This window comes from Streptomyces marianii, assembly GCF_005795905.1.
In the GTDB taxonomy this organism is placed as follows: Bacteria; Actinomycetota; Actinomycetes; order Streptomycetales; family Streptomycetaceae; genus Streptomyces; species Streptomyces marianii.
The window spans coordinates 2,770,795-2,826,789 of the sequence record NZ_VAWE01000001.1; the positions used below are offsets into that span (position 1 = coordinate 2,770,795).

Genomic DNA, 55,995 nt, shown 5'->3' on the forward strand with positions numbered 1-55,995 from the left:
ACGCTTGCCGCGGTCAAGGGACGTGTCGCGCCCAGGGCCGCGGCGGGGAACGTGACCTTCTCGGCCGGCGGTGACGACCCGCTCGTGGTCCTCACCGACCAGGGCCGCAAGCTCTCCCTGAGCTGGCCGAAGCCACTGCCGGCGCCGGTTCTGGAGGGCTCCACCGCGACGTATCGCGAGGTGCTGCCCGGTGTCGACCTCGCGGTCGCCGCCGGTGTGGACGGGTTCAGCCAGGCACTGATCGTCAAGTCGGCCGCGGCGGCGGACAATCCGGAGCTGGCCACGATCGACTTCGACCTCAAGGCCGATGGCCTGTCCCTCAGGAAGGACGCCGCAAGCGGCACGCTGACGGCCGTCAACCCGGCCGGGCAGACCGTGTTCGCCACGTCGACGCCGCGGATGTGGGACTCCTCCGGCTCGGAGGAGACGGCCACGGCACCCGCGGCTCGGACCGCCTCCACGAGGACCCTCTCGGCAGCGGCGCCGTCCACCGCCTCCGCCGCACAGGAGCAGCCACCGACCGATCTGACGCCGGGCACCCGCAGTGCGGACGTCGGCGTCACCGTGACCGACGGCCAACTCACCCTGACGCCCGACCGGGAACTGCTCGAAGCTTCGGGGACGACGTACCCGGTCTACATCGACCCGCGGATGACGGGCACCCGCCAGGCCTGGACCATCGCCTACAAGCCGCACCCCAACAACAGCTACTGGAACGGAACCGGCTGGAACGGCGGCACCACCAGCGAGGCCCGTGTCGGCTACGAGAGCTCGACCGGCGGCACCGCCAGGTCGTTCTTCCGGGTCGACTCCAAATTCCTGGCCGGGGTGAAGGTCGTCGACGCGCAGTTCCAGATCACCGAGACGCACTCCTGGTCCTGCACACCGAAGCCCGTCGAGCTCTATCTGACCGGCTCCATCAGCTCATCGACCACGTGGAACAAGCAACCGTCCTGGTCCACGCGCCAGGACAGCCGCAACTACGCGCACGGCAACGAGTCCTACGGCTGCCCGGACAAGCCGGTCGACTTCACCGCCAAGGACGCGGCGGTCAAGGCCGCCGCGAGCAAGTGGACCAACATCACCTTCGGTCTCCGCGCCCCGCAGAGCGCGGAGGACAAGAAGGACGCGTACAGCTGGAAGAAGTTCAAGCCCGACGCGAAGCTGATCGTCGACTTCAACCGCCCTCCGAAGGCGCCCTGGGCGCTCGATACCATCCCGAGCACCAGGGTCAGCGCGACGGAGTGCGGAAACGGCTCCTCCTACGTGACGCTCGGCAATACGGACGTGACGCTCACGACCCAGGTCTGGGACCCGGACGGCGGTGACGTCAACGTCCAGTTCCATCTGTGGGCGACCGGCAAGCACGATGTGTCCCCCGGCGTGTTCTTCGACAAGAAGGTCAAGGTCACGGTCTCGGCCAAGAGTTCCGCGGGAGCACCCGCCCGAGTGGTCGTACCCAAGACGCTGCTGAACCAGCACAAGGGCGCGTCCAACGGCCAGTTCTCATGGAAGGCCCAGGTCGAGGACGTCGCCGACGCGGGCTTCGCCTCCGACTGGACCCCGACCCAGGGGGCTCCCGGCTGCCGCTTCGGGTTCGACCCGACGGCCCCGTCGGTGATGCCGACCGTGCGGTCCGCGGAGGACGTCTACCCGGAGAACTCCGAGGGTGCGCTCGCACGCACGCCCGGCCGGTTCGTGCTCGGCGCCAACGGCGTCGGCGACATCGCCGAGTACAAGTGGGGCCTGGACCGCACGCCTCCGAGCACCTCCGCGAAGCCCGCAAGCGCCGGCGGCGACGCCGAGATCACGGTGACGCCGCTCACCCCTGGTCCGCACACCCTGTACGTTCAGGCGTTCGACGCCGGGAAGAACGCCGGACCGATCTATCCGTACCGGTTCTACGTCAGGAGCCCCGGTGTCATGGACAAGCCGGGTGACGTCAATGGCGACGGCTTTCCCGACATGTTCGCGGTGGACGGCAACGACGACCTGCGGCTGTACGGCGGCACCGGCAACGGCGCGGTCGCGACCGCCGTCCCCCTCTCCTCCGGCGGCGGCTGGGCGGGCGCGCTGATGACCCACCGCGGTGACTGGACCGAGGACTTCTACGAGGACCTCGTCGCCCGCAAGTCCGACGGCAAGCTGTGGCTCTACCCGAACAACGGCCAGGGCGAGTTCACCGAGGACACCAAGCAGGAGGTGTACGTCTTCCCCGACGACGAGTCGGGCGTCGCCACGGACACCGCGTCGATCAGCCAGATCGTCTCGGTCGGGGACATCACCCCGAGCGAGGAGAGCTACAACCCCGACTTCGTCGCGGTCATCGGCGACCAGCTCTGGTTCCTGCCCGGCTGGTCGGGCGGGTCACTCGAATCGGGCTACCTGATCGGCACCTCCGGGTGGAGCGAGATGACGCTCGCCTCCCCCGGCGATGTGGACGGCGACGGCTTCGTCGATCTCGTCGCCCGGGACAACTCCTCCGGTGCCCTGTGGATCTACCACGGCAAGAGCAGGGGGGACTCCGACGGCGACGGCGTTCCGGACGGCGGAACCGATCCGTCCTCGCTGGGTGTCGGCTCGGGCCGCACCCAGTACGCGAGCGGCTGGACTCCGGCCGCGCGGCCCCTGGTGACGGCGAGCGGCGATTCCAACGGGGATGACGTACCCGACCTTTGGTCCACCACGTCGAACAGCACCGCCGGGCTGGAGTTCGTGCCCGGTCGCAGGACCGGGCCGGTCGGTACCCCGGCGGTCGTCGGCACCACGGGCTGGCAGGCGATCAAGGCGATCTCCTGACACGGGGAGGCCGGCGTTCACCGACCGGTCCGAGGGCCGGTCGGTGACGGCTCCGCCGGGGCACATCCGCTGCCGGCGGAACCGTTGCCGAAGGCTCATACAGCAGGCCGGGCCCCGTGGTCCGCGCGGGGCCGGGCCTGCCGGCGCCTCGACGGTTCCCGGCCCCGGGGACGCCGGACCAGTCGGACCGCCACCCGGGGCGCATTAGGCTGGTGGCCATGTACTTCACCGACCGTGGCATCGAGGAGCTGGAGAAGCGGCGCGGCGAGGAGGAGATCACCTTCGAGTGGCTCGCCGAGCAGCTGCGCACGTTCGTCGATCTCAACCCGGACTTCGAGGTGCCGGTCGAGCGGCTGGCCACCTGGCTGGCGCGCCTCGACGACGAGGACGACGAGGACGACGAGGAGTAGCGGGGAAGGCGGTGACGGTCCGGGCCGTCACCGTGCCGGCCCGCGGTCGCGGGCCAGCGCCAGGGCGCCGTGGGCGAGTAGGACCGCGCCGGCGACCGTCCACCCCGCGCTTCGGCGGGCGAGTCCCCAGACGGTCAGCGGAAAACCCGCGGCGATCTGCACGATGGCCGGGATCCCGGGCGCCGGCGGCCGGTTCCGGAGGGCGTGGGCGGTGTGCCCGCGCCCCTTGCCCGCCCCGGTTTCCTCCCTTACGGCCGCGTCGCGGGCCGCGGTCCGGACGCCGCCGGGTTCCGCGCCCGGTGCCACGCCCTCGGGCAGGGCGAGACCGGCACGGGACAGGACGGCGGTGAGTCCGAGCAGCCGGGCGCGGGCGTCGGCGTCGGCGTCGGGCCGGGTCAGCTCTTCCAGGGCCTGCACGTCCTGGACGGCGTCGAGTCCGAGCCGGGCCGCGAAGGTGTGCATCGCCTCGTCCTCCCCCGCCGGTGTGCCGTCCGCGAGCCAGACGTAGCCGACGGGGCTGCGGAACCCGGTGGCGAGTGTGAAGCCGGCGCGATCCGCGTCCCACCAGAGGGCGAGCACGGGGTGGTTGGTGGCGACGGCGAGGGCGGTGGCCCAACCCGAGAGCACCCGGTCGACGGCTTCCGCACCGCTCGGCCACGGCTGCCGGTCCGGGACGAGCACGCTCCAGCCCCGGCCGGCCGGAGCGAGGAGGAACGGCTCCCGCAGCAGGGGGACCGACGACCCGATGACGTCGTACCCGGCCCGGCAGAGCAGTAGAGCTCCCGCGGAAGTGGCGTCCATACGCCTCACGCTAGGGCACTTTGCCCGCATTCGCCGCTACTCACCCACGGACGCCCCTTGACTTCCGACGACCGCGATATATCGTGTCATCCATAAGACGCGATATGTTGCGTTCCTTGCAGGCCCGGGAGGTCAGCACCATGCCCGACTCGACGTGGGAAGTCGCCGAGCCGACCAAGCTCGCCTTCGACGAGCCCGTGACGTCCCTCAACGTACGCATCGTCAACGGGACGGTGAACGTCGTCGGCACCGAGGAGGGTTCCGCCCGGCTGGAGGTCTCCGGGATCGAGGGCCCGCCGCTGGTCGTGACGAGGACCGGCTCCGCCGTCTCGGTCGGCTACGACGACGTGCCCTGGAAGGGCTTCCTCAAGCTGCTCGACCGCAAGGAGTGGCACCGCCACGCGGTGGTGTCCCTCACCGTCCCCGCCGACGCGGCCGTCGAGGTCGGCGTCGTGGGTGCGGGAGCGGTCGTCTCCGGCATCCGCGGGCGCACGGACGTGCGGGGCGTCAGCGGGGACACGACACTCGTGGGACTGTCCGGCACCGTCCGGGCCGAGACCGTCTCCGGCAGCCTGGAGGCCCAGGCCGTCACCGGCGACCTGCGCTTCCGTTCCGTCTCGGGCGGCCTGACCGTGGTCGAGGGCGCGGGCTCTTCCGTACGGGCCGACTCCGTCAGCGGCGACATGGCGATCGACCTCGACGGGACGCCGACGGACATCCGCCTCACCAGCGTCTCCGGCGAGGTCGCCATCCGGCTGCCGCACCCCGCGGACGCCCGCGTCGAGGCCAACACCGCGAGCGGCACCGTCTCGAACGCCTTCGAGGACCTGCGCGTCAGCGGACAATGGGGCGCCAAGAAGATCACCGGCACGCTCGGCGCGGGGAGCGGTTCCCTGCGGGCCACCACCGTGTCCGGGTCGATCGCCCTCCTGCGCCGCCCGCCCCAGGCGGACGAACCGTTCGAGGACGAGACAGGAAAGGCCCTCTGACATGCCCCCCGTATTCGCCCACGGCCGGCTCCGCCTGTATCTGCTGAAGCTCCTCGACGAGGCCCCGCGCCACGGGTACGAGATCATCCGGTTGCTGGAGGAACGCTTCCAGGGGCTCTACGCGCCGTCCGCCGGCACCGTCTACCCGCGCCTGGCCAAACTCGAGGCGGAGGGCCTGGTCACCCACGCCACCGAGGGCGGGCGCAAGGTGTACTCGATCACCGACGCCGGACGCGAGGAACTCGCGGGCCGCAGCGGGGAACTGGCCGACCTCGAACTCGAGATCCGCGAGTCCGTCTCCGAACTGGCCGCGGAGATCCGCGACGACGTCCGCGGCGCGGCGGGGAAGCTGCGCAGTGAGATGCGCGCGGCGGCGGCGGAGAGCCGGAGTGCCGCCGACCCGGGCGGCGCGGGTGCGGGTGCCGACGACGCCTGGCAGGCGACAAAGGAGGAACTGCGCCGCGCCAAGCAGGAGTGGAAGGAGCAGGCGCGCCGGGCGAAGGACGAGTCCCGCCGGGCCCGCGAGGAGGCGCAGACCGCACGCCGGCAGGCGAAGGAGGCACAGGACCGGGCGCGGGACGAGGTCCAGCGGATCGCCCGCCAGGTCCAGGACCAGGTCCAGGGGCACTTCGCCCGCGGCGACTGGCCGACGGGCGTACGGGAAGGGCTGTCCGAACTCACCGCGCAGCTGGGGGGACTGACCGCCCGGGGCACGGCGTGGCCGTCGCACGGCAAGCCCGATCCGGCCGAGGCGGGCCCCGAGTGGGCGAAGGACACGACGGAGTCGGGCGACCCGGCGCGCGACCTCGAAAGGCTCCTGGACCGCTTCCGCGACGACATCCGCGACGCCGCGCGCGACCACGGGGTGACGTCCTCTCAATTCACGGACGCCCGACGCCACTTGTCGACGGCGGCGGCACACATCTCGGCGCTGCTGCGCGGGGGCGGCTGAGCGCCGAGCTCCGCCACACCGGCTCGCACTTGGCCCCGGCACGCCGCGCGATCACCGGTTCGGGCTGCACCGCCCCCTGGTTCGGGCCGCCCCGTCCGCCTGCGAGAGCCCGCCACGGCCCCGGGCGTCCTCCAGGGCCGCCTCGACGGACGCGCGCCGGCCGGAGACCCCGAGCGTGCGGAAGGCGAAGGACGCGGCCGCGGGTCGCAGTCCGCCCCGGCCTCCATGGGAACCTCCGGCACGGCGCGGATCGGCAGGGCCGGAGATCCCCTCAGCGGAACTGACGGACCATCAAGAGTTGGTCAGGACGATCTTGCCGAAGAGCTCTCCGGAAGCCATCCTCTCGAAGCCCTCACGCGCCCGGTCCAGCGGAAGCACCTCGTCGATCACCGGTCGCACACCCGTCGCGGCGCAGAAGGAGAGCAGGTCCTCCAGCTCGTCCTTGGTGCCCATCGTGGAACCGACGACCTTGAGCTCCAGGAAGAAGATCCTGGTCAGCTCGGCGTGCGAGGGCCTGTCGCCGCTCGTCGCACCGGAGATGACCAGAGTGCCACCGGGGCGGAGCGACTTGACCGAGTGCGACCAGGTGGCGGCGCCGACGGTCTCGATCACCGCGTCGACGCGCTGCGGCAGCCGGGCGCCCGGCTCGAACGCGTCGACCGCACCCAGGTCGACGGCGCGCTTGCGCTTGGCCTCGTCGCGGCTCGTGGCGAAGACGCGCAGTCCGGCCGCCTTCCCGAGCACGATCGCGGCGGTGGCGACACCGCCGCCGGCGCCCTGGACGAGCACCGAGTCACCCGGCCGGACCCCGGCGTTGGTGAAGAGCATGCGGTAGGCGGTGAGCCAGGCGGTCGGCAGGCACGCGGCCTCCTCGAAGGACAGCTCCTTCGGCTTGCGCAGGACGTTCCAACTCGGAACGGCGACCTGCTCGGCGAAGGTGCCCTGGTACCTCTCGGTGAGGATGGAGCGCGGCTCGTCCGGGCCGACGCCGTGGCCGCTCTGGCCGATGACCGAGTGGAGCACCACCTCGTTCCCGTCCGCGTCGACGCCGGCGGCGTCGCAGCCGAGGATCATCGGGAGCCTGTCCTCGGCGAGGCCCACTCCGCGCAGTGACCACAGGTCATGGTGGTTGAGGGAGGCGGCCCTGACGTCGATGGTGGTCCAGCCGGGGCGGGCCTCGGGGGCAGGGCGGTCACCCAGCTCCAGGCCGTTCAGCGGCTGGTCGCGGTCGATGCGGGCGGCGTATGCGGCGAACATGACCTTGAGCGTAGGGCGGGCCGGTGCGCGGCGGAACCGCGCACCGGTGTGACACACGTCCCTGGGTGTCCCCGGGTCCGCAGGAACCCTCCGGGTTTCGCCCTACTGCTCCCTCCGCCACTGGGCGGGAGAGTTCTTCGTCGCCGGGTCCTCGTACGAGCCCGTCCTCCCGCGGTCCACGTGGAAGGTGGTCAGGGTGGTGACGGGCGAGACCGGGTCCCGGCGGTCGGCGATCACCCGCATGTGGGCGCTGAAGCGGCGTGGCGTGACCTCGTAGACGTCGTAGCCGTAGCGGTTGCCCTCGAAGTACTTCAGATGCGGGTTGGCCGCGCCCATCAGCGGACCGTTGGTCTTGTTCCAGTCCGCCGAGTACGCCCCCGAGGTGACGGAGTGGGCCGTGAACTCCGTGCCGACCACCGGCGAGGAGGTGTCGTCGAAGTCGGGCCGGATGTCGTCGACGAAGGCGGAGTGCCAGTCGCCGGTGATCACGACGAGGTCCTCCAGGCCGCTGCCGTGCACATGGCTCAGGACCTCCTTGCGCTCGGCGAGGAACCCGTCCCACTGGTCGGTGAACATGTACGAACCGCCGGGGCGGCCGCGGAGCTGGCTCAACATGATCGAGTTGGCCCAGACGTGCCAGGTGTCCGGCGCCCGGTCTACGTTCCGCTTCAGCCAGGACTTCTGCCGGGCGCCGAGGATGGTGCCGTCGGGCAGGTTCTGCGCGGACCGGTGGGAACGCAGGTCGAGGACGGTCAGCTCCAGCAGGTCGCCCCAGCGGCGGCTGCGGTGGATCTCGGGGTCGGGCAGCGCGGAGGCTCCGGCGTCGCGGTGCGGCATGTTCTCGTACCAGGCCTGGTACGCGGCCGCGCGGCGGTTCATGAACGGGGCGCCGCCACCGGTGCCCGAGTAGTCGTTGACGACCTCGTGGTCGTCCCAGGTGAGGAACCAGGGGTGGGCGGCGTGGGCCTCGCGCAGGGAGCGGTCGCCCTTGTAGAGGGCGTGCCGGCGGCGGTAGTCGGCCACGGTGAGGATCTCGCCGCCCTCGTGGTCGCGGACGTGGTCGGCCGGCACGCCGCCGACCTGCCCGTGCTCGTAGATGTAGTCGCCCAGATGAACGACGAAGTCCACGTCCTCACGGGCGATCCCGCGGTGGGCGGCGTAGAAGCCGTCGTGGAACGCCTGGCAGTTGGCGGCGGCGAAGCGGACGGAGGCGACGTGCCCGGCGGGCGCCGTCCTGGTGCGGCCGGTGCGGCTGGTCCGGCCGAGTGCCGTGAAGGAGTACCAGTAGCGGGTGCCCGGGCGGAGCCCGGAGACGGGGACGTGGACGCTGTGTCCCAGGGTCGCGGAGGCGGGGGCCGTGCCCCGGGCGACGACCCGCCGCAGGGCCGGGTCGGTGGCGACGGCCCAGTCGACCTCCACGACCTCGGGCAGCCGCTGCTCGGCCGCCAGCGGCTCCGGGGCGAGCCGGGTCCACAGCAGGACGCTGCCGGTCCGCGGGTCGCCGGAGGCGACACCGAGGGTGAACGGCGCGGGGTCGTAGTCCGCGCCGAGTGCCTCCGCCGCCTCGCGGGCCTGGGCCGGCGTGAGCCCGGCGCTCAGCGGCCAGGCCAGGTTCAGGGCGCCGGCGGCGCCGGCGGCCTTGAGCAGATCACGACGGTTGAGCCTGGTCACTGGTGTCCCCCGGAAGGCTTCGCGATGGCGGTCAGGGTGAGCGAGACGGCGTCGGCGTAACCGTCGTTCGAGGTGCCGCCGCTGCGGGTGAAGACCAGCAGCACCCTCGCGCTGCGGGCGCCGGGCGGGACCGATGCGGACGCCGTGCGCTCCAGCAGCGCGGTACGGGACTGCCGCTCGGCCGCCGTCACGGGGCCGAGCACCGACAGGGCGACGGGCGTGCCCCTGCCGTCCCGGAACTCCACGGACAGCCGGGCGCCGTCCTCCTGCGCCGCGTATCCGCCGAGCCACCCGGCCAGCGTGTAGCGGACGTGACCGGCGTCGACGGCCTGCCGCCCGGTGCGGCCGTGCGTGGGCAGTGCGACGTCCTGTACGAGCGCGGTGCGCGGGCTGTTCCCGCCGGAGAAGAACCGGCTGCCACGGGCGGCGGGACCGGGGTCGGATGCCGTCGGGTAACCGCCCCCGAGGCTGTACGCGACGAGTGCCGGAGCCCCTTCCCACACGTCCCAGCCGTTCACGGCCGCCACCGGATCCGCGGACCCTCCCGGCCCGCTCTCGGCATCACCGTTCACCATGAGATTCACTCACGCCTCCCCTGCTCCATTCGGCGTGCGCATCCCAGCAGTTGGCGGTGAACCGGGGAAGACGGCGTGGGTAACACACGGGTCCCGGCGGCAGGCGTGTTGCGCTGTGCGGGCGGGTGGGGCGCAGGGGGGGGAGCCGGCCGTCCGTCCGGGCGGCTCCGTCCGGGCGGCCCCTGCGCCCCGCCGTTCATGCGGGCGCCCGCTCTCCGTGGGGGCGCCTCGTGTGTCCGTCCGGCCCGTGTGCCCGCGAGGCCCGGGGTCCGCGAGGCCCGGACGGACGCCGGGCCCGGACGCCCCGCCGTTCATGCGGGCGGCCGCTCCGTGGGGGCGCCTCGTGTGTCCGTGCACCGCTGGGCCGGGCCGCCCGGCCTCGCGGACGGGCACTCCCGCACACCGGCATGCCACCAGGCACGAACCCGGACACGCCTCCCACACGTACGGGCCCCGACACGCCGCGGCCCCGGACGCGTCCAGCGCGTCCGGGGCCGTGGAGGAAGGGTTTCGGGGGCCTCAGCCCCCGACGAGTGCCGTCAGCGTCGGGCCACACCCTCGGCTCGCGCCGCCGCGGCCACGGCGGCGGTGACCGCCGGGGCGACCCGCTCGTCGAACGGCGAGGGGATGACGTAGTCGGGGGCGAGCGCGTCGCCCACCACGTCGGCCAGCGCGTTCGCCGCCGCGATCTTCATGCCCTCGGTGATCCGCGAGGCCCGCACCTGCAGCGCGCCGGCGAAGATGCCCGGGAAGGCGAGGACGTTGTTGATCTGGTTGGGGTAGTCGCTGCGGCCGGTGGCCACGACGGAGGCGTACTTGTGCGCCACGTCCGGGTGGACCTCGGGGTTCGGGTTGGCCATCGCGAAGACGAAGGCTCCCGGCGCCATCGAGGCGACCGCCGGCTCCGGCACGGTGCCGCCGGACACTCCGATGAAGACGTCCGCTCCGGCCAGCGCCGTCTCCAGCGAGCCGCTGAGTCCGGCCCGGTTCGTGATCTCGGCGAGTTCCCGCTTGACCGGGGTCAGGTCGTCGCGGTCACGGCTGACGATCCCCTTGCGGTCGGCCACCGCCACGTCGCCGAGCCCCGCCTCGAGGAGGAACTTGGCGATGGCCACGCCGGCCGCGCCCGCTCCCGAGATCACGGCGCGCAGCTCGCCCAGGCCGCGGCCGGTCAGTCTGGCCGCGTTGCGCAGGGCCGCGAGGGTGACCACGGCGGTGCCGTGCTGGTCGTCGTGGAAGACCGGGATGTCGAGCCGCTCCTGGAGCCTGCGCTCGATCTCGAAGCACCGCGGCGCCGAGATGTCCTCCAGGTTCACTCCGCCGAAGGACGGCGCCAGCCGGACGACCGTGTCCACGATCTCGTCGGTGTCCGTGGTCGCGAGGGCGATCGGAACGGCGTCGACGCCGCCGAACTGCTTGAAGAGGATCGCCTTGCCCTCCATCACGGGGAGCGAGGCCTCCGGTCCGATGTCACCGAGCCCGAGGACCGCCGTACCGTCGGTCACGACCGCGACCACCTGCGACTTCCAGGTGTAGTCGTGGACGAGCTCCGGCTTCTCGGCGATCGCGGTGCACACCTTGGCGACACCGGGTGTGTACGCGAGGGACAGGTCGTCCTTGTTCCGGACGGGCACTGTGGCCTGGACGGCCATCTTGCCGCCGCGGTGCAGCGCGAAGGCCGGATCGAAGGGTTCCCCGGAGTCCCCGGGTGCACTCTCCGTCCCGCTGGCGCTGCCGGGATTGACGATCTCCGCTGCCATGTTCGTTTGACCCCTTAAGTCTTCATCAGTTGAGGGTTGCCACTCCTGGTTGAGGAGGGGTGGGCTGGCACCGCGTCCGTTCCCTGTCCCGGGTGGTTGGCCCGCCCCGACGGGGGGAGGTACGTACGCGCGGGCGCGCCGCACAACGCGCCCTGAGCCCCGGATGAGGGGTGTAAGGATCCTTCTTACCGGACGGACGGCACCGGAGACGAGCCCATTGGCCCGTCCATGATCTCCCAGTGACCTGATTCATAGCGACATATGCTGACAAGGCAGGAACACTTGGCGAAAAGCACGATGAATGCCGTCCGCATCCCGAGACGATCCGAAGATCTTCCGGCTGGAAGAAGAAACCACCGCAGATGATGCGGCTGGTGGGGCCCTGACGTACCGGCCCGTAGCGCTTCGGGGGTCACCCGTTATCCGATTTTGACATGCGTAGCCCACTGTATGGGCTAGTCCGAATGGCAAGATGCCGGAAACACACAAGGTCGACACTCGAAGACGAGTGCACGACGCCTGGCAAACCCACACCTGCCCGGAGGGCCACGATCATGACCGCAAGCACCACCCGCCGCTCGACCGCCGCCAAGTCCAGGATCGCCGCGGTGAGCGCGATCGCGGTCGCCGGTGCCCTGCTGCTCACCTCCTGCGGTGACCAGACGAACTCGGGATCGGGCACCAAGGAGAAGGACGGCGCGGCCACCTCCACGGCGCCGCTGGCGGACAAGCTGCCGCAGTCGATCCGGGACAAGGGTGTCGTCAAGGTCGGTTCGGACATCGCCTACCCGCCGGTGGAGTTCAAGGACGGTTCCGGCAAGGTCGTCGGCATCGACCCCGACATCGCCGACGCCCTGGGCAAGCAGCTCGGCGTGAAGTTCGAGTTCGAGAACGGCACCTTCGACACCCTGATCACGGGTCTGCGCTCGAAGCGCTACGACATGGCCATGTCGGCGATGACGGACACGAAGGACCGCCAGGAGGGCGTGGACTCCGGGACCGGCAAGAAGGTCGGCGAGGGCGTCGACTTCGTCGACTACTTCACCGCCGGTGTCTCGATCTACACCAAGAAGGGCGACGACAAGGGCATCAAGACCTGGTCGGACCTGTGCGGCAAGAAGATCGTCGTGCAGCGCGGCACGGTCTCCGAGGACCTGGCCAAGGCCGAGAACGACAAGTGCGTGAAGGCCAAGAAGGGCAAGATCACGATCGAGGCCTTCGACAACGACCAGCAGGCCCAGACCCGTCTGCGCGCCGGCGGCGCCGACGCCGGTTCCTCGGACTTCCCCGTCGCCGCCTACGCCGTGAAGACCTCCGGTGGCGGCAACGACTTCCAGATCGTGGGCGAGCAGGTCGAGGCGGCCCCGTACGGCATCGCGGTGGCCAAGGGCAACACGGAGCTGCGCGACGCGCTCCAGGCCGCGCTGGACGCCATCATCAAGAACGGCGAGTACGAGAAGATCATCGCCAAGTGGGGTGTCCAGGCCGGCGCGGTGACCGAGGCCAAGATCAACGGCGGTTCCTGATCCCGGTCGGGATCTGACCTCGGCACTGAAGCACTGAAAGGCTCCACGTGACTGTCGACATCGACAAGACGGGTCCGGAGGACACGCCGCCCACGCCCAAGGCCGGACCGGAGGCCATCAAGGCCATTCCGGTGCGGCACTACGGCCGGTACGTCTCCGCCGTCGTGGCGATCGCGCTGTTCGCCGCGATCGTCTACGCCTTCTCCCAAGGCAAGATCAACTGGGGCGCGATCCCCGAGTACTTCTTCGACCAGCGCATCCTCGACGGCGTCGGGAACACCCTGATCCTGACCGTCCTGTCGATGGCCATCGGCATCGCCGGCGGCATCCTCCTCGCGGTCATGCGCCTGTCGAAGAACCCGGTGACCTCCTCCATCGCCTGGTTCTACATCTGGTTCTTCCGCGGCACCCCGGTCCTGGTCCAGCTCATCGTCTGGTTCAACCTCGGTCTCGTCTTCGAGTACATCAACCTCGGACCGTTCTACCGCGACGAATGGTCCGACTTCATGACCCCGATGCTCACCGCACTGCTGGGACTGGGCCTCAACGAAGCCGCCTACATGGCCGAGATCTGCCGCGCCGGCCTCCTGTCCGTCGACGAAGGCCAGAGCGAGGCCTCCCACGCGCTCGGCATGAGCCACGGCAAGACCCTGCGCCGCATCGTCATCCCCCAGGCCATGCGCGTCATCGTGCCCCCCACGGGCAACGAGGTCATCAACATGCTCAAGACCACGTCCCTGGTCTCGGTGGTCCAGTTCTCCGAACTGTTCCGCCAGGCCCAGGACATCGGCCAGACCTCCGGCGCCCCCGTCGAAATGCTCTTCCTCGCCGCCGCCTGGTACCTGATCATGACCTCGATCCTCAGCGTCGGCCAGTACTACCTCGAGCGCTACTACGCCCGGGGCTCCAGCCGCAGCCTGCCGCCCACCCCCCTGCAGAAGATCAAGGCCACCGTCTTCTCGGTGCGCCGCCCGAAGGGAGTCGCGGCATGACCGCCATGGTCAAGGCCGAAGGCGTCCACAAGTCCTACGGCCACATCGAAGTCCTCAAGGGCATCGACCTCGAGGTCGCCCCGCGCGAGGTGTTCTGCCTCATCGGCCCCTCCGGCTCCGGCAAGTCGACCTTCCTCCGGTGCATCAACCACCTGGAGAAGATCAACGCAGGCCGGCTCTGGGTCGACGGCGAACTCGTCGGCTACCGCCAGAAGGGCGACAAGCTCTACGAACTCAAGGACAGCGAGGTCGCCCTCAAGCGCCGTGACATCGGCATGGTGTTCCAGCGCTTCAACCTGTTCCCCCACATGACCGCCGTCGAGAACGTCATGGAGGCCCCCGTCCAGGTCAAGGGGGAGGCCAAGGCCGTCGCCCGGGAACGGGCCCTGAAGCTCCTCGACCGCGTCGGCCTCGGCGACAAGGCAGGGAACTACCCCTCCCAGCTCTCCGGCGGCCAGCAGCAGCGCGTCGCCATCGCCCGGGCCCTGGCGATGGAACCCAAGCTGATGCTCTTCGACGAGCCCACCTCGGCCCTCGACCCCGAGTTGGTCGGCGACGTCCTCGACGTCATGCGCGGCCTCGCCGAGGACGGCATGACCATGGTCGTCGTCACCCACGAAATGGGCTTCGCCCGCGAGGTCGGCGACAACCTCGTCTTCATGGACGGTGGTGTCGTCGTCGAATCGGGCAATCCCCGCGACGTCCTCACCAACCCCCAGCACGACCGCACCAAGGCCTTCCTCTCCAAGGTGCTGTAAAGCTCGGTGGACCGCCGTACCGGACGCCGGAGGCGGCAGGGCATGCCCTGCCGCCTCCGGCGTTCGTCCGTCCGGGCCGGGTCACTTCAGCGCGAGCACCAGCGCGTCGGAGGGCGACGCCCACACCGGCCGGGCCTCGGCGAAGCCGGCGGCCCGCAGGATGTCGGCGTGCCACCGGGCGGACGGGGTGTCGCCGTCTGCGTGCTCTCCGTAGATCTCGAAGCGGCGGGCGGTGGGGGCGGCCAGGACGGGGTCCGCGGCCGCCAGGGCCCACCAGTCGGCCCAGTCGAGCGCCCCGGCGGCCCTTGCCCGGTCCATCGCGGCATGCCGGTGGCTGCGCTCGGCCGCGTTGATGCGCGGGGTGGCGCCGTCCTTCATGTGGTCGGCGTTCATGAGGACACCGCCGTCCACGACCAGGCCGGCGAGCTGCCCGTAGAGGGCGGCGAGCGGTTCGGCGTGCAGCCAGTGCAGCGCGGTGGCGGTCAGCACGGCGTCGTACGAGGTGTGCGGCAGGGCCGCGGTCCAGTCCGGGTCCTTGAGGTCGGCGGTGACGAAGGTGACGCGCCGGTCCCCGGCGAAGTACCCCTCGGCGATGGTCAGCAGCGCGGGGTCGAGGTCGACGCCGACACTCTCGGCCTTCGGGAACCGCTTGAGCAGCCTGTCCGTGATACTTCCCGTACCGCAGGCGAGGTCGAGGACCCTCGGCTCGGGGCCCGCGAAGGCCTCGACCATGTCCAGCATCACCCGGAACCGCTCCTCGCGGTCGGGCATGTACCACTCCTGCTGGCGGTCCCAGCTCTCCTGCCAGGCCCGCCAGTCGGTTCCGGTGACGGCCGCGCTCTCGGTCATCCGCACTCCTCCCGTCCGTAATACCCTCGGATGCAAAGCATTACTTACCTCATCCGTCGCCGACACTAGACCTCCTCCGTAAGGACTACAAGTGGAACTGGCCTCTTACTCGGACTACGCCGTGCGTCTGGTCAACACCGAGGAGCCGGCCCGCACCAAGGACACGCTCACGTCGGTGGAGGCCGTCCGCGAACTCTTCGGCCCCTCCTCCCAGATGGCACGCCGGGCCACCGACGCGGACGTCACCCGGTTCCGGTCGGTACGGGCCAGACTCCGCGCGGTCTTCACCGCAGCGGACTCCGGCGACCAGACCCAGGCCGTCGACCTGCTGAACTCACTGCTCCTGGAGTTCCCGGTCAGCCCGCAGATCTCCGGCCACGACTTCCTGGACGACGAGGGACGGCCCCGCTGGCACATGCACCTCGCCGACCACCCGTCCAACGCGACCTCCGGCTACGCCGCGATCGCCGCGATGGGACTCGCCGTCCATCTCACCGAGTACGGCGTCGACCGGCTCGGCCTCTGCCAGGCCGCGCCCTGCCGCAACGCCTACCTGGACACGTCCACCAACCGCTCACGCCGCTACTGCTCGGACCGCTGCGCCACCCGCGCCAACGTCGCCGCCTACCGCGCCCGCAAACGCCTGGAGACCGAGCGGTCGGAGAGCACGGGCCGCACCGCGGAGAACGCCCAGGCCAGCAGCCCGAACCCGGACCTCTGACCTTGCGGGCGCGGTCGGTACCGCGCCCGTACCCGCCCCAGCAGCAGGCTCTCGGGCACCGTGCCGAACACCCGGCTGTCCCCTTCCGCATACGGGTTGTCGCCCAGCACCCACCAGCCCTCCCGGCGCCGCTCGACCACCCGCTTCACGATCAGCAGGTCCTGCTGCAGCGGATGCCGGAGCACGGCCACGTCCCCGGGTCGCACGGCGGCCCCGTAGTGCACCAGCAGCCGGTCCCCGTGCGCCAGCGTGGGATGCATGGAGGGCCCGGCCACCTCCGCGACCCCGAAGGGCGCACTCGGCTCCCGCCCCTGCTCCGTCATCGGCCACCTCCGGGTCCCTCGGTGTCTTCCACCACACGTCCCATGGTCACCCTGGACTTTTGACCTAAGCCGCAGGGGGCACTCGCGAAAACGCGCCACTCACGGAGTAATGTCCCACCTGAGAAGACGATCACGAGGAAGGACAGCTCAATGCTCTCCCGCCTGTTTGCCCCCAAGGTGAAGGTCAGCGCGCACTGCGACCTGCCCTGCGGCGTCTACGACCCGGCCCAGGCCCGGATCGAGGCCGAGTCGGTCAAGGCCGTGCAGGAGAAGATGGCCGCGAACGACGACCCGCACTTCCAGGCCCGCGCCACGGTGATCAAGGAGCAGCGCGCGGAGCTCGCCAAGCACCATGTGTCGGTGCTCTGGAGCGACTACTTCAAGCCCCCGCACTTCGAGAAGTACCCGGAGCTGCACCAGCTGGTCAACGAGACCCTGAAGGCGCTCTCCGCGGCCAAGGCCTCGACCGACCCGAAGACTGGCGAGAAGGCCCTGGAGCTCATCGCCGAGATCGACCGCATCTTCTGGGAGACGAAGAAGGCCTGATCTCGGCCTAGGCAGCCTGACCTGCATTTTCGCGGGTCTGGCTACCTACCTGTCCGCACCCGGACCGCAGGCCGCCGCGCACGGCGACCACGGCGGCCCGGGTGCGGTCTTCTACGCCCGGCCACCGGTGCGCGTAGATCCGCAGCGTGATGACGGCGGACGCGTGCCCGAGGACGAGCTGGACCTGCTTGACGCTCGCGCCGCCGGCGATGAGCGCGGAGGCGCAGAAGTGCCGCAGGTCATGGGTGACCATGTGCGGCAGCTCGACGGCCTTACGGCCCTCCCTCTCGGCGGCCCCGTTCTCGGCTGCCTGGAGCGCGCGGCGGGCGCAGTTCCACTCGGCCTTCCAGCGCCGGTAGTTGAACGGCTCCCCCCTCCTCCATCGTGAACAGCCACCAACCACCCCAGCACGTCTGGCACTGCCCGGTCCGTACCGCGCCCGGCGACCGCTACCTCACCGACTGGCGGAACTGCGGGCGGCGGCGACGGCGTTCAACCGCGCCCGCCGCTCCGCCACCCGCGCCGACCACCAGGCCGCCACCCCAAACGGGCGTGACCACGCCGCCGACCCCACGACTGACTCTGGACGCCGCCCGTGCCCTTCAGGAGTACGCAGCCGGACGAGCAAGGCGCCGATCCCGGTGTCGCCCCATGCCGTCCCCCAGGAACACCTGACCTCTGGCCCCCGTAGTGGCCCTCGCCTTGGCCCCCGCGCTGGCTCCCGACCCGAATGAGTTGAGAGCGTCCGCCAGCAGGCGGTGAGCCCCGTCGCACCACCGCTGTCGCGTCTATGACCTACTGGCGGACGCTCCTATCATCTTCTGACCCCGTTGAGGTAGACAATGATCTCGCGCGTGCCACCGGAGGACGGCCCGAACTCGGCTTCGCCGGTAACGTTCCTGAACCTTGCTGTGCCCCCGGTCACCGCGGATGAGAAGACTGCGAAGTTGCCTTCCGTGAAGGCCCGGGTTTCGAACTGCCCGTCAGGTGTTCTGAACCCCGATTCGCAGATGATTCTGCGTGGTGTGGAGGCCGCGACCGTGCAGATTCTGGCATAGCTTCCGAAGTGCTTGCCGTGCATGGTCAGGGCTCCGGTTGCGCCGAAGGTGGCTCCGGGCGTCGGGTCAGAGCTGTTGCCGAACTGAGTCTCCTGCATGGTTTTCAGTTTCAGGACCACAGTCTGTTTGTTGTCGTAGTCGGCTTGAGCTGGTGATCCCGTGATGGCTGCGCCGCTGAGTGCAAGAACCGCTACAGCGATGGTGCTCGATACTGCTGCCTTGTTCATGGGGAGCCCTTCTGTGGCTGGCCGATTAGCGCTGCGCCAATGGCCTCATCCTGGCCGCCAAGCTGATCGGCTGCCACCGAAGGACCAGGTCACTAGTCCATCTAGGGGGCGTATTTGCTTGTGATCAACAGATGGTCCGGGTGAGGTGAGGTCCTTGAGCCAGATCATCGAGGCGCGAAGGTGGAGGCCGGCGAGGTAGCTCGCGGGTGTCTTGTCTTACCGGGTAGCGATGCCTCGCCAGGCCCTCAGCCTGTTGATCAGCCGACGCGCTTCCCGAAGCTCTGCGCTCTTCTGGCTGGTCGTTCCGGCTTGGTCCCGTCGTCGATGTCCGCGCGACGCATCCACTTCCACAACGCCATGGGATGGACTCCGAAGTCGGTGGCCACCTGCTCGACCGTCACACCCGGCCCCGCGGTTCCTCGCGACCCGCACGACGTCCTGGCGGACTCCTCCGGATAAGCCTTGGGTACAGCGACATCCTTCCCACTCGCCCCACAGGGCAAGCCAGTTCAGATGTCACCCGATCGTGCGGCAGACCCGTTGTGCGCTGCCGGCGGAGCGGGACGCCAGGCCCTCTCCGAAAAGGGATCAAGCCGGGGCTCAGTCGCCAGTTGCGCGACCTCGGCGGCAGCCGCAGCCACGGAAAGGCCAAGCCCTTCAGATGGACGACGTCGAGCATGTGAAAGGCTGAGCCACATGGTCAGCGAAGCCGGGGAACCACGTCGAGTCCTGTTCCTCCGAGGCTGTCTGGAGGCTGCGGACATGGTGCGTGCTCACCATGAGGCGCTTCGTGTCCTGCGGGACGGCATCGAGACCGCTCACATCGATGCCTACAGCGATATCGCCTGGCCACGGGAAGCGCTGCCCGCATACGAGCACGCGTTGCTGATGGCCGAGAACGAGGTGGCCGAGGGTGTCCGGTCGGCGAAGGGTGATCCTGGTATGGGGATTGACGTCGATGTCCGCGACGACACGCAGTTCGACGTGCTGCTGGCCTTGGCTCCCTACACGATTCATGCCGAGGCGTCGCGGCGGGGCCGGCAGATCTTCAGCGCCGGCGACACCGGCACAGCCCTGTGGATCGCCGTCACATCAGAGCAAGAGGATCAGCTCATGTCACGGCTCGATGCGCTGGGTGTCCCGCAAACAGCGTTCACGACTCAACCTCGCAGGCAGCGAAGGCTGTTCGCCCCGTGGTCACCGCGCCGGACCGCGTAGCCACACAGTGAGCGAGCCTGGCTGAAGTCCCGCGGATCGTGCTGCGCGGCCGGGCTCCACGGCGGGCCGCTCCCCCGAAGGTCCCGCCGGAGCGGATTCATGCCGCAGGTGTCTGCAGCAACGGGCTCTTGTTGCGCAGCAGCCAGTGCCGGTACGGGGCGGAGCGGAGGGCCACCTCCCGGTAGGCCGCGAGGAGTTCGGCGTACACGAGGGCGAAGGTCTCCGTGCCTGGCCCGGGTCGCCGGTAGAGCAGCAGCCGTACCGCGAGCGGGTCGTCGCGCAGGGGGCGGATCGCCATGTCGTCGCGCCGGCCCGAGGTGGGCTGGCAGGGGGCGACCGCCTCGCCGACCACGATGAGGGACGTGGCGGTGTGGTAGTCGGCGTGCAGCACCTGCGGGTCGATCCCCGCGGCGGTGAGGACCCGGCGCAGTCCGTCCCACTCGCCGTCGACCGTGGGGTCCACCATCCAGCGGTCCTCGGCGAGGTCGGCGAGGTCGACCACCGGGGCCGCGGCGGCCGGGTGGTCGCGGGCCATGGAGATGAACTGCGGTTCGCGCTCCACGAGGACCCGACGTTCGAGCCCTTCCGGCACCAGCAGTGGGCAGCCTTCGACCTCGTGGACGAACGCCACGTCCAGGTGCCCGGCGGCGACCATGCGCAGCAGCGTGCCGGCGGAGACGTTCATGTGCAGGGAGAGGTCCGTGCCGTCGGGCAGCCGCTGTCTGAGCCGTCTCAGCCAGCCCGCGAGGGCGCGGCTCGCCGTGGAACCGATGCGTAGCCGGGGGTCGTCCGCGCGGGCGACCGCCGCCCGGGTCTCCGTCACGAGCGCCGACATCCCGGCGATCAGCGGGCGGGCCCGGCTGAGGACGGCACGGCCGAGCGGGGTGGGCCGGCAGCCCGTGCGTTCCCTGAGGAAGAGCTCGCCGCCCAGGGCGTTCTCGATCCGGCGGAGCTGGGTCGTCAGGGAGGGCTGGCTCATGCCCAGTCGGCGGGCGGCCTTGTGCAGACTGCCCGCGTCGGCGATCGCGCACAGCACGCGCAGGTGTCTCACCTCCAGCTCCATACTGCGAGAGTAGGACGGCACCCCTCGTCCCACCAGACACCTTCGTCGCTCCAATTCCCTTGCTGCATAGGCGAGTTGGGGCTGGTCGCACTCGTGATGCCGCGGTGTTATCACCAGTTGGCATCATCCGCCGGCGGGCGGGGCTCCCCGACACTCTCCTCACCGATCCCCACTCGGATGAGGAGAACCCCCCATGAGACACCCCGAGCGACGCCCGCGGGCGTTACTCTCCGCCGCACTCGGTCTGGGCCTCGCCGCCGCCCTGGCCTTCGCCGCACCCGCCACCGCCGCCCCGGCTCCCGACGCCGCGAGCCCCGCCGTCCCCACCGGCCCGGCCGCGGCGTACAACGGCTCCGCAGAGGACGCCCGCGCGACCAAGGCGTTCTTCGACGCGGTGGTGAAGTCGGTCGCCGAGAAGCGGGCCCAGAACCCGGGCGCCCAGGCCGTCACCGTCGTCTACAGCGCCGGCAGCGCGCCGAGCTTCCGCTCCCAGATAGCCAGCAGCACGCGGATATGGAACAGCTCCGTGTCGAACGTGCGGCTGCTGGAGGGCTCCAGCCCGGACTTCCGGTACTACGAGGGCAACGATCCGCGCGGCTCGTACGCCAGCACCGACGGGCACGGCCGCGGCTACATCTTCCTCGACTACCGGCAGAACCAGCTGTACAACTCCACCCGGGTCACCGCCCACGAGACCGGCCACGTGCTCGGGCTCCCCGACCACTACTCCGGTCCGTGCAGCGAACTGATGTCGGGCGGCGGTCCCGGCACCTCCTGCCAGAACGCGTACCCCAACGCGGCCGAGCGGACCCGGGTGAACCAACTCTGGGCGAACGGCCTCGCTGCGGCCCTCGCCAAGGTCTCCTGACGCACGCCCCCCACGGCGCCCCGTGCCCGGGTTCCCGCCCGGGCACGGGGCGTTCGCTCGCCGGCGGTGCCACCGGCGTCAGGCGGCGGCCGAGTGCGGCGACGACGAGCCGTCAGGCGCTCTCCAGCAGCTTCCGGCCGAGGTCGGCACCCTCAGGCAGCTGCCGCCTGATCCGCCCGAGCGCTTCGTCGAAGTCGCCGTCGGCCACCCCGGACTCGTACGCCGCCCCGCCGAAGTGCAGGGTGAGGTTCAGATCCACCCTGCCGGGCGTGCCCTCGGGCCCGGCCTCGCCGAGGGTCAGCAGGCAGCTGAGCGTGGCCCGCTCCGCCGCCCCGTCCAGAACGACGGGCAGCGGCATGTCCCATTCCAGGACGCAACCGGACAGGCGTTCGCCCGATTCCGCAGCGCCCAGGGCGGCGAAACTCGGCCCTTCGTACTCGGTTCCCCTGATGCGGGTGCTCACTCTGGGCCCGCTCGGGGCGATCGCCAGCGCGATCGCCTCCGCACCCCGGCGGTCCCGGTACCAGCCGGTCCACACGTCCGTCGACTCCGTTGACATGGCGCGGACTGTAGCGGTCCGCCCGGCCGTGTTGTACAGCCGGTCGGCACTCGAATGGTTCTGCGCCACCCGAGTCAGCCTGACGGGCCCGCGGCCGGCTCCTCGTTCGTCCTCTTCGCGCCTTCCCCGCCCGGCCCGCGCCCCGCTCCGGAGGCGTCCCCGGCACTGCGCGCGCACGCGGGGTTGTGACAGGGACCGGGGCCCCACTCCGGGACGAACACACCGAGCACCTTGCGTCGTCTGATGGCGGAACCGACAGGCTGTCCGCAGGTCGGACACGTGTACTCGTCCTGCGGGCGGCGGACGGTCCGGCGTCCTTCGCTGCCCATGGATCCAGGATAGGTCGGCATGCTCAGGGCGAACAGCGCTCGCGCGGAACGGTGGACCCGCCGCCGACGCGGCTACCGCTTCCTGCGGTACTTCCGTACGAGCACCCCGTTGCCGAAGGTGCGCACCCAGTCCAGGGTGAAGTCGGTGACGGCGAATCCGGCACCGAACATGGGCATACCGCTGCCGTAGACCTGCGGATAGGTCTTGATCACCAGTTCGTCGATCTCGTCGAGCAGTTCGCCGGCGACTTGCGAGCCGCCGCAGAGGTAGATGCCGAGCCCGCGGTCCTCGGCCTTGAGGGCGCGCACCCTGCCGACCAGGTCGTCGGCGATGATCTCGACGCCCGTGTCGGGCGACTCCTCCAGCGTGCGCGAGGCGACGTACTCGCGCAGTTGGGCGTAGGGGCTGGTGATCCCGGCATCGAGTGCCAGCTGGTAGCTGGCCCGGCCCTGGACCAGGGTGTCGAAGTGCCTGTTCGGGGAGTTCTGGACGCCCAGTGCCTCTCGCCCCTGGACGGGGATGGTCTCGGGGTACTCGGACTTCAGGAACTCCAGGTAGTCCTCGTCGACGAAGCCGAACATGGACGAGGCGTCGCCGCCCGGGTCTCCGATGAAGCCGTCGATGGAGCAGGCGATGAAGTACGTGAGGTGACGCAAACCGGTCCTCTGTTCTCGTCGGGGGACTGAGGGCCGGACCGATATCGGGGCCCGAACCACTGCACCCATAGTGCTCCAGACGTAGTGGTCATACAAGTGCGTTTTACGGAGGGTGCGTTGAGGAGGGTCCGGAAAGGCGCGGCACGCCGATGCCCCCGAGGCGATCCGGCCCGCCGCGGGGCGCCGACCGGTGCACCGCGGACGCGGCGGCCGGCACGTCGGCACGTCGGCACGTCGGCACACGAACGATACGCCGAAGGGGCGGGGGACCGCCCCGCCATGCCGGAGCCGCGAGGGGTCGCCCTCCGCCCCCGGTCCTCCCGGCCGAGCCGACCGGGGCTCGGCACCGAGGCGGCGGTCGGTGCCGAGCCGGCCGCCGGTTCGCGCCCCGGGCTCCGGGCTCCGGGCTCCGGGCTCCGGGCTCCGGGCTCCGGGCTCCGGGGCACCGCGACCGGCTCCGGGCTCCGGGGCAGTACGGTGCGCCGGATGGCGTGGCGCCGAGGCCCCAACGCCTACGGAGCCAACGTCCGACTCGCGCCCTCGGGCCCCGGCGCGGCGGGCTCCCGCCACATGGGCCACATCAGCGGGCCGTCGGGCAGCTGGACGGTACGGTCCGTGAAAGCGAAACCGAGCCGCTCGTAGAGACGGGTGCTGCGGGCACTGCTCGCCTCCAGGTAGGCGGGCAGCCCCTCGCGGTCGCACCGCTCCAGGGCGGGCGAGAGCAGGGCCGTGCCGAGCCCCTCGCCCTGCCGCTCCGGGGATACGGCGACCAGCAGCAGGTACTCGTGCGCCCTGCCCTGCGGATGGACGGCACCGGTCAGCCGGCCGACGAGCTCGGCCCGCTCGTTGCCGGGATCGGCGATCTCCCGCATCCGGGCCGGGGTGTCGTCCTCCTCCTCGGGCGCCTCCGCGGGCACCTGGAGCCAGAGCGCGGCGGCGGCTCCGTCCTCGGTCATGTCGACCCGCCCCTCGGCGAGGGCGATGTCGAGGAAGACCCCGAGGAAGACCCCGTGCACCCGGCGGCGGTGGGCCTCGTCGGGGAAGACCCAGCTGCTGACCGGGTCGTACATGAACGCCTCGTCGAGCAGCCGCACCACCGTCCCACGGTCCCGCTCCCCCGCCTGCCGTGTCCGTACACCCATGCCCGGGCCACCTCTCCGCGATTGTCAACCGGCCGTCGCGATCCTAGAGTTGCGGCCGGGGTCGTGAACCGATCCGACCGGGCTCAGCGGCTCCGGCGGGTGACGAACTCCGCCAGCGAGAGCAGGTCCTCCGCCGCCTCGAGGTCCGGCACCGCACGCGACAGCTGCTGCACGGCCCGGGCCATCCGGTCCGCCGCCTGCAGCTGGGCCCAGTCCCGGCCGCCGGCCCGCTCCACCGCGTCGGCTGCCCGAGCGACCGCCCCGGCGCCCATCGGCCCGGCGTACAGCTCGGCGAGCTCCGCCCCCGCCTCGGTGCCCGAACCTAGGGCGGCCACCACCGGCAACGACTTCTTGTGCGCGGCCAGATCGGCGCCCGCGGGCTTGCCCGTGCGGTCCGGATCGCCCCAGATGCCGATGAGGTCGTCGATCAGCTGGAAGGCCAGCCCCGCCTCCCGCCCGAAGGCGTCCATCGCGGTGATCTCCTCCTCCCCCGCCCCCGCGTACAGCGCGCCGAGAGCACAGGCACAGCCCAGCAGCGCCCCGGTCTTGGCCGTTGCCATGGCGAGGCACTCGTCCAGCGAGACCTCCCTCGGCCCACGCTGCTCGAACGCGCAGTCGGCCTGCTGGCCGGCGCAGAGCTCGATCACACAGGCGGCGAGCCGCGCCGAGGCCGCCGCCGCGGCCGGGTGCCGGTCCTCCGCGAGCAGCCGCAGCGCCAGGGCCAGCATGGCGTCGCCCGCGACGATGGCGTCCGGGGTGCCGAACACCGTCCAGGCGGTGGGTCGGTGACGGCGGGTCGCGTCCTCGTCGATCACGTCGTCGTGGAGCAGGGTGAAGTTGTGCGCCAGCTCGACGGCCGCGGCGGCACGCACCGCCTGCTGCGGGTCCCCGCCGAGCGCCCGGGCGGCGGCGAGCACCAGGGCGGGCCGGATCGCCTTGCCCGCCGCACCGGCGGCGGGCGTGCCGTCGGCGTGCTCCCAGCCGAAGTGGTACATCGCGACTCGGCGCATGGAGCCGGGAAGGGACTCGACGGTGTCCCGCAGCCGGGGATCGACGGCGTCGCGGGTGCGTTCCAGGAGCCGCGCCGCCTCATGGGCATCGGTGGCGGCGGCGTCCGGACTGGTCATGGTCACGGTCACGTCCTCTGCTGAAGGGGGTGGGGCGGGGGCGGCAAGGCGGGCCGCCCCCGCCGGATCGGCGCCGGGCGTCAGCGCCAGCGGCTCACCTCGACGTTCTCCAGCACACCGAGGGCGTCCGGCACCAGAACCGCCGCCGAGTAGTAGGCCGTGACCAGATAGGAGATGATCGCCTGCTCGTCGATGCCCATGAAGCGGACGGAGAGGCTGGGCTCGATCTCGTCGGGGATGCCGGTCTGGTGCAGGCCGACCACCCCCTGGTCCTCCTCGCCCGTACGCATGCAGATGATCGAGGTGGTCCGGGCGTCCGAGATCGGGATCTTGTTGCAGGGGAAGATCGGTACACCGCGCCAGGCGGGGATGCGGCTCCCCCCGATGTCGACGGTGTCCGGGTAGATGCCCCGCCTGCTGCACTCCCGGCCGAAGGCGGCGATGGCCCTGGGGTGGGCGAGGAAGAGCTTGGAACCGCGCCGCCGGGACAGCAGCTCGTCCATGTCGTCCGGCCCCGGCACGCCGTCGTGCGGCTGCAGCCTCTGGCCGTAGTCGCAGTTGGCGAGGAGCCCGAACTGCCTGTTGTTGACGAGCTCGTCCTCCTGCCGCTCGCGCAGCGCCTCGACCGTCAGCCGCAACTGCTGCTCGGTCTGGTTCATCGGCTGGTTGTAGAGGTCCGCGACCCTGCTGTGGACCTTCAGCACGGTCTGGGCGACGCTCAGTTCGTACTCGCGGGGGGCGGCCTCGTAGTCGACGTACGTGTGCGGGACGACGGCCTCGCCGACGTGGCCGGCGGAGAGGTCGATGGCGGCCTCCCCGTACTTGTTGGTCCGCTGGTGGGGGACCGACACCGCGGACCGGAGATGGCCCGCGAGGGACTCGGCGCGGTCCGCGAGGGTCAGCACGTCCTGCCGGGCGAGCTCCAGCGCGACGCACGCGGTGCCGGCCCGGGCGGTGAACTGCCAGACGGCGTCGCCGTCGACCAGCGACCTGTCACCGAAGTAGGAACCGTCGGCGAGGACGCCGAGCACGGCCTCGTCGCCGTAGGGGCCGGTGCCGATCTGCTCCACCCGCCCGTGCGCCAGGAGGAACACCCGGTCCGCCGCCTCGCCCTTCGCCGCCAGTACGTCACCCGGCGCGAACCGCACCTGCCGGCAGCGCTGGGCCAGTTCGCGCAGCACGGCCTCGTCGTCGTACCCGCGCAGGGGCGGCAGTTCGCCGAGCTCGGCCGGGATGACCTCGACCTGGCTGCCCGTCTGGACGAAGGTGACGCGCCCGTCGCCCACCGAGTAGCTGAGCCGACGGTTCACCCGGTACGTGCCGCCCTGCACCTGGACCCAGGGCAGCATCCGCAGCAGCCACCGGGAGGTGATCTCCTGCATCTGGGGCGCCGACTTGGTGGTGGTCGCCAGGTTCCGTGCGGCTGCCGTACCGAGACTCTGCTGTGGCAGTGCCGCGTCCTGGCCGCCCTCACGCACCTCGTCACCAACCGAACCAACCGAACCAACCGACATGGGACTCCTTCGCAATCATGGGTTGACCTGCGACGAAGAGCCTTCCAGCACGTTGAGTGGGCGCGCCATTACACAAATGAGTGGGACTAGACGGGGATGTGCGGGGCATCGCGTGCGTCTTCTGCCCGATCGGCCCACTGGCCGGATCGGCTCGCACAGCGTGCGAACGGATCGCCTGGTCACGGGGGTTGGGGTAGAAGCCCCGTACGAACACTTCCAGCCGTGAAGGAGTCGGCCATGGCCCCACCCATGTCCGCGGACAGCTTCCTCGACGCCCTGCGCGACGAGGGGCTGACGGTCGTCCAGGTCGGAGACTGGCGCACCCACAACCGCAACCACAAAGGCCCCTGGGGCCCCGTGCACGGGGTGATGATCCATCACACCGTCACCAGGGGTACCGCGGACACCGTACGCATCTGCCGTGACGGCTACGCGGGCCTGCCCGGTCCCCTGTGCCACGGCGTCATCGCCAAGGACGGCAAGGTCCACCTGGTCGGCTACGGCAGGGCCAACCACGCCGGGCTCGGCGATGACGACGTGCTGCGCGCCGTCATCGCCGAGAGAGCGCTCCCTCCCGACGACGAGGCGAACACGGACGGGAACCGGCACTTCTACGGATTCGAGTGCGAGAACCTCGGCGACGGCAGGGACCCCTGGCCGGAGGTCCAGCTGGAGGCCATCGAGAAGGCGGCCGCCGCCGTCTGCCGGCGCCACGGCTGGAACGCCCGGTCGGTGATCGGGCACCTGGAGTGGCAGCCGGGGAAGATCGACCCGCGGGGCTTCACGATGAACGCCATGCGCGCGCGGATCACGGAACGGCTCAGTTGAACCCCCCTCCCAGAAGGACTCCAGAAGGGAGGGGATTCCCGGCTCAGGCCGCCTTCGGGAGCGGCGCTCCCGGAGGTCCTGCGCCCTCGGCACCAGCCGGGTTGGTGACGCGGTCCGCGTGAACCGGACCGCCCCGGCCGCCCACACCGGGCACGGCGGGGCGGCCGGGCACGGCGGGGGAACGTGCCGGGCGGAGGCGGCGAGAATGGCGGGGTGAACGTGTTCGACCTCGCCGCCCTCCGGCCCCGGCTGCCCTCCCCCCTGGAACCGGTGGCGGACGAGCGGTTCGCGCGGCACGGCGTCCGCCTGCTGCTCAAACGGGACGACCTCATCCATCCGGACCTGCCCGGCAACAAGTGGCGCAAGCTGGCGCCGAACCTCCGCGCGGCGGCCGGCCGGCCCGTGCTCACCTTCGGCGGCGCCTACTCCAACCATCTGCGCGCCACGGCCGCCGCGGGGCGACTGCTCGGCTTCCCCACGGTCGGCGTCGTCCGGGGCGACGAACTCGCCGGGAAGCCCCTCAACGCGTCCCTGACCGCCTGCGCCGCCGACGGTATGCGGCTGCACTTCGTGGACAGGGCCACCTACCGCCGCACGTCCGAACCGGAGGTGCTGGCGGAGCTCCTGGAGCGCATCGGGGAGCGTGAGGGGTGCTGGATCGTCCCTGAGGGCGGCAGCAACGCCCTCGCGGCGCAGGGCTGTACGGAGCTCGGCCGGGAGCTGCGCGGCAGGGCCGACGTGGCCGCCGTGGCGTGCGGGACGGGCGGGACGCTCGCGGGGCTCGCCGCCGGACTCGGGGGCGGAGCGCGGGCCCTGGGCTTCCCCGTGCTCAAGGGGGGCTTCCTCGGCGAACGGACAAGCGCCCTCCAGATGGAGGCCTTCGGCGGACCGGCCGGCGACTGGTCGCTCGACGAGCGGTTCCACTTCGGCGGCTACGCCCGTGTCCCGCCCGCCCTCGACGCGTTCGCGCGGGATTTCGAAGCACGTCACGGGCTGCCCGTGGAACGTCTCTATGTCGCCAAAATGCTCTATGGACTCGTCGCCCTCGCGGGCGAGGGCGCGTTCCCGCCCGGGACCACCGTCGCCGCGGTGATCACCGGCCGGCCTCAGTCCGCGGCCTCACGGTAGGCGGCCGCCTCCTCGAGGTCCAGCCGCCGCAGCAGCGCCCGCATCATCTCGTCGTCGATCCGCCGTTCGTCCCGCAGCCGCACGAACACCTCGCGCTCGGCCTGGATCACTTCACGGGTGAGGCGGCGATAGGTGTCGTCCGCGGACTCGCCCGTGGCGGGGTTGACCGCCCCGAGACGCTCCCAGGGCGAGTTCCTGCGGCGTTCCAGGACCGTGCGCAGCCGGTCGAGCAGCGGTTCCGGGAGCGCGTTGCCCGGATCGGCGACGAGTTCCTCGAGGCGCTGCTCCGCGGCACGGGACGCCTCGCTCTGCGCCTGCGCCTCGGCCAGGGTGACGCTCCGCGGGTCGCGCTCCGGGAGCCTCAGGGCGCGGATCAGCGCCGGCAGGCTGAGCCCCTGCACGACCAGGGTGCCGATCACCGTGGTGAAGGTGAGGAAGAGGATCAGGTTGCGTGCCGGGAAGGGCTCCCCGTCCGCCGTCAGGATCGGGATGGAGAAGGCGATCGCCAGGGACACCACGCCCCGCATGCCGGCCCAGCCGACGATCACCGGGGTCCGCCAGTCCACCCCGGGCTCGCGTTCCCTGATGCGCTTCGACAGCATGCGCGGGACGAAGGTCCCGGGGAAGACCCACACGAAGCGGGACACGACCACGACGACGAAGACGACAACGGCGTACCAGGCGGCCTCCCGGACCGAGAACGAGCCGAGCCCCCGCACCACGTGCGCCAGTTGCAGTCCGATCAGTGCGAAGACGGCGGACTCCAGAATGAAGGCGACCATCCGCCAGACCGCCTCCTCCTGGAGTCTGGTGGCGAAGTCCACCTGCCAGGACCGGTGTCCGAGGAAGAGGGCGACGACCACGACGGCCAGCACGCCGGAGGCGTGGACGTGCTCCGCGGCGGCGTAGGCGACGAAGGGGATCAGCAGGGACAGGGTGTTCTGCAGCAGGGGTTCCCCGAGATGGGTCCGCAGCCAGTGGATCGGCACCATCAGCACCAGGCCGACGCCGATGCCGCCGGCCGCCGCGACGAGGAACATCAGCACGCCCTCCCCCCAGGTGATGCCCTCGCCGACCGCCGCCGCCAGCGCCACCCGGTACGCGGTGATGGCGGTGGCGTCGTTCACCAGGGACTCGCCCTGGAGGATCGTGGTGATCCGGCCGGGCAGCCGCAGCTTGCGGGCGACCGCGGTCGCCGCCACCGCGTCCGGCGGGGCGACCACTGCACCCAGCACCAGCGCCGCGGTCAGCGGCAGGCCGGGGACCACCAGGTGCGCCACCCACCCCACGACGAGGGTCGCGAAGAGGGTGTAACCGACGGACAGCAGGGCGATCGGCCTGATGTTGGCCCGCAGGTCGAGGTACGAGCTGTCGACGGCCGCGATGTGCAGCAGCGGCGGCAGGATCAGCGGCAGGACGATATGCGGGTCCAGCGTGTACTCGGGAACGCCCGGCAGGTACGAGGCGACCAGGCCGACGGCGACGAGCAGCAGGGGCGCGGGCACCACCGTCCTGCGGGCGATCCCCGCGATCGCGGCGCTCGCCGCGACAAGCGCCACCACCGACAATGCCTCCATGATCCGCCCCTCACCCGCTCACCCACGTCGTAACCTGGCCATCATGAGCGAGTGCCCGCATGTTCTCGACCTGCCGCGCCCCGAGCCCGCGCCCCTCAGCGACACGTGCCTCGCGTGCCGGGCGGCGGGTACGCACCCGGTACAGCTGCGGATCTGCCTGACGTGCGGGCACGTGGGATGCTGCGACTCGTCGCCCGGCCGGCACGCGTCGCACCACTCCGAGCAGGAGGGACATCCGGTGATGCGTACCCTGGAGCACGGAGAGAGCTGGCGATGGTGCTTTCCGGACGGTTCGATCGTCTGACGTCTGGGTACGTCAAAGCTCCGCCGATTTCTCGCAATTGAGGACCGCAGAACACTAGCCACTGTGTGTACTCATGTGCTTACCATGAGTGACAGAGTCGGGTAGGGGTCCCGGCGACACGGCACCATGGATCGCGATAGCGTCGCCAGTCGAGGTACTGGCTGCGCACCGACGCGTAGTACTCGGCTCCGGGATCGCCCTCCCGGAGTCTCGATCGACCTTGTGCCACCTTGGAGGTGAGGGTGTCCCAGATCGCAGGCGAGCCCGGGACTCAGGACTTCGTGGAAGTCCGGCTGCCCGCTGCGGGTGCCTACCTGTCCGTGCTGCGTACGGCCACGGCCGGCCTCGCGGCGCGCTTGGACTTCACCCTCGACGAGATCGAGGACCTGCGCATCGCGGTCGACGAGGCATGCGCGATCCTGCTGCAGCAGGCCGTGCCCGGATCCGTTCTCAGCTGCGTCTTCCGGCTCGTCGACGATTCCCTGGAGGTCACGGTCTCGGCCCCGACGACCGACGGACGCGCCCCGGAGCGCGACACCTTCGCCTGGACGGTGCTCTCGGCACTGGCAGGCAAGGTCGACTCCTCCGTGGCGGAGGACCGCACGGTCTCCATCAGCCTGTACAAACAGCGCGGCGCGGGACCCGGGCCGGCGTGAGGGACGGGGACGGTCCGGTGCGCGACGAGGAGCGGATTCCCGGAACGCCGAACGGCGGGCGTACGGCTCCCGCGGAGCCGGGCGGCGCACCGGCGGGCATCCCGGAGCAGCAGGCCAGGCCGCACCCGGTGGACGAGCGTGACGGCCTCCCGGCCGCGGCGGAGCAGAAGCAGGCTGGGGGTACCTCCCAGGCGAAGCACTGGCAGAGGGCGGCCATGAGCGAGCACGAGCACGACCTCAAGGAACACGGGCACCACGCTCCGAACGACCGGAGCGAGGCGCGCTCGATGTTCATCGCGCTGCGCGGACTTCCGGAGGGTTCCCCCGAGCGCGCCGAGCTCCGGAACCAGCTGGTGCGGATGCACCTGCCCCTGGTGGAGCACCTGGCCCGCCGCTTCCGCAACCGCGGGGAGCCGCTCGACGACCTGACCCAGGTCGCGACGATCGGGCTGATCAAGTCCGTGGACCGGTTCGACCCCGACCGGGGCGTCGAGTTCTCGACGTACGCGACGCCGACCGTCGTGGGCGAGATCAAGCGGCACTTCCGCGACAAGGGCTGGGCGGTGCGGGTGCCGCGGCGGCTGCAGGAGCTGCGGCTCGCGCTGACCACGGCGACGGCGGAGCTGTCCCAGCAGCACGGCCGCTCCCCCACGGTCCACGAGCTCGCCGAGCGCCTCGGTATCTCCGAGGAGGAGGTCCTGGAGGGCCTGGAGTCCGCCAACGCCTACTCGACGCTCTCCCTGGACGTCCCGGACACCGACGACGAGTCCCCGGCGGTGGCGGACACCCTGGGCGCCGAGGACGAAGCGCTGGAGGGCGTCGAGTACCGCGAGTCCCTGAAGCCGCTGCTGGAGGACCTGCCGCCCCGGGAGAAGCGGATCCTGCTCCTTCGCTTCTTCGGCAACATGACGCAGTCGCAGATCGCGCAGGAGGTCGGCATCTCCCAGATGCACGTCTCCCGCCTTCTGGCACGCACGCTCGCACAACTCCGCGAAAAGCTCCTGGTCGAGGAGTGACCCTCCGGCGGTTCCGGACGGGCGTCCGTACGTCCGCCCCGGCCGCCGGAGGCTATGCCCGGCCGCGGATGCCCAGCGCCTCCGTCGTGCGCGGGTTGAGGAGCAGCGCCAGCGAGGTGACGGCCACGACCGCCAGCACGATGCCCGCCGGGATCAGGGCGCCCGACGAGCGGAGCAGGGTCCAGGCCACCGGCAGCGCCATGATCTGGGTGATGATCGCGGGCCCACGGCTCCAGGTACGCCTGAACAGCAGTCCGCGGGCCGCGAGCAGGGGAATGGCACCCAGTGCGATCAGCGTCACTCCGCCCGTCTCGGCCTGCGACGTGCTCTCCGGGGTACCGGTCAGGCCCGACACCAGCATGTAGAGGCCGCCGGCGAACAGGGCCAGGGCCTCCAGCCCGCACAGGGCTGCCGCCGCGGTCAGCCGCCCGGGCCGCTTCGCGGGTGCGCCGGGGGAGGTCTCGGGGGTCTGCTCAGCACTGCTCACCCCTGCAGGGTAGCCCCGGGTCCGATGCGCCCCGCGGACGGGCGGCACCGGGGCCGCTCGCCCCGGACTGGGCCGCGTACCCCTTGGTAGGTACGCTGGCGGCCATGCGCGCACTCCTCGTGGTCAATCCGGCGGCAACCACCACCAGTGCCCGCACCCGTGACGTGCTCATCCACGCCCTCGCGAGCGAGATGAAGCTGGAGGCCGTCACCACCGAGTACCGCGGCCACGCTCGCGACCTCGGCCGCCGCGCCGCCGACTCCGACGACATCGACCTGGTCGTGGCACTGGGCGGCGACGGCACGGTCAACGAGGTTGTGAACGGGCTGCTGCACGCGGGCCCGGACCCGGACGCCCTGCCGCGCCTCGCCGTCGTCCCCGGCGGCTCCACGAACGTCTTCGCCCGCGCCCTGGGGCTGCCGAACGACGCCGTGGAGGCCACCGGAGCGATCCTGGACGCCTTGGAGACGGGCAGTGGCCGCACGGTCGGCCTCGGCATAGCGGCCGGTACGCCGGACACCCCGGACGAAGGCGTTCCGCCGCGCTGGTTCACGTTCTGTGCCGGTTTCGGATTCGACGCCGGGGTCGTCGGCCGGGTCGAGCAGCAGCGGGAGCGCGGCAGGATCTCCACGCACTCCCTCTACATACGCCAGGCGGCACGGCAGTTCCTCGCCGACCCGCACCGCCGCAGCGGCGCGATCACCCTGGAACGCCCCGGGGCGGACCCCGTGCGCAATCTGGTGCTGTCCATCGTCTGCAACACCTCTCCCTGGACCTACCTGGGGAATCGTCCGGTGTACGCGGCTCCGGCGGCGTCCTTCGACTGCGCCCTGGACGTCCTCGGCCTGGGCCGGCTGTCGACCGCCGCCCTGGCCCGCTACGCGACCCAGCTGCTCACCTCGACCCCGGATCGCGGCCCGCGCGGCAAGCACGTGGCCTCTTTTCACGACCTCACGGACTTCGCCTTGCATTCGAAGGTGGCGCTGCCCTTCCAGATGGACGGCGACCACCTTGGACTACGCAGCAGCGTGACGTTCACAGGCGTACGCCGTGCACTGCGTGTGATTGTGTGAGCGGAAGGGGCGAAAGTCCTTCCAGTCGAACGTTTAGGCGCGGGTCCACCCCATGGAAGTACGGCTGTGACCTAGTCGACACCGAGGAATCAAAAAAAACTTTCCGGAAGGGGTTGTATCCGCCGCCGAGGTTTGCGAATCTCTACATGGCGATCGGGACGGCCCGCAGGACCGGCCTCCCAGAGAGCCAGAACCCCTCCTCAACCTGGACCACAACCAGTTCATCTGGGCGTCGGACCTTCACTTGCGGGGGGATTCGTGAAAGCGTTCACATTCACAAGCAACCTGCATGTAATACCAAGAGAGGTAGCAGCCATGGACTGGCGTCACAACGCCGTTTGCCGCGAGGAAGACCCCGAGCTGTTCTTCCCCATCGGCAACACCGGTCCTGCGCTGCTGCAGATCGAGGAAGCCAAGGCCGTCTGCCGTCGCTGCCCCGTCATGGAGCAGTGCCTGCAGTGGGCGCTCGAGTCCGGTCAGGACTCCGGCGTCTGGGGTGGCCTCAGCGAGGACGAGCGCCGCGCGATGAAGCGCCGCGCCGCCCGCAACCGGGCGCGCAACGCGAGCGCCTGAAAGCCCCCTGCCAACAGCCTGAGCCCGGCGGCGCGTACGGCGAGTACGCATTCACCGCCCCCGAGCCGCAGCGCGCAGCAGTATCCTAAAGCTTTCGAGCCCCGGACCATCACGAACGGTCCGGGGCTCGCTGCTGTGCACGGGGGAACGGACGGCCCGGAGCCCTCACCCCGTCCCGGCCGTGGAAGCGGCATGGCGGCGCCCCTCGGGCGGGCCCCGGCTACTTCTGGCTCTGCACGGGAATGTCGAGGACGACCCGGGTACCCCGCCCGGTGGCCGGCTTCATGTCGAAGGTGCCGCCCAACTCCCCCTCCACCAGGGTCCTCACGATCTGGAGCCCCAGGTTGCCCGCCGTCTGCGGGTCGAAGTCCGCGGGCAGCCCCCGGCCGTCGTCCTCCACGGTGATCAGCAGCCGCTCGGCCGAGCGGGGGCCGCCGCGTACCGCGGACACCTCGACCGTGCCGTGCTCCCCGGGGGCGAAGGCGTGCTCCAGCGCGTTCTGCAGCACTTCGGTGAGGACCATGGAGAGCGGCGTGGCGACCTCGGCGTCGAGGATGCCGCAGCGGCCGCTGCGCCTGCACTCGACCTTGCCGGGCGAGATCTCCGCCACCATGGCGAGCACCCGGTCGGCGATCTCGTCGAACTCGACCCGCTCGTCCAGGTTCTGGGACAGCGTCTCGTGGACGATGGCGATGGAGCCGACACGCCGGACCGCCTCGTTGAGGGCCTCCCGGCCGCGCACGGAGTCCATCCGCCGAGCCTGGAGGCGCAGCAGTGCCGCGACCGTCTGGAGGTTGTTCTTCACCCGGTGGTGGATCTCCCGGATGGTGGCGTCCTTGGTGATCAACTCGCGCTCGCGACGGCGGAGTTCGGTGACGTCGCGGAGCAGTACGAGGGAGCCTATGCGGATGCCCTTGGGCTTCAGCGGGATGGCGCGGAGCTGGATGACCCCCCCGTTGCCCTCCACCTCGGCCTCCCGGGGCGCGTAACCGCTGGCGAGCTTGACCAGGGCCTCGTCGACGGGGCCCCGGGACGGCGCGAGTTCGGCCGTGATCTGGCCCAGGTGCTGCCCGACCAGATCGGCCGCGAGGCCGAGCCGGTGGTACGCGGACAACGCGTTCGGGGACGCGTACTGGACGACACCGTCGGCGTCGAGGCGGATCAGCCCGTCGCCCGCGCGCGGCGAGGCGTCCATGTCGACCTGCTGCTCGGGGAACGGGAACGCGCCGGCGGCGATCATCTGGGCGAGGTCGGAGGCGGACTGCAGATAGGTCAGCTCGAGCCGGCTCGGGGTGCGCACCGTCAGGAGGTTGGTGTTGCGCGCGATCACTCCGAGGACCCGGCCGTCGCGCCGGACCGGGATCGACTCGACCCGTACCGGCACCTCCTCGCGCCACTCGGGATCGCCCTCGCGCACGATGCGGCCCTCGTCGAGTGCGGCGTCGAGCAGTGGACGGCGGCCGCGGGGAACCAGGTGGCCGACCATGTCGTCCTGGTAGGAGGTGGGTCCCGTGTTCGGCCGCATCTGGGCGACGGAGACGTACCGCGCGCCGTCCAGGGTGGGGACCCAGAGGACGAGGTCCGCGAAGGAGAGGTCGGAGAGCAGTTGCCACTCCGAGACCAGCAGGTGCAGCCACTCGAGGTCGGACTCGCTCAGAGCGGTGTGCTGGCGTACGAGGTCGTTCATGGAGGGCACGTTGTGAGCGTACCTTTGGTGAGAACCTGACGGGACGGGCCTCCGTAGGGGAGGATGGGCCGGGAAAGTGTGTGCGCAGATGGATGGACAGGACAGAATGGTCTAGTCCACAATGACACCGTCCTGCCGGAACGCCACCCGGACTGCGGACAACAGAAGACCTCCGCCCTCCCCGCACAGGAGGGTGGACCGAGGACCCGGCGCTCTCTGCCCTGACTGCGCCGCGGGCCTCCACACGGCCGACCGGGACCGCACACCCGCCGGCCGGGCAACTCCGGGCTGCGGTGCCGGACGGGTTGAGGGTCCCGTCCCGGCGCCGCGGCCCGCGGGTCTTTCAGGGGCCGGAGCGCGGCATCGGGAACCCCGGCGCGCGGACCGGCGGCGGTCCGAACCCCCGGCGGCGCGGGTCAGCGCGTCTCCGTGATCTCGACGAGGGCCCGCGGGGCGTCGGCGTCCTGGCGGCGGGCGACGGTCGGCTCGTAAGCCGGCAGCTGGAGCGGAAGGATCTCCGGCAGGCACTTGGCGTGGAGCGCGGCGCTGTCGGACGTGCCGCGCGCGGTCGGCAGCACGGACCTGGGCTTGCGCTCGGCGATCGCGGCGGCGGCCTCGTGGATTCGCGGCGCGCCCTCGGCGAGGATCCGGCGCAGGACCGCGGGCTGTTCAGCCACCTCCCCGGCCATGATCCGGCCCGGCCGTTCGCCGCGCCCCCGGACGTCGCGGTGGACATGGCGTGCGCCTCCCGTACGGTCCGGGGCCGGTCGGCCACGGGGCACCGCTCACCCGCCGGCCGGGATTCACCGGGGGGCCACTCCACTCTGCTAGATTGGTCTATACCACATGACCTCTCAATCGATCGGCAGGCCCAGCGTGGAAGTTGTCATCGTCCAGGACGCCAAGGCAGGCGGGGAGCTCATCGCGCGGGGCATCGCGGAACTGCTCCGCCGCAAGCCCGACGCACTGCTCGGGGTGGCCACGGGATCGACACCGCTGCCCGTCTACGAGGCGCTGGCCTCGGAGGTCCGGGCCGGGGCCGTGGACGTCTCCCGGGCCCGGGTAGCGCAGCTCGACGAGTACGTGGGGCTGCCCGCCGGGCACCCCGAGTCGTACCGCTCCGTGGTGCTGCGCGAGGTCGTGGAGCCGCTCGGGCTGAGCCCCGACGCGTTCATGGGCCCGGACGGCGGCGCGGACGACGTCCGGGCCGCCTGCGCGGCGTACGACGCGGCGCTGGCGGCGGCGGGCGGTGTCGACCTGCAGCTGCTGGGGATCGGCACGGACGGGCACATCGGCTTCAACGAGCCCTGCTCCTCGCTCGCCTCGCGAACGAGGATCAAGACACTGACCGAGCAGACGCGTGTGGACAACGCACGCTTCTTCGAGGGCGACATCGAGCAGGTGCCGCACCACGTCATCACCCAGGGCATCGGGACGATCCTCGAAGCCCGGCACCTGGTACTGCTCGCCATCGGGGACGGCAAGGCCGATGCTGTCGCGACGAGCGTGGAGGGCCCGGTCGCGGCCGTGTGCCCCGCCTCGGCGCTGCAGCTGCACCCGCACGCGACGGTGGTGGTCGACGAGGCCGCCGCGTCGAAGCTGAAGCTGGCGGACTACTTCCGCCACACGTACGCGAACAAGCCCGCCTGGCAGGGTCTGTAGCACGGACGGCACCCGGGCCCGCCCCGAGAGCACGGGCACGGGGCCGGAGCGCGGAGTGCGAAGGGCCGGGCGGGGACGCGCGCCGGCCGCCGGGCCACCGCGCGGACGAACGGCGATGCCGGGCCGCCCGTCGATCGGGCGGCCCGGCATCGCCGTTTTCGCGACCGGGCTCGACGGCCGGCGCGCGGCCGTCCTCCTCCGGTGTCCGGCCGCCGGGACGTCCGGGCCCCCGGTCCGGTGGCCGGGCCGGGCGGGGCGCCCTCGGTCCGGCCGCCGGACACGCCCTTGCGGGGCCGCCGGGCGCGTGGTCCTCAGGTACCGGTGACGGCCTCCGCCGCCGCGACCCCGCAGACCCGGGCAGCGCCGTGGGTGGCCACGTGGAGCGCCCCCCGGGGCGGAGCGGCGTTGAGCCCCATCTCCACGACGATCGTGTCGGGGCGGGCGGCGACGAGGGCGTCCAGGGACTGCGACATCCACGGGTGCCGGTGGGCGTCGCGGACGACGGCCACGACGCGGCGGCCGCCGGCCGCCAGGAGGACGTCGTCGACGGCGGCGTCCGCGTACGCGCCGGTCTCCGTGCCGGGGAACAGGCGGGCGAGTTCCGCCGCGACGCCCCACGGGGTCTCGTCACCGACGGCGATGTTGGCCACGGGCGTGAACGCGGCGACGTACGGCGCGGTGGTCAGCGGTTCACGGGGGTACCGCCCCACCGTCACGCGCACGGCCCGGCGCGCGGCCGTCAGGCCGATCTCGGCGCCGGGCGCGGTCCCCTCCTGTGAAGCCGCGCCCGGCCCCGATGCCGCCCCCCTGGCCCCCCTGGTCCAGTCCGCGAGCGCACGCACCCGCGCGGCCGCGTCGGCCAGTCGCTCCTCGGGCAGCTCGCCCCTGCGTACCGCGGTGACCAGCGCGTCGCGCAGTCGCAGCACGGTGTCCTCGTCGGCCAGGCCGCCGCCCACACAGATCGCGTCGGCACCGGCGGCGATCGCGAGGACGCTGCCGCGCTCGATCCCGTGGACCGCCGAGATGGCCTGCATCTCCATGCCGTCGGTGACGATCAGTCCGTCGTAGCCCAGCTCCTGGCGCAGCAGTCCGGTGAGGATCCGCGGGCTCAGGGTCGCCGGGCGATCCGGGTCGAGCGCGGGTAGCAGGATATGCGCGCTCATGACGGACTTGGAACCCGCCGAAACGGCCTCCCGGAAAGGCCGCAGCTCACGGGAGTGCAACGTGGCCAACTCCACATCGATCCGCGGCAGGGCGTGGTGCGAGTCGATGGCGGTGTCACCGTGTCCCGGGAAATGCTTGGTACATGCAGCGACTCCCGCGGACTGGAGGCCGTGGACGTACGCGGCGGTGTGCCGGGCCACCAGGGCGGGGTCGGGTCCGAAGGAACGCACCCCGATGACCGGATTACTCGGATTCGAGTTGATATCGGCCGATGGGGCCCAGTTGAGGTCCACTCCGCACGCGGCGAGCCGGCGGCCGAGCTCCGCGGCCACCGCCCGGGTCAGCTCGACGTCGTCCACCGAGCCGAGCGCGTAGTTGCCGGGGAACGAGGAGCCGGTACGGACCTCCAGCCGCGTGACGTCGCCGCCCTCCTCGTCGATCGCGACGAGGACGTCCTCGCGTTCCGCCCGCAATCGGGCCGTGAGAGCCGTGAGCTGTCCGGGCGAGACGATGTTGCGGCCGAACAGCCCGACGGAGGAGAGACCTTCGCCGATCCGGCGCAGCAGCCAGTCGGGTGCCGTGGTGCCGACGAAGCCGGGCTGCAGCACGGCGAGGGCGTCACGGGTGAGCGTGTCGGTGCGGTCCACGAGCGTTGTCATGAAAGGCGTCATCCCTTCACTGCGCCGGCCGTCAGACCCGCGGCCATCTTGCGCTGGACGAGGAGGAAGAGGATCACGATGGGGACGGCCATCATCGTGGCGCCGGCCATCATCGGCGCGTACTCGGTGCCGTGCTTGGTGGTGAAGTTGCCGAGCCAGACGGTGGCGGTCTGGTTCTGCTGACTCATCAGCATCAGCGCGTACAGGTACTCGTTCCACGCCTGGATGAAGCCGTACACCGACGTGGCCACCATGCCCGGAGCGAGCAGCGGGAAGACCACCCGCACGAAGGCGCCGGTACGGGTGCAGCCGTCGACCATCGCCGCCTCCTCCAGTTCCCTGGGGATGTTGACGATGAACCCGCGCAGCGTCCACACCGTGAAGGGGAGGATGAAGGTGAGGTACGTGATGATCAGGCCGGTGAGCCTGTCGTACTGGCCCAGGTCGTTCAGGAGCAGGAAGACCGGGATGATCATCGCGACCAGCGGGACCATCTGGACGGCCAGGATGCCCACGATCACGATCTTGCGGCCGCGGAAGGCGAAGCGTGAGATCGCGAGCGCCGCCAGCATCCCGACCACGATGCCGATGAGCACCACGGCCAGCGAGACGACGAGGCTGCGGCCGACCGGTCCCCAGAAGTCGGCGACGTCGAAGGCACGCGAGAAGTTCTCCAGGGTGAAAGTCCCGGGGAAGAAATGCGGGTCCGGGTCGATCGCGTCCTTCGCGGGCTTGAAGGCCGTATTCAGCATCCAGTAGACGGGGAAGCCGGCGGCGACGAAGACCAGCAGACCGAGCAGGTTCCAGCCGAGCCGGCCGCGGCCGGGCCTCCCGCGGCGGCTCGGGGCGGCGCTCTTGGTCACGGCGCTCACTCGACTTCTCCGATCTTGAGCATCTGGCGCATGTAGACGGCGACCACACCGAGCAGCAGGACGACCGTCACCAAAGCGATCGCCGAGCCGCCGCCGTAGTCGTTGACCACGAAGGCCTTGTCGTACGAGTACGTCGTCAGCAGCTGGAACTCGGCCTCCGGGCGGCCGCCCCGCATCACGAAGACCTGCGGGAAGACGCCCATGTCCCAGATGACCGAGAGGGTCGTGAGCATGACGATGATGGGCTTGAGGACCGGCAGGGTGACGTAGCGGAAGACGCCCCACGAGCCGGCGCCGTCGAGCCGGGCCGCCTCCTCGAGTTCCTTGGGCACCTGGGTGAGACCCGCGCTGAGCGTGATCACCACGAAGGGCACGGCGCCCCAGACGACGAGCAGCATGATGACGGCGAGGCCCTGCGGGCCGCTGGCGAACCAGTTGTGCCCGATCATGTCGACGCCGGGCAGCCTGCTCAGCAGCCAGTTGAGCACGCCGTAGTCGGTGTCGAACAGCCATTTGAAGATGGCGGTGGCGACGATGACGGGCATGCCCCAGCTCGCCACCAGCGCGATGTTGACCAGGGTCTTCACCCAGCCGGACACCCGCTGCAGCAGCAGGGCGGTCAGCATGCCGAGGACCATGGTGAGAATCACCGCGCCGCCCGCGAAGACGATCGTGCGGACGACGACGGCCCAGAACTCCCCGTCTCCGAGGATCTTGGTGAAGTTGGCGAAGCCGACCGACTCGGGCTCCTGGAATCCCCAGAGCTGCGGCTGCCCGAACTTCTGGAACGCGAGGGTGACGAGCCGGGCCAGCGGATAGCCGAGGACCAGCAGCAGGACGAGCAGGCAGGGGGCGAGCAGGGTCCACGGGAGCGCGGCCCCGCCGGCCGCGCGCCGCCGCACGGCCGACCTCCCCGCTCCCCCGGTCCCCCCGCCGGCGCCCGGGACTGTTGACGGCCGCGTCGGCGGCACCTTGGCAGTGGTTGTGTCTGCGGCACTCATCGGGCGCTCCCAGCGGTCCCTCTCCTCGTACGGGAGCAGGGCTCCGTCGTCGACGACGGAGCCCTGCCGGAAGGTCACTTGCTGTTGATGACCTTGTCGATCGCCTCGTCGGCCGCCTTCGCGGCCTCCTCGACCGACTTCTTGCCGGTGCCGATCTCCTGGAGCATCGTCTTCAGGGTCTGGGCCTTCTCCACCTGGCCCCAGCCGGGTGCCATCGGGACGAACCAGTTGGACTCGGCGGCCGTCGCCGGAACAACCGTCTTCGGGTCGTTCTTCAGCGTCGCCAGATCCGTCTTGTTGTTGGGCAGGTTGCCCTTGGCGAGCAGGCCCTTCTGCCCCTGGGCGCCGGTGAAGGCGTTGATCCACTCGGCGGCGACGCCCTGCGCCTTGGACTTGACCGGGATGGCGAGGTCGGAGCCGCCGAGGAAGACCGGGAGCGGCTGACCGGACGGGCCGGGCATCACGAAGGTCTCGAGCTTGTCGGCGAGCTTGCCGACCTTGTCCGTCTCCGGGGCCGCCGCGGCGCCGCCCTCCCACGCCGCGCCGAAGATGGCCGCCGAGTTGCCCTGCCCGAAGACGATGTGACGGTCGGACTCGTCCTTCGTCTTGTCGCCGTGCATGTACCTGTCGAGGATCGACTTGTACTCGTTGAGACCCTTGACGGACTCGGGCGAGGAGAGGTTGGCCTTCCACCTGCCACCCTCGTTCTCCGCGATGGAGCCGCCGGCACCGTAGACGAAGGACATCGCGGCGTACCAGTCGGGCGAAGGCTGGTACCAGGCGCTGAACTTGGCACCCTTCTTCTTCTGGATCTTGTCCAGGGCGGCGGTCAGCTCGGCGTACGTCTTCGGGGTGGCCTTCACGCCGACCTCGGCGGCGATGTCCTTGCGCCAGGTGCCGACACGGCCACCGGCGTAGTAGGGGACGCCATAGGTCTTGCCGTCGTAGGTGACGGACTCCTCAAGGCCGTCGAGCCAGGCGTCGGACTGGTCGAACTGCTTCGGGTCGACCTCGGCGAAGGCGCCCTTGACCATGTAGCCGAGCATCTCCGTGTTGCCCATCTCGACCACGTCGGGGGCCTTGTCGGTGGCGAGGACGGCGTCGAGCTTGGCGTTCTTGTCCGGCCAGCCGTAGTACTCGTGCTTGATCCTGATGCCGGGGTGCTTCTCGGCGACCGCGTCGTCGGCCGCCTTGACCAGCTCGGGCCAGTTGTTCTGGGCGTCGACCGTCAGCCACACGGTGAGCTCCTCGACGTCCGCCCCCGCCTTCTCCCCGCCCTCGTCGCCGTCACCACACGCGGCAAGGCCGACCATCATGCCCGCGACGCCGATCGCCGCGATGAGCTTGCGCTTCACGCCACCCTCCTCAGGGATGCTGCAACCCCCCGCCCACCGCGAGGACATACGGAGCCAGACGCCGAGTACTGCTCGTGGGGCTGGGACTTGGTCTTTAATGGTTTAGACCAGTACCCGGAGCTTGGCCTAGACCTTTAGGGGTGTCAAGGGTGTATAAGAAGGGCTGTCGTGTCCGTTATCGGACCGACACCTGAGGGAGGGCGACGACCCGTGACCGGACCGTGCCACCATGTGAGCCGCAAGCAACGGAGGAGCCGGTGACGGCAGCACCACACGAGTCGGGAAGGCAGGCCATGGCCACGGACGGGGCCGGCACCGAGCCGGAGAACGGGACGGCGACCCGGACCGCGCGCGTGCCCAAGTACTACCGGCTCAAGAAGCACTTGCTCGACATGACGGAGACGCTGCCGCCCGGCACGCCCGTCCCGCCGGAGCGCACACTCGCCGCCGAGTTCGACACCTCGCGCACGACGGTGCGTCAGGCACTCCAGGAACTCGTCGTCGAGGGACGGCTGGAACGCATCCAGGGCAAGGGCACGTTCGTCGCCAAGCCCAAGGTCTCCCAGGCCCTCCAGCTGACCTCGTACACCGAGGACATGAAGGCGCAGGGCCTGGAGCCCACGTCGCAACTGCTGGACATCGGCTACGTGACGGCCGACGACACGCTCGCCGGACTGCTGGACATCGCGCCCGGCGGACGCGTCCTGCGTATCGAGCGCCTCCGGCTGGCGAGCGGCGAACCGATGGCGATCGAGACCACGCACCTCTCGGCGAAGCGCTTCCCCGCCCTGCGGCGGTCGCTGGTGAAGTACACCTCGCTCTACACCGCGCTGGCCGAGGTGTACGACGTCCACCTCGCCGAGGCCGAGGAGACCATCGAGACTTCGCTGGCCACCCCTCGTGAGGCGGGCCTGCTCGGCACGGATGTCGGTCTGCCGATGCTGATGCTCTCCCGGCACTCGCTGGACGCAGGCGGCGAGCCCGTGGAGTGGGTACGCTCGGTCTACCGCGGCGACCGCTACAAGTTCGTGGCCAGGCTGCAGCGGCCCGAGGCGGGCTGAGCGCCCCGCCCGCACAGGCACCGGCGGAAGCCCCGGCGGTCCGCCCCGCGGGCCGGGGCCGCCCTCCGTGGGCAGCCCCGGCCTGCGCGCTCCGACGGGTCCTCACTCCGGGCCTCCGCACCAGTCGTTGCCGTACCGATACGTGAGCCGGGGGTGACGCTGACGGAACGGTCGCCTAGATTGCCTGCGCGTTGCAGGTGATCACGACGGGACGGGAGCCACACCATGGCCGAGCCGGCACCATCGAACACATCCCAGCGGAGAACCACTCCGCGGTCCATCGCAGTCTGGGTCCTCGTCGCACTGGTGGGCGCGGCCGGCTGGAGCGTGCTCGCCCTCGCTCGGGGCGAGGAGGTCTCCGCCGTCTGGATGCTGGCGGCCGCGCTCGGGTCGTACGCCATCGGCTACCGGTTCTACGCGCGCTTCATCCAGTACCGCGTCCTCAAGGCCGACAGAACCCGCGCCACCCCCGCGGAACGCCTTGACAACGGTGTCGACTTCTACCCGACCGACCGGCGGGTGCTCTTCGGCCACCACTTCGCGGCAATCGCCGGAGCCGGACCGCTGGTCGGACCGATCCTCGCCGCCCAGATGGGCTACCTCCCGGGCACGATCTGGATCATCGTCGGCGTGATCTTCGCCGGCGCCGTCCAGGACATGGTCACGCTGTTCTTCTCCACTCGCCGCGACGGCCGTTCGCTCGGCCAGATGGCGCGGGACGAGATCGGTCCCTTCGGCGGCGTCGCGGCCCTGATCGCCGTCTTCGCCATCATGATCATCCTGCTGGCGGTGCTGGCGCTGGTGATCGTCAACGCCCTGGCACACTCGCCGTGGGGTGTCTTCTCCATCGGCATGACGATCCCGATCGCCCTGTTCATGGGCGTCTACCTGCGGACGCTGCGGCCGGGCAGGGTCACCGAGGTCTCGGTCGTCGGCGTCGCTCTGCTGCTGCTCGCGATCATCGCGGGCGGCTGGGTCGCCGACTCCTCCCTGGCGGGCTTCTTCACCCTGGAGCCGAGCACCCTGGTCGTATGGATGGTGATCTACGGATTCCTGGCCTCCGTACTCCCGGTCTGGCTGCTGCTGGCGCCGCGCGACTACCTCTCCACCTTCATGAAGGTGGGCACCATCGTGCTCCTCGCGCTGGGCGTGGTCATCGCGATGCCGACGCTGAAGATGCCGGCCGTCACCGAGTTCGCGGGCAACGGCCAGGGACCGGTGTTCGCCGGCTCGCTGTTCCCGTTCGTCTTCATCACCATCGCGTGCGGTGCCCTCTCCGGCTTCCACTCCCTGGTCTCCTCGGGCACCACCCCGAAGATGATCCAGAAGGAGACCCAGATCCGGATGATCGGCTACGGCGCGATGCTGACCGAGTCGTTCGTCGCGGTGATGGCGATGATCTGCGCCTGCATCCTCGACCCGGGACTGTACTTCGCGATCAACTCCCCCGCCGGGGTCGTCGGTACCACGGTGGACTCCGCCTCCCAGGCGGTCGCGAACCTCGGCTTCACCATCTCCCCCGAGCAGTTGACGCAGGCCGCGAAGGACGTCGAGGAGGCGAGCCTGCTCTCCCGCACCGGTGGCGCGCCGACCTTCGCGCTCGGCATGTCGGAGATCTTCTCCGCCGTCATCGGCGGCGGTGGACTGAAGGCGTTCTGGTACCACTTCGCGATCATGTTCGAGGCACTGTTCATCCTCACCACGGTCGACGCGGGCACCCGGGTGGGCCGCTTCATGCTCCAGGACACGCTGGGCAACGTCTACAAGCCGATGAAGCAGGTCAGTTGGAAGCCGGGCGTCTGGTTCGCGAGCGCGGTGGTCGTCGGCGGCTGGGGCTACTTCCTCTGGGTCGGCGTGCACGACCCGCTCGGCGGAATCAACCAGCTCTTCCCGCTCTTCGGCATCGCCAACCAGCTCCTCGCGGCCGTCGCCCTGGCCGTCTGCACCACGCTGCTGGTGAAGTCCGGACGTCTCAAGTGGGCGTGGGTCACGGCCGTCCCGCTCGCCTGGGACGCCACGGTCACCCTCACCGCCAGCTGGCAGAAGATCTTCTCCGGCGACCCGAAGGTGGGCTTCTTCGCCCAGCGCGACAAGTACCAGGCGGGCATCGACTCCGGCGAGGTGCTGGCTCCGGCGAAGTCGATGGACGACATGCACACCATCGTCACCAACTCGACCGTCGACGGGGTGCTCTGCGCACTGTTCGCCCTGCTCATCGTGGTGGTCCTGGCCGACGCCGGCCGGGTCTGCTTCAAGGCGGTCAGCGAGCCCGAGACCGTCCGGCTCGCCGAGGTCCCGTACGTCGAGTCGAAACTGGTCGCGCCCGCCGGGCTGTTCCCGACCAAGGAGGAGAAGGCGGAGCTCGCGGCGGTCGGTGCGGGCGCCGAGGCTGCGGGCACGGCAAGGCGTGAGTAGCGTGGGAGTCATGGCTGCGGTGAGCGGAGTACGGCGGGCGGTGGACTGGGTCCGCTGGTACGTGCGCGAGGTCTCGGGCGAGTCGGTGTACGACCGTTACGTGACCCATGCACGGTCGCACGACCCCGACGCGGAGGTCATGTCCCGCCGCGAGTTCGAACGCCGCCGCATGGACGAGCGGGAGTCGGACCCCCGCAAGGGATTCCGCTGCTGCTGAACGCCCCCGCCGGCGGACGCACACGGGCCTCCGCGTTCCCTCCGGGAACGCGGAGGCCCGTCGCCGTGACCGTGGAGCCCTCGGCCCGGCTTCGCACGGACGCCCGGACCGGCCGGCCACCCGTGCCCGCCCGCCACGCGTGCCCTGGGCCCCGAGCGGGGCCACGACACAACATGTGGGGGGTTCCGCAACTCACCGCCCCCACATGTATGCTCATGCTCGCTGTCGCCGCAGGGGAATCCGGTGGGAATCCGGAACTGTCCCGCAACGGTGTGACGGCGTGCGCGGGGCCTGTTCCAGGTCCTCGTACGCCCGTGAGTCCGAGGACCTGCCGACGGTGCGCCCGGACCGTCCGGCTCGGGTGCCCAGACGTCCGGGCCTCGCGGAATAGGCCGGTGGACGCGGTCCACCCTGCCCGGGTGTGCGTCCGTGCCCCCTGCCCCGCCGGCCCTCAGCCGAGCGAGGGAGAGCACCCCGTGACCATCGCGCCGCCCGATCCTGCTTCAGCGCAGCTCGCCGACGGACCAGGCACCGCGCTCCTGCGGACCCTGACCGAGCTCACCGCGGACCTGCCCGACGCCGACCCCGGCCGGGTCGCCGCCGCCGCCCTCCGGGGCCGGCACGCGGGCTCGGACGAGGCCGAACTGCGCGAACTGGCCACGGAGGCGGCCGCCGGCCTGATCTCCGAGGACCCGGCGTACTCCCGGCTCGCGGCCCGGCTGCTCACCCTCACCATCGCGGAGGAGGCGGCCGGGCAGGGGGCGACCGCGTTCTCCGCCTCCATCGCCGTCGGAAGCCGCGAAGGACTGATCGCGGACCGCACGGCCGCGTTCGTGCGGGCCCACGCCCGGCGCCTCGACTCGCTGGTCGACCCGGCCGCCGACGACCGCTTCGGGTACTTCGGCCTGCGCACCCTCTACAGCCGCTATCTGCTCCGGCACCCCATCACCCGCGAGGTCATCGAGACCCCGCAGTACTTCATGCTGCGCGTCGCCTGCGGTCTCGCCGAGGACGAGTCCCCGCGCGCGCTGGACGAAGTGGCCTCCCTCTACGGGCTGATGAGCCGCCTCGACTACCTGCCGTCCTCCCCCACGCTCTTCAACTCCGGCACCCGGCACCCCCAGATGTCGTCCTGCTACCTGCTGGACTCGCCGCTGGACGAGCTGGACTCCATCTATGAGCGCTACCACCAGGTGGCACGGCTCTCGAAGCACGCCGGCGGCATCGGGCTGTCGTACTCCCGCATCCGCTCCCGCGGTTCGCTCATCCGCGGCACCAACGGGCACTCCAACGGCATCGTGCCCTTCCTCCGCACACTGGACTCGTCGGTGGCGGCCGTCAACCAGGGAGGCCGGCGCAAGGGCGCGGCCTGCGTCTACCTGGAGACGTGGCACGCGGACATCGAGGAGTTCCTGGAGCTGCGCGACAACACGGGCGAGGAGGCGCGCCGCACGCACAACCTCAACCTGGCGCACTGGATCCCCGACGAGTTCATGCGCCGGGTGAACGCCGACGCCGAGTGGTCGCTGTTCTCCCCCGCGGACGTGCCCGACCTCGTGGACCTCTGGGGCGACGACTTCGACGCCGCCTACCGCAGGGCGGAGGCCGCCGGGCTCGCCCGCCGCACCATCCCCGCCCGTGAGCTCTACGGGCGCATGATGCGCACCCTCGCCCAGACCGGAAACGGCTGGATGACCTTCAAGGACGCCTCCAACCGCACCGCCAACCAGACCGCGGAGCCCGGCACCGTCGTCCACTCCTCCAACCTCTGCACCGAGATCATCGAGGTCACGGACGACGGCGAGACCGCCGTGTGCAACCTCGGCTCGGTCAACCTCGGCGCGTTCGTGGTGCGGGACGCCGCCGACGGCGAGGACGTGATCGACTGGGAGCGGCTGGACGACACCGTCCGCACCGCCGTCACCTTCCTCGACCGGGTGGTCGACATCAACTTCTACCCGACCGAACAGGCCGGCCGCTCCAACGCCAAGTGGCGCCCGGTGGGCCTCGGCGCCATGGGCCTCCAGGACGTGTTCTTCAGCCTGCGCATGCCCTTCGACTCCGCCGAGGCGAAGGCCCTGTCGACGCGGATCGCGGAGCGGATCATGCTGGCCGCCTACGAGGCGTCCTGCGACCTCGCGGAGCGCAACGGGCCACTCCCGGCCTGGGAGCGGACCCGCACCGCCCGCGGGGTGCTGCACCCCGACCACTACGACGCCGAGCTCGCCTGGCCGGAGCGCTGGGCCGCACTGCGCGGGCGCGTCGCCGCCACCGGCCTGCGCAACTCGCTCCTCCTCGCGATCGCGCCGACGGCGACGATCGCGTCGATCGCGGGTGTGTACGAGTGCATCGAGCCGCAGGTCTCCAACCTCTTCAAGCGCGAGACGTTGTCGGGCGAGTTCCTCCAGGTGAACTCCTATCTGGTGGACGACCTGAAGAAGCTCGGCGTCTGGGACGCGCAGACGCGTGAGGCGCTGCGCGACTCGGGCGGCTCGGTGCAGGGCCTGAACTGGATCCCCGCGGAGGTCCGGGCGTTGTACCGCACCGCCTGGGAGATCCCCCAGCGCGGCCTGATCGACATGGCGGCGGCGCGCACGCCGTTCCTCGACCAGTCCCAGTCGCTGAACCTGTTCCTGGAGACGCCGACCATCGGCAAGCTCTCCTCGATGTACGCGTACGCGTGGAAGCAGGGCCTGAAGACCACGTACTACCTGCGTTCCCGTCCCGCGACCAGGATCGCCCGCGCCGCCTCGGGCGCGGCGCCGGCCGCCGCCATCCCCGTCCAGCAGGCCGCCGACCCCGATGCCGTCGCCTGCTCCCTGGAGAACCCGGAGTCCTGCGAGGCCTGCCAGTAGCTCCGCCCGCCATCCGCACACCACCGCTGGAGGACGGCGCCCCGCGCCGACTGCTATGAACGACAAGAACCTGCTCGACCCGGGCTTCGAGCTGACGCTGCGCCCGATGCGCTACCCGGATTTCTACGACCGCTACCGGGACGCCATCAAGAACACCTGGACGGTGGAGGAGGTCGACCTCCACTCGGACGTCGCCGACCTCGCCAAGCTCACCCCGGGCGAGCAGCACCTGATCGGTCGCCTGGTCGCCTTCTTCGCGACCGGCGACTCGATCGTCGCGAACAACCTCGTGCTGACGCTGTACAAGCACATCAACTCCCCCGAGGCGCGCCTGTACCTGTCGCGGCAGCTCTTCGAGGAAGCCGTGCACGTCCAGTTCTATCTGACGCTGCTGGACACCTATCTGCCCGATCCCGAGGACCGCGCCGCGGCCTTCGCCGCGGTGGAGAACATCCCGTCGATCCGGGAGAAGGCCCAGTTCTGCTTCCGGTGGATGGACTCGGTCGAGAAGATCGACCGGCTGGAGACGCAGGCCGACCGCCGCCGCTTCCTGCTGAACCTGATCTGCTTCGCGGCCTGCATCGAGGGACTGTTCTTCTACGGGGCCTTCGCCTATGTGTACTGGTTCCGTTCGCGGGGTCTGCTGCACGGGCTGGCGACCGGGACGAACTGGGTGTTCCGGGACGAGACCATGCACATGGACTTCGCGTTCGAGGTCGTGGACACGGTCCGCAAGGAGGAGCCGGAGCTCTTCGACGACGCGCTCGGCCAGCAGGTCACGGACATGCTGAAGGAGGCGGTCGAGGCGGAGCTGCAGTTCGCCCGCGACCTGTGCGGCGACGGTCTGCCGGGAATGAACACCGAGTCGATGCGCGAGTACCTGGAATGCGTCGCCGACCAGCGGCTGAGCCGGCTCGGCTTCGCCCCGGTGTTCGGCTCCCGGAACCCCTTCTCCTTCATGGAGCTGCAGGGCGTGCAGGAACTGACGAACTTCTTCGAGCGCCGGCCGTCGGCGTACCAGGTCGCCGTGGAGGGCACGGTCGATCTGGACGAGGACTTCTGAGGACGGCGCCCGGCGGAGCCGGGTGTACGGGCGGGTGCCCGGACCGCGGATCGGTCCGGGCACCCGCCCGTGTCGTCGTCGCGTCGTTCCGCCCGGCGCGGCCCACGGGACGGGCTCACCCGTCGCCTCGGCCGCCGAGCCCGCCGTTCGGATCCCGCAGCCGGACGCCGACCAGAAGCGGCTCGCACGGCGGTCGACGTGCGTGGGGTCGCCGTGGCCCGGACAGCCGGGGCCGAGGATGCCGTTGAAGCCGTGGTCGCGGGCCTGCCGGGCGAGGATGCACAGCGAGTGCGGGCCGCGGCGCCCAGGTCCGCCGACGCGCGTCAACAGGGCTCGGGAAGCCGTCATCTGCCGGCCCGGTGGCGGTAACGCCCGCACCCCGCCACCGTGTTCGGGGCGGGGCGCGGGCAGGAACTCCCGACGTGCCGGAACGGCCGTCGGACGCGGGTCAGTCGTTGGGCACCGTCTCGTAGCGCGGCGTTCCCTCCGCCATCTGCCGCAGCGCGTCCTTGCGGTCCCGCTTCGACAGCCGGTCGATGTAGAGCCGGCCGTACAGGTGGTCCGTCTCGTGCTGCAGGCAGCGCGCGAAGTAGCCGGTGCCGCGCACCTTGATCGGCCTGCCCTCGGCATCCTGGCCGTGCACCTCGGCGTAGTCCGGGCGGGCGAGCGACGCGTACGCCGTCGGGACCGACAGGCAGCCCTCGTTGGAGTCGTCGAGGGCCCGGCGCTCCGGCGGCAACTCCTGGAGCACCGGGTTGCACACGACGCCCACGTGGCGCGCGCCCTCGTCGTCCGGGCAGTCGTAGACGAAGACCTTGAGGTCCACGCCGATCTGGTTGGCGGCCAGGCCCACGCCCTCGGCCGCCCGCTGGCTGGCGAACATGTCGTCGATCAGCGCCGCGAGCTTGTCGTCGAACTCGGTGACGTCCTGGCACTCCTTGTGGAGCACCGGATTGCCGACGACGGTGATGGGACGGGCACTGCCCCGCTCACGGTACGCCTGCTCGCGCTCCTCGCAGTCCTCCGTGTCGACGACGAAGCCGTCGTTGGTCTGCTCGTCCGTCTCCTGCTGCGCCATTTCCGCCGTAAGCCTTCCTCAAAACCGTCTCGATGACCCGTACAGCCTACGGCCCGGCGGCAGTGGTCAGCAGACTTCCTCGAGATCGCGCCACTCGCGGCTGTCGGGGCTGTCCGCCACCCAGCCGTCGAGGAGACCTCGGACGAGCGCGGCGGGGGCGGCGATTCCGCACTCCCGCTCCGGCACCCACAGCTCACCGGCCGTGCGGTGGCCCAGCGGACCGGGATGGCCCGGCTCGCTGTGGTCGTGCGGATCCAGGTGCTCCCCGTCCCCCTCGGCACTCGGCATCACGCCCTCGGAACAGGCCCGGCAGAGCAGCCGCACCGACGAGGACCAGTCCTCGGCCGCGAATCCGGCGTCGGCGGCCAGTCGCTCCAGCGCGTCCCGGTCCTCCTCGGTCGCCGCCTCCAGCAGCACCACCCAGGTCGGCACGGGCGAGGGAGCCCAGAGCTCGATCTCGTCGAAGACGGGGAAGCTGTGCCCGGCGGCGGTGGTGCGTTCGCCGTGCGGGACGCCGTCGTGGAGGACGACCTCCCCCCAGCGCCGGCCGGACGACGGCAGCGGGATCGACAGCACCTCTATCCGCGCGGGGTCGAGCCTGCGGCCCCACACGACCTCGGCCTCACCCTCGGGCGACAGCCGCACGGCGGCACTGCCCAGCTCCATGCCGACCGGCTCCGCCCCGCCGCCCGCGGCCCGGGGGCCGCCGGGCACCTTCAGCCCGTAGGCCTGCCAGGCACGCCGGGCCAGCGGCCAGTCCTGCAGGGCGGTGGCGGCGATCCCCACGTTCCACCAGTCGGGGGCACCCGTCTCCTTGTCCAGCAGGGCGACGGCCCGCAGGCCCGCCGCACGAGCCTGCTCCCAGTCGTGGCGGAACTTGTGGAGGAGGGCCAGGTTGAACCAGGACTCGGAGAGCCAGGGCTCCAGGTCCGCGGCGCGCGTCAGCAGCGCGCCCGCGTCCTCGTACCGGCCGTCGCCGATCAGCGTGAACGCGCGGTCGGTGGCCTGCCGCCAAGAGGCGGAGGGCCGATGCCGTACCTTCCCGAAGATCCTCACGATTCCCGCCTGCCGGTCGCTCGGGTCACTGCCCCCGGACATTGCCTCAGCGTCTGTGTGCCGCTGTCTCTCGGTGCTCCTTCTTTCGCATCCAACCATGCCCGGTCGGACGCCCGCTCATTACCCATGGGTTACCCAGGCTGAGCGGGACCGAGACCCCCGCGCGACAGCACACGGGCCAGGGACTCCACGACCTCCGGCTGGTGGTCGTGCGCGGTTCCCAGCCGGAGCTGCTCCAGTGCGGCGAGCGCGCTTCCCCCGCCGTCACCGGTGAGATCGTCGTACGCGTTGACGGTACGGACGATACGGGCGGGCAGCGGCTGCTCGCGGTACGGGTCGGCCTGCCGTTCCACCACCACCGCGACGGCCCGCGGAACCCCGGTCTGGCGGACGACGGCACCGCCCAGCAGGGCGATCCTGCGCTGCTCCTGCGCGGGCAGCAGGGCGGTCGCCCCGTCCGGTACGGGGTCCACCAGGGAGAGCTGGCCGATGTCGTGCATCAGCGCCGCGTACTCCAGGACGGTCAGGTCCGGCCCGGAGAGCCCCAGCTCACGGCCGACCGCCGCGCTCAGGGCCGCGACCCGGCGCGCATGCCCGTGCGGGGTGTAGCCGGCGATCTCGGTGGCCCGTGCGAGTGAGGCGATGGTCTGCCGGTACGTCGTACGGACCGCCGCGAACCGCCGGAACGACAACTGCGTGAGCAGCAGCGGCAGACAGAACACCGGCAGCGCCCAGAGCCCGGCGACGGCCGTGCCGAGCGCGATGACGGCTCCGGTCGCACAGACGGCGGAGCCGATGCCGGGGAGCGAGCGCAGTTCCTCCCGCAGCAGCGGCCCGAAGGGGTAACCGGTGCGTGCACGCACCAGCACGGCCGCGAGCACGGCGTCACACAGGGCCGTGAGCGCCAGTACGAGCAGCATCACCAGGGCGTGACCGGGGCCTGCGGCAAGCCCCTCCGCGGGCCCGGCCGGCCCGTGGAGGGGCTGGAAGCAGACCGCGGCGAACGTGACCGTGACCACCCTTCGAGCGACATGGTCGAGCGCCGGTCCCCGGCCCCGGGCGACGTGCGGGACGGCGCCGGCGAGCGCGCCGGCCGTGACGACGGCGACGACCTGTGGGACGCCGTGGGTGGTGGCCTCCCCGGCGTTCTCCGCGAGCAGGGCGTATGCGAGCGCGCCCGCGGCACCGAGAGGCGCCGGTTCCCGCTCGCCCGGCAGTGCTCCCCAGCGGGCGAGTTCGCCCACCGCGACGAGCGTCCCGAAGGCGAGGGCGACGACGGGTTCCGCGACGCCGTGCCAACCGGTCCACCCGAGCCCGGCGGCGGCGAACACGGCCGCCGACACGTGCACGGCGGTGGCGGCGCCCGGTGCCCGGGCCCTCATCCGCCCCGCCTGTTCCGGGCGGCGGGTGCCGCCTTCTGCCGGTCCGGGAGCCCGGCCCGTCCGCGGGGCGGCTGGGCGGGCACGGCCGGCTCGTCCGCCGTGACGGAGGTCTCCCAGCCGTGGCGGTCCAGGGCGCGGACGAGGGCCCGGACCATCCTGGGGTCGAACTGGGTGCCCGCGCACCGCTGGAGTTCCTCGACCGCCGTGGGCACGGGCCGCGCCCTGCTGTACGAACGGGTCGAGGTCATGGCGTCGAAGGCGTCGGCGACGGCGACGACGCGGGCGACCTCGGGGATCTCGCGGCCGGCGAGACCGTACGGATAGCCGCTGCCGTCGAGCCGCTCGTGGTGGTGGAGGATCGCCGAGCGGGCCTCGCCGAGGAAGCCGATGCCGCGGACGATCTCGTGCCCGTACTCGGGATGCAGCTCGATCACCCGGCGTTCCTCGGGGGTCAGCGGGCCGTCCTTACGGAGCACGCGGGTGGGCACGCCGAGCTTGCCCACGTCGTGGAGGATGCCGGCGAACCGGAGCACTTCGAGCCGCTCCTCGTCCATGCCCAGCTCGCGCGCGATCAGCACACTCGCCCGGCCCACCCGCTCGCTGTGCCCGCGGGTGTACCGGTCCTTGATGTCGACGGCCTGGACGAGGGCGCGGATGGTGGAGCGGTGGGCGCCCTGCTCGCGGTGGTACTGAGCGAAGACCCAGCACGAGATGTACATGGGCAGCAGCACGAACAGCGCGGCCGGCGGTCCGTAGGAACTCTGCCAGAGCACCGCCATCATCAGCCCCGCGAGCCCGTGCACGAGGTGCGGGCCGAGCGAGGCCGTCAGCAGCCCCCGCCAGGCGGCCCGTGCCGGCACCCGCTCGGCGGTGGCGAGGATGCCACCGTCGAGCACGGCGACGACGAGGCAGAACGTCAGCGCGGCGGCCACGGCGGGAATCAGGGCGTACGGGAGGGCGGGGCCCGCGAGGGCGGAGGGACCGCCGCACAGGGCCGCCGCTCCAGAGGCGGCCGCCGCCGCCAGGGTGAGCCGTGCCACCCGCCAGAGGCGCCGGACGCCTCCCGGGCGCTGCTCGACGCGGGCGAGCAGCGCCCCCGGCACTGCGGCGAGCGCGGCCCCGGCGGGTGGCAGCAGCAGAGCGGCGGCGAGCAGGACGGGGAAGAACGATCCGGCACCGACCGGCACGGACCCGCCGAGCGTCCGTCCCAGGAAGGGGCAGCGCCCCGGTGCCTCGCACAGGGCGTAGAGCCCGGCCAGCAGCGCCACGGTGGTCCAGGGTGTGTCCGCCCCGGGGAGCACGGCGGGCAGGACGCACACTCCGGCGCCCACCACCGCGCACAGGATGTACGCGCGCGCCGCTCCCGGAATGCGTCTCACCCGCTGTCAGCCTCCTCGGCAGCCCCCGAACAGAGCGTCAGGCTAGCGAGTCGTCCACGTCAGGACGCTCGGTTGCGGCCGATTGGCACCATCGGGTGACAGGCGCGTGCGTGCTCCCCCGTGCGGCGCACGGAGGAGTACCGGGCCGGGTACGGCGAAGGGGCGAGACCCCACGGTCTCGCCCCGATCACGCTCCCGCCCGGCCGGCTACTCGGCCGGACTCGGCACGTCCGCCGGACCGGCCGTCACATCGTGGTCGGGCACGGCCTCGCCGGCCCTGATGAGCTCGATCCGCCCCATGACCTTCGCGCGCAGGTCCACGGGCACGTCGTCATGGCCGCAGCAGCGTTTGACGAGCTTCTTCACCGCCTGCTCGAGGCCGTACTTCTCCAGGCACGGCGAGCACTCCTCGAAGTGCAGCTCGAACTTGGTGCAGTCGGCGTCGGGCATCTCACGGTCGAGGAACTCGTACAGGTGGTCGAGTACCTCCGCGCAGTCAGTCTCGTGCGGCTCTCCGCAACTCATGAGCCCGCGCCTTTCCGATCGTTCGTCGACTCCCCGGCGCCCGCGGGAACGAGCCCGCGCTCACGGGCGTAGTCCTCGAGCATGCCGCGCAGCTGGCGGCGGCCACGGTGCAGTCGGGACATCACCGTGCCGATGGGTGTCCCCATGATGTCCGCGATCTCCTTGTACGCAAAGCCCTCGACATCGGCGAGATAGACGGCGATGCGGAACTCCTCCGGGATCGCCTGCAGG

The 55,995-nt window shown here is 71.1% G+C and carries 52 protein-coding genes, 3 pseudogenes and 1 riboswitch (2 of these 56 cut by a window edge); of the genes and pseudogenes, 24 read left to right on the forward strand and 31 right to left on the reverse strand.

The features are described 5' to 3' along the window. On the forward strand, positions 1–2,799 hold the 3' portion of the coding sequence (locus FEF34_RS12320; RefSeq protein ID WP_234042371.1) for a VCBS repeat-containing protein. It extends 327 nt beyond the left edge of the window; the window shows 2,799 of its 3,126 coding nt (coding positions 328–3,126); its start codon lies off the left edge, out of view; it ends in the stop codon at positions 2,797–2,799. Between the two features lie 218 nt (positions 2,800–3,017). Continuing rightward, positions 3,018–3,209: a DUF6104 family protein gene (locus FEF34_RS12325; RefSeq protein WP_138053227.1), complete on the forward strand. Its 192-nt coding sequence runs from the start codon at positions 3,018–3,020 to the stop codon at positions 3,207–3,209. 27 nt (positions 3,210–3,236) lie between these two features. Here FEF34_RS12325 and FEF34_RS12330 read toward each other — a convergent pair whose 3' ends face one another. Next, positions 3,237–4,010: a hypothetical protein gene (locus tag FEF34_RS12330; protein WP_138053228.1), complete on the reverse strand. Its 774-nt coding sequence runs from the start codon at positions 4,008–4,010 to the stop codon at positions 3,237–3,239. Between the two features lie 140 nt (positions 4,011–4,150). Here FEF34_RS12330 and FEF34_RS12335 point away from each other — a divergent pair, with 140 nt between their 5' ends. Both FEF34_RS12335 and FEF34_RS12340 read left to right on the forward strand, forming a co-directional pair. Beyond that, positions 4,151–4,999 (forward strand): DUF4097 family beta strand repeat-containing protein, encoded by an 849-nt coding sequence (locus tag FEF34_RS12335; protein ID WP_138053229.1) that lies wholly within the window; start codon positions 4,151–4,153, stop codon positions 4,997–4,999. Position 5,000: 1 nt separating this feature from the next. Beyond that, a complete protein-coding gene (locus FEF34_RS12340; RefSeq protein WP_138053230.1) occupies positions 5,001–5,951 on the forward strand; it encodes a helix-turn-helix transcriptional regulator in 951 nt (316 codons plus the stop codon). Positions 5,952–6,242: 291 nt separating this feature from the next. Here the strand turns inward: FEF34_RS12340 and FEF34_RS12350 are convergent, their stop codons facing one another. From FEF34_RS12350 to FEF34_RS12365, 4 genes are all read right to left on the reverse strand, one after another. Next, entirely contained in the window at positions 6,243–7,208 is a 966-nt protein-coding gene (locus tag FEF34_RS12350) for a zinc-binding dehydrogenase (RefSeq protein WP_138053231.1), read from the reverse strand. Positions 7,209–7,310: 102 nt separating this feature from the next. Then, the gene (locus FEF34_RS12355; protein WP_138053232.1) at positions 7,311–8,879 is read right to left on the reverse strand and encodes an alkaline phosphatase D family protein; all 1,569 of its coding nucleotides are present in this window, start codon (positions 8,877–8,879) and stop codon (positions 7,311–7,313) included. Then, on the reverse strand, positions 8,876–9,463 hold the full coding sequence (locus FEF34_RS12360) for a phosphoesterase (protein ID WP_138053233.1): 588 nt from the start codon (positions 9,461–9,463) through the stop codon (positions 8,876–8,878). Before FEF34_RS12360 ends, FEF34_RS12355 begins: the two co-directional genes overlap by 4 nt. A 530-nt stretch (positions 9,464–9,993) precedes the next feature. Beyond that, positions 9,994–11,214, reverse strand: a complete 1,221-nt coding sequence (locus tag FEF34_RS12365) for an NAD(P)-dependent malic enzyme (RefSeq protein WP_138053234.1) — start codon at positions 11,212–11,214, stop codon at positions 9,994–9,996. Positions 11,215–11,768: 554 nt separating this feature from the next. On the opposite strand from FEF34_RS12365, the gene FEF34_RS12370 reads away from it, so the two are divergent. The 3 genes from FEF34_RS12370 to FEF34_RS12380 are packed head-to-tail and all read left to right on the forward strand — an operon-like array spanning position 11,769 to position 14,490. Then, positions 11,769–12,740, forward strand: coding sequence for an ABC transporter substrate-binding protein (locus FEF34_RS12370; RefSeq protein WP_138053235.1), 972 nt, complete (start codon positions 11,769–11,771; stop codon positions 12,738–12,740). Positions 12,741–12,787: 47 nt separating this feature from the next. Further along, positions 12,788–13,732: an amino acid ABC transporter permease gene (locus FEF34_RS12375; protein WP_138053236.1), complete on the forward strand. Its 945-nt coding sequence runs from the start codon at positions 12,788–12,790 to the stop codon at positions 13,730–13,732. Beyond that, on the forward strand, positions 13,729–14,490 hold the full coding sequence (locus FEF34_RS12380) for an amino acid ABC transporter ATP-binding protein (protein WP_138053237.1): 762 nt from the start codon (positions 13,729–13,731) through the stop codon (positions 14,488–14,490). Before FEF34_RS12375 ends, FEF34_RS12380 begins: the two co-directional genes overlap by 4 nt. 81 nt (positions 14,491–14,571) lie before the next feature. On the opposite strand, the gene FEF34_RS12385 is transcribed toward FEF34_RS12380, so the two are convergent. Beyond that, on the reverse strand, positions 14,572–15,339 hold the full coding sequence (locus FEF34_RS12385) for a class I SAM-dependent methyltransferase (RefSeq protein WP_138053238.1): 768 nt from the start codon (positions 15,337–15,339) through the stop codon (positions 14,572–14,574). A 91-nt stretch (positions 15,340–15,430) separates the two neighbouring features. Here FEF34_RS12385 and FEF34_RS12390 point away from each other — a divergent pair, with 91 nt between their 5' ends. Then, positions 15,431–16,060, forward strand: a complete 630-nt coding sequence (locus FEF34_RS12390; protein ID WP_138053239.1) for a CGNR zinc finger domain-containing protein — start codon at positions 15,431–15,433, stop codon at positions 16,058–16,060. Here FEF34_RS12390 and sodX read toward each other — a convergent pair. Further along, the gene (gene sodX, locus FEF34_RS12395) at positions 15,964–16,383 is read right to left on the reverse strand and encodes a nickel-type superoxide dismutase maturation protease (RefSeq protein WP_138053240.1); all 420 of its coding nucleotides are present in this window, start codon (positions 16,381–16,383) and stop codon (positions 15,964–15,966) included. The two genes, FEF34_RS12390 and sodX, sit on opposite strands and share 97 nt — an antisense overlap. 150 nt (positions 16,384–16,533) lie before the next feature. On the opposite strand from sodX, the gene sodN reads away from it, so the two are divergent. Beyond that, positions 16,534–16,929 (forward strand): superoxide dismutase, Ni, encoded by a 396-nt coding sequence (gene sodN / locus FEF34_RS12400; protein ID WP_093652587.1) that lies wholly within the window; start codon positions 16,534–16,536, stop codon positions 16,927–16,929. Positions 16,930–16,936: 7 nt separating this feature from the next. On the opposite strand, the pseudogene FEF34_RS12405 reads toward sodN, so the two are convergent. From FEF34_RS12405 to FEF34_RS42020, 3 genes and pseudogenes are all read right to left on the reverse strand, one after another. Further along, positions 16,937–17,324 (reverse strand): annotated as a pseudogene (locus FEF34_RS12405) (tyrosine-type recombinase/integrase); the annotation flags it as partial. Positions 17,325–17,743: 419 nt separating this feature from the next. Continuing rightward, positions 17,744–18,214, reverse strand: coding sequence for a hypothetical protein (locus FEF34_RS12415; RefSeq protein WP_138053242.1), 471 nt, complete (start codon positions 18,212–18,214; stop codon positions 17,744–17,746). A 257-nt stretch (positions 18,215–18,471) separates the two neighbouring features. After that, the gene (locus FEF34_RS42020) at positions 18,472–18,615 is read right to left on the reverse strand and encodes a hypothetical protein (protein WP_199800763.1); all 144 of its coding nucleotides are present in this window, start codon (positions 18,613–18,615) and stop codon (positions 18,472–18,474) included. 295 nt (positions 18,616–18,910) lie between these two features. Between FEF34_RS42020 and FEF34_RS12430 the strand changes: the two genes are divergently transcribed. Then, positions 18,911–19,432, forward strand: coding sequence for a hypothetical protein (locus tag FEF34_RS12430; RefSeq protein ID WP_138053243.1), 522 nt, complete (start codon positions 18,911–18,913; stop codon positions 19,430–19,432). Between the two features lie 97 nt (positions 19,433–19,529). Here the strand turns inward: FEF34_RS12430 and FEF34_RS12435 are convergent, their stop codons facing one another. Continuing rightward, on the reverse strand, positions 19,530–20,495 hold the full coding sequence (locus tag FEF34_RS12435; RefSeq protein ID WP_138053244.1) for a LysR family transcriptional regulator: 966 nt from the start codon (positions 20,493–20,495) through the stop codon (positions 19,530–19,532). A gap of 193 nt (positions 20,496–20,688) precedes the next feature. Here FEF34_RS12435 and snpA point away from each other — a divergent pair, with 193 nt between their 5' ends. Then, on the forward strand, positions 20,689–21,363 hold the full coding sequence (snpA, locus tag FEF34_RS12440; RefSeq protein WP_138053245.1) for a snapalysin: 675 nt from the start codon (positions 20,689–20,691) through the stop codon (positions 21,361–21,363). A 112-nt stretch (positions 21,364–21,475) separates the two neighbouring features. On the opposite strand, the gene FEF34_RS12445 is transcribed toward snpA, so the two are convergent. From FEF34_RS12445 to FEF34_RS12470, 5 genes are all read right to left on the reverse strand, one after another. After that, a complete protein-coding gene (locus tag FEF34_RS12445; protein WP_171052927.1) occupies positions 21,476–21,922 on the reverse strand; it encodes a DUF6304 family protein in 447 nt (148 codons plus the stop codon). Between the two features lie 401 nt (positions 21,923–22,323). After that, on the reverse strand, positions 22,324–22,908 hold the full coding sequence (locus tag FEF34_RS12455; protein WP_138053247.1) for a dihydrofolate reductase family protein: 585 nt from the start codon (positions 22,906–22,908) through the stop codon (positions 22,324–22,326). A 512-nt stretch (positions 22,909–23,420) separates the two neighbouring features. After that, on the reverse strand, positions 23,421–24,050 hold the full coding sequence (locus FEF34_RS12460; RefSeq protein ID WP_138053248.1) for a GNAT family N-acetyltransferase: 630 nt from the start codon (positions 24,048–24,050) through the stop codon (positions 23,421–23,423). An 83-nt stretch (positions 24,051–24,133) separates the two neighbouring features. Then, the gene (locus FEF34_RS12465; RefSeq protein ID WP_171053286.1) at positions 24,134–25,177 is read right to left on the reverse strand and encodes a family 2 encapsulin nanocompartment cargo protein polyprenyl transferase; all 1,044 of its coding nucleotides are present in this window, start codon (positions 25,175–25,177) and stop codon (positions 24,134–24,136) included. Positions 25,178–25,257: 80 nt separating this feature from the next. Then, positions 25,258–26,691, reverse strand: a complete 1,434-nt coding sequence (locus tag FEF34_RS12470) for a family 2B encapsulin nanocompartment shell protein (protein WP_138053250.1) — start codon at positions 26,689–26,691, stop codon at positions 25,258–25,260. 237 nt (positions 26,692–26,928) lie between these two features. Between FEF34_RS12470 and FEF34_RS12475 the strand changes: the two genes are divergently transcribed. Together FEF34_RS12475 and FEF34_RS12480 are read left to right on the forward strand one after the other, a co-directional pair. Beyond that, positions 26,929–27,519, forward strand: coding sequence for an N-acetylmuramoyl-L-alanine amidase (locus tag FEF34_RS12475; RefSeq protein ID WP_171052928.1), 591 nt, complete (start codon positions 26,929–26,931; stop codon positions 27,517–27,519). A gap of 213 nt (positions 27,520–27,732) precedes the next feature. Further along, on the forward strand, positions 27,733–28,647 hold the full coding sequence (locus FEF34_RS12480; RefSeq protein WP_138053251.1) for a 1-aminocyclopropane-1-carboxylate deaminase/D-cysteine desulfhydrase: 915 nt from the start codon (positions 27,733–27,735) through the stop codon (positions 28,645–28,647). On the opposite strand, the gene FEF34_RS12485 is transcribed toward FEF34_RS12480, so the two are convergent. Then, positions 28,626–30,224: a Na+/H+ antiporter gene (locus FEF34_RS12485; protein WP_138053252.1), complete on the reverse strand. Its 1,599-nt coding sequence runs from the start codon at positions 30,222–30,224 to the stop codon at positions 28,626–28,628. The genes FEF34_RS12480 and FEF34_RS12485 overlap by 22 nt on opposite strands. A gap of 43 nt (positions 30,225–30,267) precedes the next feature. Between FEF34_RS12485 and FEF34_RS12490 the strand changes: the two genes are divergently transcribed. From FEF34_RS12490 to FEF34_RS12500, 3 genes are all read left to right on the forward strand, one after another. Next, positions 30,268–30,528 (forward strand): UBP-type zinc finger domain-containing protein, encoded by a 261-nt coding sequence (locus tag FEF34_RS12490; RefSeq protein ID WP_138053253.1) that lies wholly within the window; start codon positions 30,268–30,270, stop codon positions 30,526–30,528. 242 nt (positions 30,529–30,770) lie between these two features. Continuing rightward, a complete protein-coding gene (locus FEF34_RS12495; protein WP_138053254.1) occupies positions 30,771–31,184 on the forward strand; it encodes an ATP-binding protein in 414 nt (137 codons plus the stop codon). Next, the gene (locus FEF34_RS12500; protein WP_138053255.1) at positions 31,181–32,200 is read left to right on the forward strand and encodes an RNA polymerase sigma factor SigF; all 1,020 of its coding nucleotides are present in this window, start codon (positions 31,181–31,183) and stop codon (positions 32,198–32,200) included. The genes FEF34_RS12495 and FEF34_RS12500 overlap by 4 nt, the downstream gene beginning before the upstream one ends. A gap of 52 nt (positions 32,201–32,252) precedes the next feature. On the opposite strand, the gene FEF34_RS12505 is transcribed toward FEF34_RS12500, so the two are convergent. Beyond that, a complete protein-coding gene (locus tag FEF34_RS12505; RefSeq protein WP_138053256.1) occupies positions 32,253–32,687 on the reverse strand; it encodes a hypothetical protein in 435 nt (144 codons plus the stop codon). Between the two features lie 104 nt (positions 32,688–32,791). Between FEF34_RS12505 and FEF34_RS12510 the strand changes: the two genes are divergently transcribed. Together FEF34_RS12510 and FEF34_RS12515 are read left to right on the forward strand one after the other, a co-directional pair. After that, positions 32,792–33,760, forward strand: a complete 969-nt coding sequence (locus tag FEF34_RS12510) for a diacylglycerol/lipid kinase family protein (RefSeq protein WP_138053257.1) — start codon at positions 32,792–32,794, stop codon at positions 33,758–33,760. A 315-nt stretch (positions 33,761–34,075) separates the two neighbouring features. Beyond that, positions 34,076–34,333: a WhiB family transcriptional regulator gene (locus tag FEF34_RS12515; protein ID WP_003953983.1), complete on the forward strand. Its 258-nt coding sequence runs from the start codon at positions 34,076–34,078 to the stop codon at positions 34,331–34,333. A gap of 220 nt (positions 34,334–34,553) precedes the next feature. On the opposite strand, the gene FEF34_RS12520 is transcribed toward FEF34_RS12515, so the two are convergent. Together FEF34_RS12520 and FEF34_RS12525 are read right to left on the reverse strand one after the other, a co-directional pair. Further along, positions 34,554–36,020, reverse strand: coding sequence for a sensor histidine kinase (locus FEF34_RS12520; RefSeq protein WP_138057438.1), 1,467 nt, complete (start codon positions 36,018–36,020; stop codon positions 34,554–34,556). Between the two features lie 437 nt (positions 36,021–36,457). After that, positions 36,458–36,709, reverse strand: a pseudogene (locus tag FEF34_RS12525) (SIS domain-containing protein); the annotation flags it as partial. A gap of 187 nt (positions 36,710–36,896) precedes the next feature. Between FEF34_RS12525 and nagB the strand changes: the two are divergent. Then, positions 36,897–37,682: a glucosamine-6-phosphate deaminase gene (gene nagB, locus FEF34_RS12530; protein ID WP_138057439.1), complete on the forward strand. Its 786-nt coding sequence runs from the start codon at positions 36,897–36,899 to the stop codon at positions 37,680–37,682. A 311-nt stretch (positions 37,683–37,993) separates the two neighbouring features. Here nagB and FEF34_RS12535 read toward each other — a convergent pair whose 3' ends face one another. From FEF34_RS12535 to FEF34_RS12550, 4 genes are all read right to left on the reverse strand, one after another. Next, complete coding sequence (locus FEF34_RS12535; RefSeq protein ID WP_138053258.1) at positions 37,994–39,505, reverse strand: glycoside hydrolase family 3 protein; 1,512 nt, start codon at positions 39,503–39,505, stop codon at positions 37,994–37,996. 8 nt (positions 39,506–39,513) lie between these two features. Further along, positions 39,514–40,377 carry a carbohydrate ABC transporter permease gene (locus FEF34_RS12540; RefSeq protein ID WP_138053259.1) on the reverse strand — a complete coding sequence of 288 codons (864 nt, stop codon included), beginning with the start codon at positions 40,375–40,377 and terminating at the stop codon, positions 39,514–39,516. Continuing rightward, a complete protein-coding gene (locus FEF34_RS12545) occupies positions 40,374–41,378 on the reverse strand; it encodes a carbohydrate ABC transporter permease (RefSeq protein WP_138057440.1) in 1,005 nt (334 codons plus the stop codon). The genes FEF34_RS12540 and FEF34_RS12545 overlap by 4 nt, the downstream gene beginning before the upstream one ends. 74 nt (positions 41,379–41,452) lie before the next feature. Further along, complete coding sequence (locus tag FEF34_RS12550) at positions 41,453–42,733, reverse strand: extracellular solute-binding protein (protein ID WP_138053260.1); 1,281 nt, start codon at positions 42,731–42,733, stop codon at positions 41,453–41,455. A gap of 293 nt (positions 42,734–43,026) precedes the next feature. Between FEF34_RS12550 and FEF34_RS12555 the strand changes: the two genes are divergently transcribed. The 5 genes from FEF34_RS12555 (at position 43,027) to FEF34_RS12575 (ending at position 50,344) form a co-directional block, all read left to right on the forward strand. Further along, on the forward strand, positions 43,027–43,794 hold the full coding sequence (locus tag FEF34_RS12555; protein WP_138057441.1) for a GntR family transcriptional regulator: 768 nt from the start codon (positions 43,027–43,029) through the stop codon (positions 43,792–43,794). Between the two features lie 225 nt (positions 43,795–44,019). Further along, the gene (locus FEF34_RS12560; protein ID WP_138053261.1) at positions 44,020–46,209 is read left to right on the forward strand and encodes a carbon starvation CstA family protein; all 2,190 of its coding nucleotides are present in this window, start codon (positions 44,020–44,022) and stop codon (positions 46,207–46,209) included. 10 nt (positions 46,210–46,219) lie between these two features. Next, entirely contained in the window at positions 46,220–46,426 is a 207-nt protein-coding gene (locus FEF34_RS12565) for a YbdD/YjiX family protein (RefSeq protein ID WP_171052929.1), read from the forward strand. 209 nt (positions 46,427–46,635) lie between these two features. Next, positions 46,636–46,776, forward strand: a riboswitch (cobalamin riboswitch). Positions 46,777–46,902: 126 nt separating this feature from the next. Continuing rightward, positions 46,903–49,281, forward strand: coding sequence for a ribonucleoside-diphosphate reductase subunit alpha (locus tag FEF34_RS12570; RefSeq protein WP_138053262.1), 2,379 nt, complete (start codon positions 46,903–46,905; stop codon positions 49,279–49,281). 55 nt (positions 49,282–49,336) lie between these two features. Next, positions 49,337–50,344: a ribonucleotide-diphosphate reductase subunit beta gene (locus FEF34_RS12575; protein WP_138053263.1), complete on the forward strand. Its 1,008-nt coding sequence runs from the start codon at positions 49,337–49,339 to the stop codon at positions 50,342–50,344. A gap of 150 nt (positions 50,345–50,494) precedes the next feature. Here FEF34_RS12575 and FEF34_RS42800 read toward each other — a convergent pair. The 7 genes and pseudogenes from FEF34_RS42800 to FEF34_RS12610 all read right to left on the reverse strand — a co-directional run. Continuing rightward, positions 50,495–50,641: pseudogene (locus tag FEF34_RS42800) on the reverse strand (peptidase M15); the annotation flags it as partial. Between the two features lie 151 nt (positions 50,642–50,792). Further along, a complete protein-coding gene (def, locus tag FEF34_RS12585) occupies positions 50,793–51,422 on the reverse strand; it encodes a peptide deformylase (protein WP_138053264.1) in 630 nt (209 codons plus the stop codon). A 66-nt stretch (positions 51,423–51,488) separates the two neighbouring features. Then, a complete protein-coding gene (locus tag FEF34_RS12590) occupies positions 51,489–52,478 on the reverse strand; it encodes a tetratricopeptide repeat protein (protein WP_138057443.1) in 990 nt (329 codons plus the stop codon). A gap of 131 nt (positions 52,479–52,609) precedes the next feature. Continuing rightward, positions 52,610–53,860, reverse strand: coding sequence for an HD-GYP domain-containing protein (locus FEF34_RS12595; RefSeq protein ID WP_138053265.1), 1,251 nt, complete (start codon positions 53,858–53,860; stop codon positions 52,610–52,612). Then, positions 53,857–55,239 carry an HD-GYP domain-containing protein gene (locus tag FEF34_RS12600; RefSeq protein WP_138053266.1) on the reverse strand — a complete coding sequence of 461 codons (1,383 nt, stop codon included), beginning with the start codon at positions 55,237–55,239 and terminating at the stop codon, positions 53,857–53,859. Before FEF34_RS12600 ends, FEF34_RS12595 begins: the two co-directional genes overlap by 4 nt. A gap of 207 nt (positions 55,240–55,446) precedes the next feature. Beyond that, complete coding sequence (gene rsrA, locus FEF34_RS12605) at positions 55,447–55,764, reverse strand: mycothiol system anti-sigma-R factor (RefSeq protein WP_138053267.1); 318 nt, start codon at positions 55,762–55,764, stop codon at positions 55,447–55,449. Beyond that, positions 55,761–55,995, reverse strand: partial view of a sigma-70 family RNA polymerase sigma factor gene (locus tag FEF34_RS12610; RefSeq protein ID WP_384076183.1) — the 3' portion only. Its footprint extends 413 nt past the window's final position; the window shows 235 of its 648 coding nt (coding positions 414–648); its start codon lies beyond the right edge, outside the window; its stop codon occupies positions 55,761–55,763. The genes rsrA and FEF34_RS12610 overlap by 4 nt, the downstream gene beginning before the upstream one ends.

Coding starts and splice junctions, on each gene's coding strand:
- FEF34_RS12325 (WP_138053227.1), top strand. CDS start 3,018: ATGTACTTCACCGACCGTGGCATCGAGGAGCTGGAGAAGCGGCGCGGC.
- FEF34_RS12330 (WP_138053228.1), bottom strand. CDS start 4,010: ATGGACGCCACTTCCGCGGGAGCTCTACTGCTCTGCCGGGCCGGGTAC.
- FEF34_RS12335 (WP_138053229.1), top strand. CDS start 4,151: ATGCCCGACTCGACGTGGGAAGTCGCCGAGCCGACCAAGCTCGCCTTC.
- FEF34_RS12340 (WP_138053230.1), top strand. CDS start 5,001: ATGCCCCCCGTATTCGCCCACGGCCGGCTCCGCCTGTATCTGCTGAAG.
- FEF34_RS12350 (WP_138053231.1), bottom strand. CDS start 7,208: ATGTTCGCCGCATACGCCGCCCGCATCGACCGCGACCAGCCGCTGAAC.
- FEF34_RS12365 (WP_138053234.1), bottom strand. CDS start 11,214: ATGGCAGCGGAGATCGTCAATCCCGGCAGCGCCAGCGGGACGGAGAGT.
- FEF34_RS12370 (WP_138053235.1), top strand. CDS start 11,769: ATGACCGCAAGCACCACCCGCCGCTCGACCGCCGCCAAGTCCAGGATC.
- FEF34_RS12380 (WP_138053237.1), top strand. CDS start 13,729: ATGACCGCCATGGTCAAGGCCGAAGGCGTCCACAAGTCCTACGGCCAC.
- FEF34_RS12385 (WP_138053238.1), bottom strand. CDS start 15,339: ATGACCGAGAGCGCGGCCGTCACCGGAACCGACTGGCGGGCCTGGCAG.
- sodX (WP_138053240.1), bottom strand. CDS start 16,383: ATGACGGAGCAGGGGCGGGAGCCGAGTGCGCCCTTCGGGGTCGCGGAG.
- sodN (WP_093652587.1), top strand. CDS start 16,534: ATGCTCTCCCGCCTGTTTGCCCCCAAGGTGAAGGTCAGCGCGCACTGC.
- FEF34_RS12415 (WP_138053242.1), bottom strand. CDS start 18,214: ATGAACAAGGCAGCAGTATCGAGCACCATCGCTGTAGCGGTTCTTGCA.
- FEF34_RS12430 (WP_138053243.1), top strand. CDS start 18,911: ATGGTCAGCGAAGCCGGGGAACCACGTCGAGTCCTGTTCCTCCGAGGC.
- FEF34_RS12435 (WP_138053244.1), bottom strand. CDS start 20,495: ATGGAGCTGGAGGTGAGACACCTGCGCGTGCTGTGCGCGATCGCCGAC.
- snpA (WP_138053245.1), top strand. CDS start 20,689: ATGAGACACCCCGAGCGACGCCCGCGGGCGTTACTCTCCGCCGCACTC.
- FEF34_RS12445 (WP_171052927.1), bottom strand. CDS start 21,922: ATGTCAACGGAGTCGACGGACGTGTGGACCGGCTGGTACCGGGACCGC.
- FEF34_RS12460 (WP_138053248.1), bottom strand. CDS start 24,050: ATGGGTGTACGGACACGGCAGGCGGGGGAGCGGGACCGTGGGACGGTG.
- FEF34_RS12465 (WP_171053286.1), bottom strand. CDS start 25,177: ATGACCAGTCCGGACGCCGCCGCCACCGATGCCCATGAGGCGGCGCGG.
- FEF34_RS12470 (WP_138053250.1), bottom strand. CDS start 26,691: ATGTCGGTTGGTTCGGTTGGTTCGGTTGGTGACGAGGTGCGTGAGGGC.
- FEF34_RS12475 (WP_171052928.1), top strand. CDS start 26,929: ATGGCCCCACCCATGTCCGCGGACAGCTTCCTCGACGCCCTGCGCGAC.
- FEF34_RS12485 (WP_138053252.1), bottom strand. CDS start 30,224: ATGGAGGCATTGTCGGTGGTGGCGCTTGTCGCGGCGAGCGCCGCGATC.
- FEF34_RS12490 (WP_138053253.1), top strand. CDS start 30,268: ATGAGCGAGTGCCCGCATGTTCTCGACCTGCCGCGCCCCGAGCCCGCG.
- FEF34_RS12510 (WP_138053257.1), top strand. CDS start 32,792: ATGCGCGCACTCCTCGTGGTCAATCCGGCGGCAACCACCACCAGTGCC.
- FEF34_RS12515 (WP_003953983.1), top strand. CDS start 34,076: ATGGACTGGCGTCACAACGCCGTTTGCCGCGAGGAAGACCCCGAGCTG.
- FEF34_RS12520 (WP_138057438.1), bottom strand. CDS start 36,020: ATGAACGACCTCGTACGCCAGCACACCGCTCTGAGCGAGTCCGACCTC.
- FEF34_RS12535 (WP_138053258.1), bottom strand. CDS start 39,505: ATGACAACGCTCGTGGACCGCACCGACACGCTCACCCGTGACGCCCTC.
- FEF34_RS12545 (WP_138057440.1), bottom strand. CDS start 41,378: ATGAGTGCCGCAGACACAACCACTGCCAAGGTGCCGCCGACGCGGCCG.
- FEF34_RS12555 (WP_138057441.1), top strand. CDS start 43,027: ATGGCCACGGACGGGGCCGGCACCGAGCCGGAGAACGGGACGGCGACC.
- FEF34_RS12560 (WP_138053261.1), top strand. CDS start 44,020: ATGGCCGAGCCGGCACCATCGAACACATCCCAGCGGAGAACCACTCCG.
- FEF34_RS12565 (WP_171052929.1), top strand. CDS start 46,220: ATGGCTGCGGTGAGCGGAGTACGGCGGGCGGTGGACTGGGTCCGCTGG.
- FEF34_RS12575 (WP_138053263.1), top strand. CDS start 49,337: ATGAACGACAAGAACCTGCTCGACCCGGGCTTCGAGCTGACGCTGCGC.
- def (WP_138053264.1), bottom strand. CDS start 51,422: ATGGCGCAGCAGGAGACGGACGAGCAGACCAACGACGGCTTCGTCGTC.
- FEF34_RS12595 (WP_138053265.1), bottom strand. CDS start 53,860: ATGAGGGCCCGGGCACCGGGCGCCGCCACCGCCGTGCACGTGTCGGCG.
- rsrA (WP_138053267.1), bottom strand. CDS start 55,764: ATGAGTTGCGGAGAGCCGCACGAGACTGACTGCGCGGAGGTACTCGAC.